Origin of the sequence: Micromonospora sp. LOL_021, from assembly GCF_048060215.1 — a bacterium.
GTDB lineage: Bacteria > Actinomycetota > Actinomycetes > Mycobacteriales > Micromonosporaceae > Micromonospora_E.
The window spans coordinates 57672-98068 of the sequence record NZ_JBHMIN010000023.1 but is presented as its reverse complement, the minus strand read 5'-3'; the positions used below and the strand labels follow the sequence as shown (position 1 = coordinate 98068).

Sequence of the window (40397 nt, the reverse complement as noted above, 5' to 3'; positions counted from 1 at the left end):
ACCTTCGGCCCCGCCGCCGAGGACACACCGGCTCGGAGCCAGTCGAGCACCGCCGCCGGGCTGTCCGGCATGCCGGACAGCCCGGCGGCGGCGTACACGGTCGGCCCGACACCGCGTCGGCCGACAAAACGGCGGGGCAGGCCGGCAGCACCAGCTCGTCGGACCCGGCCCGGTCCTGCCGGTACGGCCGGTCGCGGACCAGCCCGTCCCGGGTGCCGTCCGCCGACAGCCAGGTCTGCCGCAACACCCGAGGCCCCTGAGCGGTGCCGAAGCCGCCGTCCGGCTGCTGCACCTGGTTGATCGGGCTCGCCACCGTCTCGGTGAACACGAACTGCCCGGCTCGTGGGACGGGCAGGTCCGCCTCGTGCGCCACAAACGCGGCGGTACGCAGGATGTCGGCCGCCTCGGCCGTACCCGGTGGCGGTGCCGATCCGCCTGCCGGCCAGCCGCCCCGTACCAGAGCGCCGACGGTGACCACGACGAGCAACGCCGCCAACGCTCCACCGGCCAGGCCGAGACTCCACCGACGAGCCGACCGTAGGGCCGCGCCGCCGAGCCGCCTCATTGTTCGCGCGCCCGGTTCGTCGAGCCGCCTGCTCCGCCAGGCCGTCGGTGCGTCCCCGGCGTCCGGGGCCAGGGCGGCACCGAGCTCCCTGAGTCGGTCCATCTCGCTCACGCCCCGCTCCAACTCCTCCACCACCGCTCCTTGATGCCGTTGCCTGCCGAGCCGCTCCGGGCCGGGTCGGCGTCCAACGCATCCCGCATCCTGCGCCGGGCCCGGTTGAGTCGTGACCGGACGGTGCCGACCGGGATATCCAGGGCTCGGGCAACCTCGTCGTAGCTGAGGTCACCCCAGGCGACCAGCAGGAGCACGTCCCGCTCCTTGCGGCCGAGCCGGGCGAGCGCGGCGGCCAGCGGTCGGCGCCATGCCTGGGCGGACGCCGAGGCCACCACCCGGTCCGCGAACGCCTCCTCGCCGCGCCCGGAACGCGGCCACGAACGCGTCCGCCACGACGTCCTCGGCGATCTCCCGGCCCACCCGCCGGTACGCGTAGCCGTACAGCTTCCCGGCATGCTTCTCGTAGACCTGCGCGAACCGGCCCGGGTCGTCGAGCGATGCGGCGATGACTGCGGCGTCGTCGGTCGGCGGCGCCGCGACGCTCCTCACCCTCACCCTCACCCGAAGTCACGCGACGGCGGTACGCCCACGATGGTCTGCCCTCTCCGGTCTGCTACCCCTCGGCAATGTCTATGCACGAGCACCGGATCGGGTTCACTGCCGATCATCGCCGGGGCGGCCAGCCGATGGGGAATCGACCAGCGGCATAATCGCTCGGATGACCGATCAGGACCTTCTCGCCCGTGTCCGGGAGCTGCGGGAACGGGGCAGCTCACCCAAGCAGATCGCCAAGGCCCTCGGGATGGCGCCGTCGGCCGTCGCGCCGCTGGTCCGCCAGATCGCGGCGGCCCAGCAGGCACACACCGACCCGGCCGACCGGGCGCTGCTCGGCTGCTGGATCAACCCCGGCTGGAGCGTCGGCCTCGGTCTGGCCGAAGCACCCGACGAGTGGGTGGCCACCGACCCGCAGGCCGGCGTCGAAGTCGGCCCCAGTGGCCTGGTGCACGTGCTCGTCGCCCGCCAGGAGCGCGCCAGCCGGGCCACCGTCTGCGGCTTCCTGATCGACGTCTACTGCCTCGGCGTCAAGAACGCCATCGGCCCGCTGCCGATGAGCGTCGGCGCCATCGACGACTTCCGCCGCGAGTTCTTCGGCACCCTGGACGTGTCTCCGCTGGTCGCACCGCTGGAGCTGGCCCAGCATCTGGTGCACGGCGCGGTCGCGTACGCCCGGGGTCTGGGTTTCGAACCGCACCCGGACTTCGGCCCGACGGCCGCCTACCTCGGCGCACCGGCCACCCCCACGCCGATCCAGTTCGGCCGCGACGGTAAACCGCTCTACATCTCCGGCCCGTACGACGACCCCCGCGCGATCATGCGGACCCTGGAGTCGACGGTCGGTGCCAGTAACTTCGACGTCGTCACCCACGTGTGACGCTGCCGAAAGATGACCTCGTGTCACGGCCAGAGAGCCTAGGCCAGATGCGACGGCTGGTCAGCCGATCACGTCAGCCGCCGGTGCCGCAGTCGGTGACCGGTTGCGTGGACTGGGCCGTGGCGATGATGGTCGGGTCGCGTTCGGCGGGTGCCGTTGCGCCGAAGGGTCCGACCGGCGGCAACCTGGTGTCAGGGTGCGGCTACCGGGCGGTGGTCGGCGTTCGGAGGCTGCCCGGCGGTGGCGTACCGGCGGGCCAGGGTCGTGAATGCGGCGGCCAGCTCCGGCGGGCCGACGACCTCGATGCCGGCGTCGAACATGCCAACGGCGCTCGCCAGACCCACCCACGACCAGGAGCCCAGGGTCAGCCGGCAGCGGCGTGGACCGATCTCCTCGACGACGCCGCCGTAGACGTACCGGGCGACCTCGGCGGCTGGCAGGTCCAGGATCACCTGGCCCCGGCAGGGCCAGGCACCTGAGCTCGCCGAGCCGTCGGAGCCGGCTGAGCCCGCCGAGCCGGCCGCACCGCTTGTGCCGTCCGCGCCCCGGAACCTGGCCGTGACGAACGCGGCGACGCTGTCCGCCGGCAGCTCGCGCGGGGTGAAGCGCGGCCCGGTCGGGGTGCGCGGGGTGATCCGGTCGGCCCGGAAGATCCGCCAGTCGTCGCGGTCGAGATCCCAGCCGACCAGGTACCAGCGTCCCCGCCAGGTGACCAGGTGGTGCGGCTCGACCCGGCGGGGGATGGGCGCTGATCGGAAGTCGAAGCGCAGCACCTCACGGGCCCGTACGGCGTCGCTCACCGCCAGCAGCGTCGCGCTGTCGACCGGCTGCGCGGCGGCCGGCTCGACGGTCGGCCCGGTCGTGACGGCCCCGATCGCCTCGATGGCCGCTACGGCGTCGATCCGGTGGCGCAGCCGCTGCGGCATGACCTGCCGGACGGTGTGCAGCGCCCGCGTCGCTGCCTCCCCGATGCCGGCACCGCTGGCGGTGGCGGTCCGCAGCGCGATGGCGAGCGCGACCGCCTGCTCGTCGTCGAACAGCAGCGGCGGCAGCCGGGCGCCGGCGTCCAGCCGGTAGCCGCCGGCCGGTCCCTTGACCGCCGTGATCGGGTAGCCGAGATCGCGCAGCCGGTCGACGTCGCGCCGGACGGTCCGCGCGCTGACTGCCAGCCGCTCGGCGAGCAGCCCGCCCGGCCACTCGCGGCGGGCCTGCAGCAGCGACAGCAGCATCAGCAGCCGCTCCGAGGTTTTCGGCATGTTTCTCATTCTGACCGTAGTAGCGGACACAACCTGGCCGCTACCGCTGCGAATGTTGCCCCCTGCGCCCGACACCCGTCGGGCCTGAACCACACAGCAAGAGGCCGACCTTGTCGATCACCACCACCACCTCAACTTCCGCGGCGAGGCGCGCGTACGCGGCGAAACGGTCGAGGAGGTCACCGGCTACTGGGACAAGGTCGTCGACGTCGCTGCCCCGTACAACGGGTAGTCGGGAGCGCGACCGATGACGGTGCTCGACACCCGGGCGCTCAACCGCGCGACGCTGGCCCGGCAGTTGCTGCTTGACCGCGCCGACCTGCCGGCGTACGCCGCCGTCGCCCATCTCGGCGGCCTGCAGGCGCAGGAGCCGCAGGAGCCGTTCGTCGGGCTGTGGAGCCGGCTGCGCGGCTTCGACCCGGCTGACCTGTCGGACCTGCTGCTGCGCCGCGCGGTGGTCCGGACCCATCTGATGCGCCGCACCGTCCATCTGCTGACCGCCGCCGACGCGGTGGCCTGGCGTCCCCGCCACGACGCCATGCTGCGGCAACGGGTGCTCGGGGCGTACCGCCGGGAGCTCGCTGGGGTCGACCTCGACGCGCTCGCGGCGGCCGGCCGGGCGGTGCTGGCCGACGGCGAACCCCGGACGATGACCGGCCTGGCCCGCGCCCTGCCCGACCCGTGGCGGCAGCGCGACCCGAGAGCGCTGGGGGAGGCGCTGGTCGCGGCGCTGATCCCGATGGTGCAGCTGCCGCCGCGCGGGCTGTGGCGTACTGCCGGCAGAGCCCGCTACCGGCCGCTGGCGGAGTGGGCTGGCCAGCAGCCGGACCAGCTGACCGGCGCAGCCGGCACCGACCCGGCCGCAGCCGGCACCGACCCGGTCGGCCAGACGCTGGTACGGCGTTACCTGGCCGCGTACGGGCCGGCCGCCAGCGCCGACCTGCGTGCCTGGTGCGGGCTGGCCGGGCTGCCGGCCGCCGTCGCCGCCGTCCGCGACGAACTGGTCGTCTTCCGCGACCAGCGCGGCCGGCAACTGCTCGACCTGCCCGACGCGCCGCGCCCCGACCCGGACACCCCTGCCCCGGTGCGGTTCCTGCCGGCGTTCGACAACGCGATCCTCGGCTACGACGACCGCAGCCGGATCATCGACGACGCCCACCGAGGGCTCTCAGTCGTGGGGGCACGCGTGGTGCTGGTCGACGGCCGGGTGGCCGCCACCTGGACCGTCGACGCCGGCACCGTCACCGTGACCGGGCTGCATGGCCTCACCCGCGCCGAGCGTGCCGCCGTGGCCGAGGAAGGGGAGCGCGTGGTGGCGTTCCTTACCGACGGCGACAGCCACCGGGTACGACTCACCAACGGCTGAGGGCAGGCCGGTCAGCTCAGGTTTCGCCGCCGCCGATCCGGGCACACCCGGCACCAGGGACGGGAGGGGTGACGACATGGGGCGACGAGACGGCAGCGCCGACCAGGGCCGGGACCAGTTCTCCGAGCGTGATCGCGGGCAGGCGTTCGTTGACGACCTGGAGCAGCGGTCGGCGTACCGTCAGGAGATCCTGGACGACGTCGTCGCGCCGCCGAACGACCCGGTCCGCGAGGTGAAGGAGCGCGACCTCGACGACCCGGCCGACGTACCGATCCCGGCCGAGACGCTGCGCGACGGCGGCCCGACCCGCTCCGGTGGCGGCCTGACCACCACCGGTGGTACCGCCGGCCCGGCCAGCACCCGCCGCGCCACCGGCCCTGGCCGGGGCAAGGACCCTGGCCGGGGGAAGAAGGGCCGCGGCCGGGGCAAGGTGGCGCCGACGACGACCGGCGACGCCACCAGCGGCGGCATGAGTACGCCGGCCGGCGGCACGACCAGCGACGCCACCACCCGCGAGGTGTAGCCGCCACCACCCGCGAAGTAACTGCCCTGCGGGGTGCTGCCACTCGGGGCAGGATGGGAAAGGTGACTGACGAGGGCATCAGCGACGGTGGGATCAGCGAGGACGGCGTCCGGGACGAGGGCTACCGGATCGAACGCGACACGATGGGCGAGGTACGGGTCCCCGCCGACGCGCTGTGGCGGGCGCAGACCCAACGAGCGGTGCACAACTTCCCGGTCTCCGGCCGTACGCTCGAATCCGCCCAGATCCGCGCGCTCGCCCAGATCAAGGGTGCCGCCGCGCAGGTCAACGCCGACCTCGGGGTGATCCCGGCCGGCGTCGCCGAGGCGATCGTCACCGCCGCCGCGCACGTCGCCTCCGGCGGCTACGACGACCAGTTTCCGGTGGACGTGTTCCAGACCGGCTCGGGCACCTCGTCGAACATGAACACCAACGAGGTGCTGGCCACCCTTGCCGCCCGTGAACTGGACCGGCCGGTGCACCCCAACGACCACGTCAACGCCTCGCAGTCCAGCAACGACGTCTTCCCCACCTCGATCCACCTGGCCGCCTCGCACCAGGTGGTGCACGAGCTGATCCCGGCCCTCGACGAGCTGGCGACCGCGCTGGAAGGCAAGGTCGACGAGTTCGCCACCGTGGTCAAGGCCGGCCGTACCCATCTGATGGACGCCACCCCGGTCACCCTCGGCCAGGAGTTCTCCGGCTACGCCGCGCAGGTCCGCTACGGCCAGGAACGGCTGCGCTCGATCCTGCCCCGGCTGGCCGAACTGCCGCTCGGCGGCACCGCCGTCGGCACCGGGGTGAACACCCCGCCCGGCTTCGCCGCCGCCGTCATCGCCAGGCTGGCCGACGCGACCGGGCTGCCGTTGACCGAGGCCCGCAACCACTTCGAGGCCCAGGGCGCCCGCGACGCCCTGGTGGAGACGTCCGGGCAGCTGCGCACCATCGCCGTCGGCCTCTACAAGATCGCCAACGACATCCGGTGGATGGGCTCCGGCCCGCGCGCCGGCCTCGGCGAGCTGCGCATCCCCGACCTGCAACCCGGGTCGTCGATCATGCCGGGCAAGGTCAACCCGGTGGTCTGCGAGTCGGTACGCCAGGTCTGCGCCCAGGTGATCGGCAACGACGCGACGATCGCGTTCGCCGGCAGCCAGGGCGACTTCGAGCTGAACGTGATGCTGCCGGTGATGGGCAGCAACCTGCTCGAAGCGGTCCGGCTGCTGGCCGCCGCCAGCCGACTGCTGGCCCAGCGCTGCGTCGCCGACCTCGCCGCCGACCCGGAGACCTGTCTGGCGTACGCCGAAGGGTCGCCGTCGATCGTCACCCCGCTCAACCGCCACCTCGGCTACGACGAGGCCGCCTCGATCGCCAAGCAGGCGCTCGCCGAGAACAAGTCGATCCGCGCGGTGGTGCTGGAACGCGGCCACGTCGACGCCGGCACGCTGACCGCCGCCGAGCTGGACGCGGCGCTGGACGTTCTGCGGATGACCCGGCCCAGCTGAGCAGGCATACCCTGGTGGGGTGATTACCACCGTGGTGTTCGACGTCGACGAGACCCTCGTCGACCTGCGGCCCGCGGTCACCGGCGCGCTGCAGACCGTCCTCACCGAGCTGCGCCGGCTGACCCCGCGCGCCGCCGAGCTGACCCTCGGCGACATGGCCGACGACTGGGCGGCCGCGTTCGCCGCCGACCCGTCCGCGCCGGTGATGCAGATCCGCCGGGGCGCCCTGGCCCGCTCGCTGGACCGGGTCGGCCTGCCCGAGCAGCTGGACCGGATCACCGGGATCTTCTTCGAGCGCCGGTTCGCGCTGAGCCGGCCGTACACCGACACGCTGCCCGCCCTGGACCGGCTGCGCCGCCGGTACGCCGTCGGCCTGGCCACCAACGGCAACAGCCGCGCCGACCGGTGCGGGCTGCGCGGCCAGTTCGCCTTCGAGGTGTACGCGCACGTCGACGGCCTGCCGAAGAAGCCGGACCAGCGGTTCTACGACGCCGTACTGACCGCCGCCGGGGTCACCGCCGCCGACCGGGTGGTCTACGTCGGCGACTCGATCCCGCACGACGTGGTCGGCCCTCAGGCGGCCGGGCTGCGGGCCGTCTGGCTGAACCGGCGCGGCGAGTCCTGCCCGCCCGAGGTGCGTCCGGACGCGCAGATCACCAGTCTGGCGCAGCTGCCCGACGCCCTCGCCGACCTGTTCTGAACGGCCCGCGCATCCTCGGAGGAAGCGGTCACAGCTCGCTGGCGAGCAGCTGGGACACCGCCTCGGCGGTCGCCTGCACCTGCGCGCCGATCGCCGGCATGTCCAGGGTGCCCATCGTCACCACCCCGACGCTGGCCTCAAGACCGGGCACGCCGAGCACCGGGGCGGCGACCCCGTACGCGCCGGGCTGCAACTCGCCGCTGCTGGTCACCGGTCCCGGCGTACCGTCGCGGCCGGCCAGGATCGCGCGGCCGGCGGCGCCGCGACCGACCGGGTGCCGCGACCCGGCCCGGTACGCCACGTGGAACGCCGTCCAGCTCGGCTCGACGACGGTCAGCGCCACCGCCTCCACGCCGTCGGCGACGGTCAGGTGGGCGGTGGCACCGGAGGACTCGGCGAGCCGGCGCAGTGCCGGCAGCGCGGCGTCGGCCAGCAGCGGCTGTGCCCGCCGGGCCAGTTGCAGCAGCCCGGCACCGAGCCGCAACCGGCCGGCGGTGTCGCGGCGCAGCATGCCGTGCGCGGCCAGGGTGGTGGCCAGCCGGTAGACGGCGGCCCGTCCGATGCCGAGCTGGCCGGCGGCCTCGGTGACGGTGATCCCGCCGGTCGCCTCGGCGACCAGGCCCAGCAGGCGCAGCCCCCGATCCAGGGTCTGCGCCGTCTCCGCCCCTCGCGCGTGCACACCGACAGAGTACGGACGGGTGCCAGTCGGTACCCTCGTAGCGTGACGCTCCGCTTGTACGACACCGCGACCCGGTCCGTGCGGGACTTCGTGCCCCGCCAGTCCGGCGAGGTCAGCGTCTACCTGTGTGGCGTCACCGTCCAGTCCGCCCCGCACATCGGTCACCTTCGCTCCGGCGTCAACTACGACGTGCTCCGCCGCTGGCTGGCCCACCAGGGGCTGCGGGTCACCTTCATCCGCAACATCACCGACGTCGACGACAAGGTGCTGGACAAGGCGGCCGCCGCGGGTCAGCCGTTCTGGTCGATCGCGTACGCCAACGAACTGTTGCTGGCCGCCGCGTACCGCAGCCTGAACGTGCTGCCGCCGACGTACGAGCCGCGCGCCACCGGGCACATCCCGGAGATGCACCAGCTGATCGAGCGGCTGATCGAGCGCGGCCACGCCTACCCGGCCGGTGACGGCAGCGGCGACGTCTACTTCGACGTCGCCTCGTACGCCGACTACGGCGCGCTGTCCGGGCAGCGCCCCGACGCGATGCAGCCGGCCGGCGACGGTGCCGATCGGGCCAAACGCGACCCGCGTGACTTCGCACTCTGGAAGGGCGTCAAGCCGGGGGAGCCCGCCGACGCGGCCTGGCGCTCGCCGTGGGGTCCGGGCCGGCCCGGCTGGCACATCGAGTGCTCGGCGATGTGCTGGCGTTACCTCGGCCCCGAGTTCGACATCCACGGCGGCGGGCTGGATCTGACCTTCCCGCACCACGAGAACGAGGTCGCCCAGTCCAAGGCGGCCGGGTTGCCGTTCGCCCGCTACTGGGTGCACCACGGGCTGTTGAACCTGGGCGCGGCGAAGATGAGCAAGTCACTGGGCAACGTCATCGACCTCGATCACGTCGCCCGGCTCGGGGTGCGTCCGGTCGAGCTGCGCTACTACCTGACTGCGGCGCACTACCGGTCCCGCATCGACTACTCCGACGACGTCCTGCGGGAGAGCGCCACCGCGTACCGGCGGATCGAGGGTTTCGTCCGGCGGGCGGCGGAGCAGGTCGGCGCGGTCGCCGCCACCGGCATGCCGGCGGGGTTCGCCGCTGCGATGGATGACGACCTGAACACGTCGGCCGCGTTCGCCGTGCTGCACGACGAGATCCGCGACGGCAACAACCTGCTGGCCGGCGGTGATGATGACGCGGTCCGGGCCAGCCTGGGCCGGGTCCGCGCCATGCTCGTCGTGCTCGGCCTCGATCCGCTCGACCCGTCGTGGGGCGACGCCGCCCCGCGCGACGAGCTGCGTGGCGCGGTCGACGCGCTGATCGCCCTCGCCCTCGACCAGCGGGCGCAGGCCCGCGCCCGCCGCGACTGGGCCGCCGCCGACGCGGTGCGTGACCAGCTCAAGCAGGCCGGCGTCACGGTCGAGGACACCCCGCACGGCCCCCGTTGGACCATTGGAGAGCAGACCTGATGCCCGGCAACTCGCAACGACGTGGCCGGCGGGTCACCCCCAAGAAGGGCACCACTCAGGGCTCCGGCGGCAAGAACCGGTCCGGCCTGGCCGGCAAGGGGCGCACCCTGCCGGCCGACGAACGGCCGTGGCACAAGGGCTACTCCGGCACCGAGAAGCTGCCGAACAAGACCGCCTGGAAGCAGGAGAAGGAACGCCGGGCGGCGGCCGCCGAGGGGCGCGCGCCGAAGATCGGCGTACCTGGGACGAAGGACACCACCTGGGGCGGCGGTGGCCGCAGCCGGGGCGGCCCGGCCACCGGCCGGTTGGCCCGCGGCGGTGCCCGGTCCGGGCCGCGGGTCTCCCCGGGCCGTAAGGCGCACCCGCCGAAGGACGCCCCGGAGCTGCTGGTCGGCCGCAACCCGGTGGTCGAGGCGCTGCGGGCCGATGTGCCGGCCACCGCGCTCTACGTCGCCCAGGGTATCGACGTCGACGACCGGGTCACCGAGCTGGTACGGACCGCCGGTGACCGGGGCATCGCGATCCTGGAGATCACTCGGGCCGAGCTGGACCGGATGACCGGCGGCGTGCTGCACCAGGGCGTCGGGCTGCAGGTGCCGGCGTACGCGTACGAGCCGTTCGAGGACCTGCTGGCCGCCGCCGCCGAGCAGCCGGAGCCGCTGCTGGTCGCGCTGGACGGGGTGACCGATCCGCGCAACCTCGGGGCGGTGGTGCGCTCGGCGGCCGCGTTCGGCGCGCACGGCGTGTTCGTGCCGGAGCGGCGGGCCGCCGGGATGACCGCCACCGCGTGGCGGACCAGCGCCGGTGCGGCCGCCCGGACCCCGGTCAGCCAGGTGGTCAACATGACCCGGGCGGTGAAGAAGTGCCAGGCCGAGGGGTTCGTCGTGGTCGGCCTGGACGCCGACGGCGAGACCGACCTGTATGACCTGGAGGCTGCGGTGGGCCCGCTGGTCGTGGTGGTCGGTTCCGAGGGTCGCGGGCTGTCCCGGCTCGTCGGCGAGACCTGCGATCTGCGGGTACGCATCCCGATGCACTCCGACGTCGAGTCGCTCAACGCCAGCGTGGCCGCCGCGGTGACCCTCGCCGAGGTCGCCCGCCGCCGCCTGGTCGGCTGACCGGCCGATCGCTGATCAGCGGGTCAGCCACCCGTAGCATGCCCGGGGTCGGTGTCGGGCGGGTTCGGGGTGCGGCGGAGGAACAGCTGATGACAGGGCAGGACGAGGGCTTCGCCCTCGGCGTCGACCTGGGCACCTCCAACACGGTCGCGGTGCTGCGCTGGCCGGACGGGCGGACCCGACCGCTGCTCTTCGACGGCGTGCCGGTCCTGCCGTCCGGGGTGTTCCTCGGCGACCGGCTGTACGTCGGCCGGGACGCTCAGCGGCTCGCCCAGGCCGACCCGGCCCGGTTCGAGCCGAACCCGAAACGCCGGGTCGACGAGCCGACGGTGCTGCTCGGCGACCATGACGTGCCCACCGCTGACCTGCTGGCCGCGGTGCTCGCGGCGGTGGCCCGGTCGGCGGTGGAGGCGGTCGGCTTCCTGCCGCCGGCGGCGCTGACCTACCCGGCCGGCTGGGGTGCCCGTCGCCGGGAGGTGCTGGCGCACGCGGTGGCCCGGGCCGGCTGGCCGCCGGTGACCTCCGGCGGGCCGACCACCTCCGGCCCGCCGCCGGTCGGGTCCGGCGCGCCCGGGACCCGGCTGGTGCCGGAGCCGGTCGCGGCGGCCCGCTACTTCGCCGACGTGCTGCGCCGACCGGTGCCGGTCGGGCAGGCCCTCGCCGTGTTCGACTTCGGCGGCGGCACCCTCGACGTCGCCGTGGTACGCAACGACGGTGTCGACCCGCACCGGCGGGCCCGGTTCGCGGTGATCGGCTCCGGCGGCCTCACCGAACTCGGTGGTCTCGACCTGGACGCGGCGCTGGTCGAGCACCTCAGTACAGTGCTCGACCCGCAGGTACGGCAGCAGCTGGTCGCGCCGGCCACCCCGGCACAGTGGCGCAACCGCCGGCAGTTCTGGGACGACGTACGCGGGGCGAAGGAGATGCTGTCCCGGGCGTCGTCGGCGCCGGTCGCCGTGCCCGGCGTGGACCAGGCGGTGCACCTGACCCGTGACGAGTTGGAGCAGGTCGCCGGCCCGCTGATCGGCCGTGGCGTACGGGAGACGGCCCGGGTGATCGCGGCCTGCGGGCTCGGGGTCGACCAGCTTGCCGGACTGTTCCTGGTCGGCGGCTCGTCGCGAGTGCCGCTGGCGGCCCGGATGCTGCACAGCGAGCTGGGGATCGCACCGACCGTGCTGGAGCAGCCGGAACTGCCGGTCGCCGAAGGCGCGCTGGCCGACCTACCTGCGTCGGCATCCGTTCCGGCCGCGCCGTCCGCCGTCGCGTCACCCGTACCGCCGGTTGCAGCCGCACCATCCCCGGTCTCACCCGCACCGTCCGGCCCGGCGCGGCGGCGTCGGCTGCCGTGGCTGGTCGGCGGCGCCGCCCTGGCCGTGGTCGCGGTGACCGTCGCCAGCGTCGTCTACCTGCTGCGGGATCCGGCCCGGCCGATCGAGTTCCGGGCGTTCAGCCAGGTGGGCAAGGCGATCACGGTGCCCGAGGACGCGGACGCCGACTTCACCCAACTGGTCGACGGCCGGGCGTACGGCGGCTACGTCCGCGACGACGGCCGGCTCGGCGTCGTCGCCGTCGACCCGGCGACCGGCGACGAGCGGTGGGACGAGGCGACGACCGTGCGCGCCGACCGGTGGTTCGGCCTGCGGGCCACCCCGGACGCGGTGATCGCCGTCGCCGACGCCTACAGCAGCGCCACCCGGCCGGTCGCGGTGCTCGACCCGACCGACGGCCGGCAGCTGTGGGATTTCGAGATCCTCGGCAAGGACCAGTTGTTCGTCTTCGACGACATCCTCGTCTGGTCCGACGTGGATGGTGCCCGGCTGGTCGGGCTGGACCTGCGGGACGGCACCGAACGCTGGGCGCACGACAACCCGGCCGACCAGTACGACGCCACCGACACCGCGGTGTACCCGGCGGTGAGCGCCGCCGACCTGACCGGCCCGGCCGGCTTCGACGGCGCCCCCACTACGCCCGACCTGGCCGACGACCGACGGATCGTGCAGCTCACCTCGACCCGGCACGCCCGGGTGTTCGACGCGGGCTCCGGCGAACTGCTCGGCGACCGGTCGAACGTGGCCGCGCCGACCGACCCGGCGCTGGTCTACGCGGGCCGGTTGGTGATCGCGCCGTCGGACAGCAGCGGGTACCGGCTGGCGTCGTACGACCTGTCGACGACCGGCGAGTCGGTCAACCTCTACACCCCGGCCGACGACCAGCGGCGGCTGCAGAGCCTCACCCCGTGCGGCGGCACCCGGATCTGCCTGCTGGAATCGACCGGCTTCGGCGCCGACACCAACGAACTCGTGGTGATCGACCCGGCCGAGGACGGCGTGCAGTGGCGGGTGCCGGCCGCCGACTTCGAGGTGGTCGTGCCGGTCGGCGACCAGATCCTGCTACGCCGTACGACGACTCCCTACCTGTCGCTGCTGCTCGACTCCGACGGCGAGGAACTGCTGCGTCGTGACGGGGTGGCGGTCCGGATCGACCGGGCGAACCTGCTGTGGTTCCTGGACGACCCGGGCAGCTACCCGGAGGACGCCAGCGTCGCCGGCGTACCGGCTGCCGCACCGGCCGACCGGCTCGAACTCGGCGTACTGCAGGGCGTACGTACCGTGGCCTGCTCGTGGGACCGTGCGGTGGTCTTCTGCCCGACGGCCGACGGTTTCGTCACGCACCGGTTCATCGCCGGTTGAACCGGCGTAGCACGGCGTGCAGGGCGAACAGGGTGTAGCCGAGCAGGATCGGCGCGAGGATCGGCATGACCAGCACGGTCAGTACGGCGGCGAGACCGACCACCCCGGCGGCGGCCGGCACCGCCAGCGGTCGCCGTTCGGCGATCCGCCAGCTGGCCCGCACCGCCGCCCGCCAGCCACCGGCGCCCCGGCCGATCTCGACCACGACGAGGCCGGCGAAGCCGGCCACCAGCGCGGCCAGCAGCACGGTGCCGACCACCATCGCCGTGCCGCCGGGCACCACCTCAGCCGAGATCAGCACAGCGTTGCCGCCGAGCAGCAGCGTGCCGACCACGGCGACCACGGTGGCGACGGCCCCGGGTGCCAGCCCGCGCCAGAAGCGGCCGGCCAGGTCCCGCAGACCCGGCCAGTGGCCGTCGACCGTCCACCGGTGGATCGCCGCGCTGGCGGTGGCCAGCGCCGCGCCGGCGGTCAGTACGGCCGCCGACGCGAGCGCGGTGACGATGCCGAGCAGCGCCAGGTCGGTGGCGGCCCGCAGCGTGTCGCGCCAGTCGGCGCGGGCCGGTGCCGGGTTGTCCGGCCAGTCCGCGGGAGCCATCGATGTCACCCCTTGAGGCCGCTGGTGTTGATGCCCTGTACCAGCATCTTCTGGAACGCCAGGAAGAAGAGGAAGACCGGCAGCAGCGACAGTACCGACATGGCGAACATCGGGCCGAGCGAGGTCTGCCCGGTGGAGTCGATGAACAGCCGCAGCCCGATCGGCACCGTGTAGCTCTCCACGCTCGGCAGGTAGATCAGCTGGGTGAGGAAATCGTTCCAGGTCCAGATGAACGAGAAGATCGCCGTGGTGACCAGCGCCGGCCGGGCCAGTGGCACGATCACGTACCGGAAGACCCCGAACGGCGAACATCCGTCGATCTTGGCCGCGTCGTCCAGCTCCCGGGGGATGCCGCGCATGAACTGCACCATCAGGAAGACGAAGAACGCCTCGGTGGCCAGCAGCTTTGGCACGATCAACGGCAGCGGGGTGTCGATCCAGCCGAACGAGTTGAACATGATGTACTGCGGCACGATCAGCACGTGGCTGGGTAGCAGCAGCGTACCGATCATGATGGCGAACCAGAGCTTGCGGGCCCGGAACCGCAGCCGGGCGAAGGCGTACGCGGCCAGCAGGCAGGAGATCGCGTTGGCGACGACGGTGGCCACCGAGATCACCGTGCTGTTCCAGAAGAACCGGCCGAACGAGATGTTGCTCAGGTAGTTCCAGCCGTCCGGGTAGTTCGCCCAGGTCGGGTCCTGCGGGATCACCGACAGGTTGCTGGCCACCTCGGTCGGTGACTTCAGCGACGAGCCCAGCACCCAGATCAGCGGGTAGAGGACCACGACCAGGATGGCGACCAGCACCGCCACCCGGGCGACACCCCGGGCGGTGCCGCCGGCGGCCCGGCGGCGCGCGGCGCTGCCGCTGCCGTCCGCTGTGGACATCGGAGCAGCTTCGGTAGCCATCAGTCGTTGTCTCCGTCCGAGTAGTGCACCCAGAACCGGCCGGTGCTGAAGAACAGCACCGTGATCAGGCCGATCGCGATCAGGAAGACCCAGGCCAGCGCGGACGCGTATCCCATCTGGAACTCGGTGAAGCCCTTGGTGTAGAGGTAAAGCGTGTAGAGCATGGTCGAGTCGACCGGGCCGCCGGTGCCGTTGCTGATCACGAACGCGGCGGTGAAGCCCTGGAAGCCGTTGATCGTCTCCAGCACCAGGTTGAAGAAGATCACCGGGGAGAGCATCGGCAGGGTCACGTTGAAGAACTGCCGGATCTTGCCGGCACCGTCGACCGAGGCCGCCTCGTACAACTCGGTCGGCACCTGCTTGAGCCCGGCCAGGAAGATCACCATCGGGGCGCCGAACTGCCAGATGGCCAGCACCATCAGGGTCTCCAACGCCCAGTCCGGGTCGTTGACCCACGGCTGCCCGGTGATGCCGAACAGCCCGAGGAAGTCGTTGAACGCGCCGTCGCCGCTGAACATCGCCCGCCAGATCAGCGCCAGCGCGACGCTGCCGCCGAGCAGCGACGGCAGGTAGAACAGGCTGCGGAACAGCCCCACCCCGCGGGACTCGCGGTTGAGCAGCAGTGCGACGCCGAGGGCGGCGGCCAACTTCAGCGGTACGGCGACGAACGCGAAGATCAGCGTGACCTGCACCGAGTGGCGGAACGTCTGGTCGTTGACGAACAGGTCCCAGTAGTTCTCGAAGCCGACCCACTCGACGAACTCCCAGGACGACAGGATGTCGTAGTTGGTGAAGCTGAGGTAGAGCGAGAACAGCATGGGGAAGGCGGTGATCGCCATCAGCCCCAGCAGCCACGGGGAGAGGAAGACGTACCCGGCAAGCCCTTCGCCGTGCCGCCGGCTGCCGCCCTTGGCGCTGCCCCGCCGCCGGTTCGGGCTCGCCGGGGCAGTGGTGCTGGTCGTGGCCGGAGCGGGTTTCGTGGTCATGGCCACGATCGGGGTCCTTTCTGGGTGTCATGGGTCGTGGCACCCACGGAGGAGTCCACCGTGGGCACCACGACCGCGCAACGTCCGGCCCGGACTACTCGAGGGTGGCTTCGGCCTGTCGGAAGAACTCGGCGGCGGCGTCGGCCGGGCTGGCCTGGCCGTAGGTGACGCTCTCGGCGACCGTGGTCAGGGTGGATCGCAGTGGCCCGTGACCCTGCGGCGGTGGAGCCGGCGCCGGACCCATCTGCGGGATCAGCGCGTTCTCGAACTCGACCGTGGCGGTCATGTACGGGTCGTCGAGACCCGCCTGGACCGTCTCCCGATTGTCGATGTTAGACGGTAGGCCCCGGTCGACGCCGAGGATCTGCGCTGCCTCCGGGTCGTTGGCCAGGAAGTTGATGACGTCGGCGACGATCTCCGGGTGCTCGGTGGAGCGCGAGCCGGCCCAGTACAGCGACGCCCGCGCCCACTGGCCCTTCGGGTCACCGGGGTAGGCCACCATGCCGAGTTCGCTCTCGGTCGACTTGCCCAGCTCAGAGAGCTGGTTGGACCACATGAACGAGGTGGCGCCCTTGCCGGTCACCACCAGTTGGTCGGAGACGCCGCCGCCGACCGCCTCGTGCACCACGTCGGCCGGCGGGGTGGCGCCAGCCTCCCGCGCGTCCAGCCAGAACTGGAACCACTCGGCCAGGTCGGCCTCGGTGAAGGCGAGCTGCGGTCCGTCGTAGAACTCCTTGCCCTGCGAACGAAGCCACAGCCAGAGTGCCTTGTAGTCGGCGCTGGGGTCCATCGCGCCCCAGTAGTCGCCGTCGGCCGCCTCGGTCACCTGGGTGCCCCAGGTGATGAACTCGTCGTACGTCCAGCCGGTCTCCGGCACCGGCAGGCCGAGCTCGGTGATCTTCGTCCTGTCGTAGACCAGGGCCGGGGTGTTCTCGCCGGCGGCGACCGCGACCTGCTTGCCGTCGATCTGCCCGTACTGGGTCAGGCTCTCCGGGTGGTTGCTCAGGTCGATGTCGCCGGATTCGACGAACGGGGTGAGATCCAGGGTGACGTTGCGGCCGGCGTACTCGGCCAGGCCGTTGTCGTCGATCTGGAAGATGTCCGGGGCGTTGCCGCCGGCCGAGATGGTGGCCAGCTTGTCGTAGTAGCCGGTGAACGCCTGCCAGGTCGGGTTGATGGTGACGTTCGGGTTCTTCTCCTCGTACAGGTCGAGGGCCTGCTCGGTGAGTTCGGCGCGGGACTCGCCGCCCCACCAGAAGAACTCGATGGTGACCGGCGCGTCCGGGTCGCTCGACGCGTCGTCGCCGCAGGCGGCGGCGCCGAGGACCAGCGGCACGACGGCGGTGGCGGCGATGCCGCGCAGCAGGCGGCGCCGGCCGAAGGGGGTACGGTGAGCACGCGTGGCAGGCGTGTTCGCCGTCGGTGATGTTGCGGGGTGCATTGCGCTCACTCCTTGGGGTTAGGAGGCGACATCGGCCGGCGCGGCGGCAGCCGCGTCGCCCGGGTCCGCATGGCGGTGCGGCCCCGGGCCCGTCGAGTCGCGGATGACCAACTCGGTCTGCAGCGTTACCTGGGCGGTGGTGCGACGGTCGTCGCCATGCTGGAGAAGCATGTCGACGGCCGCCCGACCGGCGGCCGCGTTCGGTGTGGCCACCGTCGTCAATTTGGGTCGGGTGAGCCGGCTCAGCGCGATGTCGTCGATGCCGACCACGCTGATGTCCCGGGGCACCGCGACCCCGTGTGCGTCGAGCCCTTCGATCAGGCCGATCGCCATCAGATCGTTGTAGGCGAGCACGGCGGTCACCTCTGCCCGGCGGACCTGTTCCGCCGCGGCGATGCCGCCGCCCTCGGTGGGCGGGTTGGGGCCGATCACGGTCAACGTGACGTCCGCCGAGCGGGCCGCCGAGGTGGCGGTCCGCCGGATCTCCCGGTTGGTCCACGATCCGCGCGGGCCGCCGAGCAGCGCGATCCGCCGGTGGCCGAGGCCGATCAGGTGCTCGACGGCGAGCCGGGCACCCTGGCCGACGTCGATCACCACGTTCGGCAGGCCGGTCACCTGCCGGTTGATCACCACCAGCGGTACGTCCCGGCTGAGCTGCTCGATCAGGCTGTTGCTCATCCGAGGGCTGCACAGCAGCACTCCGTCGACCTGCTTGGCGAGGGCGTGGACCAACTCCTCCTCGACCGCCGGGTCTTCGTTCGTGTCGGTGACGAAGATGTGGTAATCGCGGTGCCGGGCCTGGCTTTCCGCCGCCTTGATCAGGGGCGGGAAGAACGGGTTGGCGATGTCGGCGACGATCAGCCCGATGTTGTGGGTCCGGCCGGTGATCAGCGCGCGGGCCGCCCGGTTGGGGCGGTAGCCGAGATGCTCCGCGCAGGCCAGCACCCGGCTGCGGGTCTCCGGGTTGACCAGGTGCGGTGCCGAGAACGTACGGGACACGGTGGAGATGTGCACTCCGCAGGCCCGTGCGACGTCTCGAATGGTGGCTGGCACGCGTCGTCCTTCATCGATGTGGTCGCCGTCCGGTAGGGGGCGGCGACCGGTGTGGCTGGGGTCACGTTGGTTCGCCAATTAATGCAAACGGTTGCTCAGGTGTCAACGGTCTTCGATTGCAGATTTGTTGCGGCCGTGGTCATGTCAGGTGTTCTAAACCTCGCGTAACCCCTTAAACCGGGCGAAATGGTTCCCGGGCATTGACGAAGGTGTCCGTCTCATGGCAGCTTTTGCTGCAAACCTTTGCAGCAAACCCGGAGGCGGAGCAGGATGTCCCCAGAACCCAATCGGCGGCTGCGCTACGCGCTCGTCGGCACCGGCGCCCGCGCCGAGATGTTCGTCCGGTCCCTGGTCCTCGACTACCGGTACAGCACCGAACTCGTCGCCTTCGCCGACAGCAACCAGGCCCGGATGGACGCGCACAACGCCTGGCTGGAGGAGCTCGGTCGCGACGCAGTGCCCACCTACCCGGCCAGCGAGTTCGTGACCATGCTGAGCAAGGAACGGGTGGACGTCGTTCTGGTCACCACCGTAGACCGGGTGCACGACGAGTACATCGTCGCCGCCCTGGACGCCGGCTGCGACGTGATCACCGAGAAGCCGATGACCGTGGATGTGCCCCGCTGCCAGCGGATCCTCGACGCGGTGGCACGGACCGGGCGCACCGTACGGGTCGCCTTCAACTACCGGTACAACCCGCTGCACGAACGGGTCCGCCAGGTGCTCGCCGACGGCGAGATCGGCGAGATCGGCTCGGTGCACTTCGAGTGGCTGCTCGACGTGCGCCATGGTGCCGACTACTTCCGCCGCTGGCACCGCGACAAGGCCATCTCCGGCGGCCTGATGGTGCACAAGGCCAGCCACCACTTCGACCTGGTCAACTGGTGGCTGAACGCGGTCCCGGTGCAGGTCTACGCGGCCGGCCGGCTGTTCTTCTACGGCGAGCCCGGCCGCCGCCACGGCTACGCCCGCGACTACGACCGGGCACACGGCGAGGTCGCCGCCGCCGGCGACCCGTTCGCCCTGCAGTTGGCCGCCCACCCCCGGCTGCGCGCACTCTATCTGGAGGCCGAGGCCGAGGACGGCTACCACCGTGACCAGAACGTCTTCGCCCCCGGCGTGACCATCGAGGACGACATGTCGGTGCTGGCCAGCTACTCCACCGGGGCCACGATGACGTACCACCTCACCGCGTACGCCCCCTGGGAGGGCTACCGGGTGATGTTCAATGGCAGCAGGGGTCGGCTCGAGCTGGAGGTGGTGGAAAGCGACTTCGTCAGCCCGTACGCCGCCGGCGAACTCAAGGGCGCCGCGCTGCACGGCGTCCAGGCCGCGGTCGAGGAGGGCTGGGCCAAGATCACCGTCCGGCCGTTCTGGGAGCAGCCCCGGCAGGTGCCCGTCGCCGGCTACACCCGGTCCGGGCACGGCGGCGCGGACGCCAAGATGACCGCCGTGCTGTTCGGCGGCGAGACCGACCCGATGGGCCGGGCCGCCACCGCCCGCGACGGTGCGCTCGCGCTGCTCACCGGGCTGGCCGCCAACCGGTCCTTCGAGACCGGCCAGCCGGTCCGGGTGGCCGACCTGCTCACCGTCGACTGACCGGCAACCACCCGACCCCCGTACCCGCGAGGAGCCTGCTTCCGTGTCCTCTCAACCCGATCCGGCATCCGCGAACGCCGGCCCGCTGGCCGACCAGCTGTTCCCGGCCGAACCCACCCAGCGCGCCATCGCCCGCGAGCTGTACGCGCACGCCCGGGACCTGCCGGTCATCTCGCCGCACGGCCACGTCGACCCGGCGCTGCTGGCCGACGACGAGCCGTTCCCGGACCCGGCGCGGCTGCTCGTCGTACCGGACCACTACGTCACCCGGATGCTGCTCAGCCAGGGCATCCCACCCGGCGAACTCGGCGTACCGACCCGACCCGGGGTCCGGGCCCGGCCGCCGGCCGGCGACGGCGACTACGCCACCGAGGCCGACGGGCGGGCCATCTGGCGTCGGCTGGCCGCCAACTGGCACCTGTTCCGGGGCACCCCATCGCGACTGTGGCTGGAGAAGACCTTCGCCGAGGTGTTCGGGGTGGACGCCGTCCTCGGCCCGGACACCGCCGACGAGGTCTACGACACCATCGCGGCACGGTTGGCCGAACCGGCGTACCGGCCCCGGGCGCTGTTCGAGCGCTTCAACATCGAGGTGCTGGCCACCACCGAGTCACCCCTGGACGACCTCGGCCGGCACGCCAAGCTGGCCGCGGACGGCTGGGGCGGCCCCGGCGGGCGGGTGATCACCACGTTCCGGCCGGACAACGTCGTCGACTTCGAGTTTGACGGCTGGTCCGACAACGTCGCCGCGCTCGGCGCGATCACCGGCTCCGACACCGGCACGTACGCCGGCTACCTCGACGCGCTGCGGGCCCGCCGGCAGGCGTTCGTCGCCGCTGGGGCGACCAGCTCCGACCACGGCCACCCGACCGCGCTCACCCTGCGGCTGGACCAGCGGGAGGCCGCCGAGCTGTACGACCGAGGGCTGCGCGGCGCGGCGACGGCCGCCGACGCCGAGGCGTTCCGGGCGCACATGCTGGTCGAGTTCGCCCGGATGTCCATCGAGGACGGCCTGGTGATGCAGCTGCACCCCGGCTCGGTGCGCAACCACAACAAGTGGCTGTACGCCACCCACGGCCGCGACGTCGGCGGCGACATCCCGCAGGCCACCGAGTACCTGCACGCGCTGACCGCGCTGCTTGACGCGTACGGCAACGACCCGCGGCTGCGGATCGTCGTCTACACCCTCGACGAGTACACCTTCACCCGGGAGCTGGCCCCGCTCGCCGGCGGGTACGCCGCCCTCTACCTGGGCGCGCCCTGGTGGTTCCTGGACTCCCCGGAAGTGCTGCGCCGGTTCCGGGAGGCGGTCACCGAGACCGCCGGCTTCTACAACACCGCCGGCTTCGTCGACGACACCCGGGCGTTCTGCTCCATCCCGGCCCGCCACGACGTGGCCCGCCGGATCGACGCCGGCTTCCTCGCCCGGCTCGTCGCCGAGCACCGGCTCGGCCTCGACGAGGCCGCCGAGACCATCGTCGACCTGGCGTACCGGCTGCCCAAGCGGGTCTTCAAGATCGGGGAGAAGCTGCGATGAGTGTCACCATCACCGGCGTCGACGTGCACGACGTCCGGTTCCCGACCGCCGCCGCCGGCGACGGCTCGGACGCGATCAACCGGGGCGACTACTCGGCCACCTACGTCGAGTTGCGCACCGACTCGCCGGACGGGGTCTTCGGCGCCGGCTTCACCTTCACCAACGGCCGCGGCAACGAGATCACCTGCGCGGCGGTACGCGCGTTGGCCCACCACGTCACCGGCCGGACCGTCGCCGGCATCGTCGCCGAACCGGTCGCCTTCTGGCGGTCACTCACCGCCGACGTGCAGCTGCGCTGGCTCGGCCCGGAGAAGGGCGTCATCCACATGGCGTCCGGTGCGCTGGTCAACGCCGTCTGGGACCTGCGGGCCAAACTGGCGGGCAAGCCGCTGTGGCGGCTGCTCGCCGAGATGCCGACCGACGAACTCGTCGCCAACATCGACTTCCACCACATCAGCGACGCGATCACGCCGGACGAGGCCGCCGCCATCCTGGACAAAGGGCTGACCGGTCAGGCCGACCGGCTCGCCGAGCTGCAGCGCGACGGCTTCCCGTCGTACACCACCTCGGTCGGCTGGCTCGGCTACCCCGACGACAAGGTCCGGGCGTTGACCCGGGCGGCGTACGCCGACGGCTGGCGGGCGATGAAGATGAAGGTCGGCGGCCCGATCGACGACGACGTACGCCGGGCCCGGATCATCCGCGCCGAGATCGGCCCGGACGCGCTGCTGATGATGGACGCCAACCAGGTGTGGGACGTCGACGAGGCGATCGCCAACATGGGCCGGCTGGTCGAGGTCGACCCGTACTGGATCGAGGAGCCGACGCACGCCGACGACGTGCTCGGCCATGCCCGGATCGCCGCCGCCGTCACCGAACTGTCCGACGGGCGCTGCCGGGTCGCCACCGGCGAGGTCGCCGCCAACCGGGTGATCTTCAAGCAGCTGATGCAGGCCGAGGCGATCCGGGTCTGCCAGATCGACGCGTGCCGCATCGCCGGGGTCAACGAGGTGTTGTCGGTGATCCTGATGGCCGCCAAGTTCGGCGTACCGATCTGCCCGCACGCCGGCGGCGTCGGTCTCTGCGAGTACGTGCAGCACCTGGCGATCTTCGACTACCTGCGGGTCGGCACCTCGCTGGACGGTCGGATGGTCGAGTACGTCGACCACCTGCACGAACACTTCGTCGACCCGGTCCGTACCCGGAGCGGCCGCTACCTGGTGCCCGACCAGCCCGGCTACAGCGCCACCATGAAGCCTGAGTCGATCGCCGAGTTCTCCTTCCCGGACGGCCCGGTATGGCGGTGAACGGCGACCCGGCGGCGTCGGTGGGCCTCGGCGGCGACGCCGCGCTGCTCGGGCTGGGCACCCTCGACCGGGTGCCGGCGGACAGCCGACCGCTGGTCCGCCCCGGCGACGTCGCCGCCGGTATCGTCCACCTCGGACTCGGTGCGTTCCACCGGGCCCACCAGGCGGTCTACACCGAGCAGGCGGTCGCCACCGCCGGCGGTGACTGGGGCATCGTCGGCGTCGCGCCGCGCAACATCGACGTGGTGCGGCGGCTCACCGACCAGGACTGCCTGTTCAGCGTCACCACGCTGTCCGCCGCCGCGGCGCGGACCCGGGTGGTCGGCGCCCTCACCGGGATCCGGCACGCCGCCAGCGACCCGGCGGCGGTCGTGGCCCTGCTGGCCGACCCGGCGATCCGGGTGGTCACGCTGACCGTGACGGAGAAGGCGTACCAGCTGGACCCGGTGACCGGCCGGCTGCGGCCGGACGAGGCGGTCGCCGCCGACCTGACCACCGACCGGGCGCCGACGACCGTGCCGGGCCTGCTGCTACGCGGGCTGGTCGCCCGCGCCGCCGCCGACGCCGGCCCGCTGGCCCTGGTCAGCTGCGACAACCTGCCGTCGAACGGACGCCGGCTACGCGGCCTGGTCACCGAGGCCCTGGCGTACGCGAAGGTGCCCGACGCGACCGCCGACTGGGTGCCCGCCAATGTCACCTTCCCCGGCACCATGGTCGACCGGATCGTGCCGGCCGCCACCGCGCAGACCCTGGCCACCGCCCGGGCCGCGCTCGGCGTCACCGACCTGGCGGCGATCGCCGGGGAACCGTACACACAGTGGGTGATCGAGGACGACTTCCCCGGTGGCCGGCCGGCCTGGCAAACCGCCGGGGCGGTGCTGACCGGTGACGCCGGCCCGTGGGAGCGGCTCAAACTGCGCGGGCTCAACGGGGTGCACTCGGCCATCGCCTACCTCGGGGCGCTGGCCGGGCACGACACCATCGCCGAGGCGCTGGCCGGCGTCCCCGGCCTGCCCGCCGTACTGCGCCGGATGATCGCCGAGGACGTCGCGACCAGCTTCACCCCGCCGGACGGGGTGTCGGTCGTCGAGTACGGCGAGTCGGTGCTGGAGCGGTTCGCCAACCCGGCGATCCGGCACCGCACCATCCAGGTGGCGATGGACGGCTCGCAGAAGCTGCCGCAGCGGGTGCTGCACACCATCGCCGACCGGCGGGCGGCCGGCGACCGGCCGTACTGGTCGGCGCTGGTGGTCGCCGCCTGGATGCGGTTCGCGCAGGGGCGGGCCGACGACGGGACCGAGCTGCCGTTGGACGACCCGCTCGCCGGGCAGATCCGGGCGGCGCTGGCCGACTCCGGCGGCACCCCGGCGGGCGTGGTGGCCGCGCTGCTCGGGCTCACCGAGGTGTTTCCGCCGGAGCTGGCCGCCGACCCGGAGGTCCGCGAGATGATCACGACCTGGCTGACCGCGCTGGACCGGCACGGGGTGGTCGGCGCGCTGACCGGCGCGGCTGGCTGACGGCGGTCGTCGACAGGTGGAGGTTCCCGACGTGACGAGCACCGCGCCCCGGGTGGCCCTGATCGGTGCCAACGGGCACGGCCGGTGGCACCGGCGGCAGATCGCCCCGCTGCACGCCGCCGGCGAACTGCGCCTGGTCGGTCTGGTCGACGTACGGCCGGTCGAGCCGGCCCCCGACGCTCCGGTCCCGGACGGGGTGCAGGTCGGCACCGACCACCGGCGGATGCTGGCGGAGACCCGGCCGGACGTGGTGGTGATCTGCACGCCGCCGTACACCCATCTGCCGATCGCCCTGGACGCGCTGGCCGCCGGCGCGGACCTGCTGCTGGAGAAGCCGCCGGTGCTGTCGCTGGACGAACACCGGCGGCTGGCTGCGGCGCTGGCCGAGTACGGCCGGGTCTGCCAGGTCGGTTTCCAGGCGCTCGGGTCGGCGGCGCTGGCCGAGCTGACCGCAGCGGCAACCGGCGGTCGGCTCGGTACGGTCACCGGGATTTCGACGGTCGCCTCCTGGCAGCGCGACGACGCCTACTACCGGCGGTCGCCGTGGGCCGGGCGGCGTACCGTCGACGGCCGCCCGTCGTTGGACGGCGCGCTGGCCAACCCGTTGGCGCACGCCACCATGCAGTGCCTGGCGGTGGCGGCGGCGGTGGATCCCAGCCCGCCGGTGCTGGTCGAGCTGGAACGCTACCGGGTCCGTCCGATCGAGGTGGACGACACCGCGTCGATGCGGATCACCCTGGATTCGGGGTTGGCGATCGTGGTCGCGGTGACCCTGGCCGGGGAGGAGTTCATCCCCGGTGAGGTGCTGGTGCACGGCACCGCCGGCACAGCGGTGCTGGAGTATCCGACGGACCGGCTGCGGCTGCCCGGCGGGCCGGCGATGCGGCCGGTGCCGGGGCGGACCGGACTGCTGGAGAACCTGCTGGCACACCGGCGGGACCCGGCCGGCGTACCGCTGATCGCCCCGCTGGCCCGGACCGAGGCGTTCACCGCGCTGCTGGAGGTGGTGCAGGCCGCTCCGGAGCCGGGATTGCTCGGTCCGGACCGGACGGTCGCGACCGGGGTGGCGGGTGCGGACCGGGTGCTGACGATCGAGGGGGTGAACGCGGTCGTCCGGCGCGGCGCCGCCGAGCTGGCGCTCTTCTCCGAGCAGGAGGTGCCGTGGGCGGTCCGGCCGTACCGGACCCGGCTGGCGCAGGGGGTGGTGGGCCGCTGACCGGGGCAGCGGAAAACATACTGCAAATCGGCGGTTGCCGCCGGTGTCGCGAAGTCGGACAGATCAGCCGTACGCTCGGCAAATTGATGTCGAGTGAATAGGACTCGCCCAAATGCGCTGCAAACAATCTGCAAACAATCTGCATTGACACATTTCATGATGAAATTTATCGTTTGGGTTCAGGAAGATTGCATGAGTGTTACGTGATCTAATCCGAACAATGTGTGCGGAGTGTGGTAATGCGACTGAGGAGATTGACTGCAGCTGTTGCTGGAATCGCGCTCGTGGCGGTACTGCCGGCACCGGCCGCCGCCGGCCGGGACACCGACTCCGACCGGCTGTCCTGGCCAGCCCGGTCGCTGGGCCGCCAGGCGCTGCCGCCGGGCGACGGCTGGGCGGCCGCCGGTTCCGGCACCACCGGAGGGTCGGCGGCCAGCCGCGACAACGTCCACGTGGTCGACAGCCGTGCCGAGTTGATCGACGCCCTCGGCGGCGACAACGCCACCAACCGGAACAACGACACCCCGAAGATCATCTACGTCAAGGGCACGGTCAACGGCTTCGAAGGCCCGGACGGCAACCTACTGACCTGCGCCGACCTCGCCGACCCCGAATACGACTTCGACGAGTTCCTGGTCACCTACGACCCGGCCGTCTGGGGATACGAGAACGACCCGAGCGGCCCGCTGGAGGACGCCCGTCGACGGTCGGTCACCAACCAGACCCGGTACACCCAGATCAACGTCGGAGCCAACACCACCATCGTCGGGCTGCGCGGAGCCCGGCTGGAGAACCTGACCCTGATGGTGGACAGCGTGCGGAACGTCATCGTCCGCAACATCGTCTTCGACGACGCGTACGACTGCTTTCCCGCCTGGTCGCCGGATGACGGCGACGCCGGCAACTGGAACTCCCAGTTCGACCTGATGTCGGTGCGTCGCTCGGAAAACGTCTGGGTCGACCACAACACCTTCACCGACGGCGACAACCCGGACAGCGCCCAGCCGGTCTACTTCGGCCGGCCGCTGCAGGTGCACGACGGGGCGCTCGACATCACCCACACCGCCAGCCTGGTGACGGTGTCGTACAACCGGTTCGACGGCCGGGACAAGGTCATGCTGATCGGCTCGTCGAACACCGTCGGCCCGGACGTCGGCCGGCTCAACGTCACCCTGCACCACAACGTCTTCGACGGCAGCCTGCAACGGCTGCCCCGGATCCGGTTCGGACAGGTCGACGTCTACAACAACCACTACGACCTGTCCGGCGACGGTTTCCAGTACGCCGTCGGAGTGGGCGTGCAGGGCGCGCCGTACCTGGAGAACAACTCGTTCCGGCTGGGCTCCGGGATCGACACCGCAGACCTGCTCTACGACTGGGGCGGCACCGTACTGACCGAGCAGGGCAGTTGGGTCGGGCAGGGCCACCGGCCGCTGCGCCCGGCCAGCCTGCTCGACGCGTACAACGCGGCGAACGACCCGGACCTGGGCGACGACGCGGGCTGGACCCCGACGTTGCGGCACGGGCCGGTGCTGCCCGCCGCAGTCGTCCCGATCTACACCCGACTCACCGCCGGCGCCGGCAAGCTGCCGGTCTGACCGACTGGCAAGCTGCCGGTCTGTCCCGCCCGGCCGGTGTCACAAGCGGGGTGGGTCGGCGAGACGCCCGCCGGCCCACCCCTTGCACCGCCCTGCCGCCACGGACCGGTTGGCGCGGCGTACCACTCGGAAACGTCGAAGGGTCGGCCTCCCCACTGGGGAGGCCGACCCTTCGAATTAGTCAGCCGGGGCGGCGGTCGATCAGAGCCGCTGGCCGTTGGCGGCGTGGAAGGCGTGGTGCTGGCCCGGCCGGGGTCGGACGAACACGGTGTCGTTCATCCGCGGCATGTGCCGGCGGTCGGTCCGCACCACGAACCGCTCCGAACTGCCGTCGAGCGTCGCGTAGCCGTAGACGTTGGCGTCCGAACCGAGGTCCTCGACCAGCTCGACCGACATCGGCATGCCGCCCTCGGAAGCACCGACCAGGTCGCAGTCCTCGGGACGGAACCCGACGGTGACCCGATCGCCGCCGCCGTCGGCCTTGGCCGCCTCGACCTGCTCGCGGGTCAGCTCGACGGTCATCTCGGCGAAGACCCCGCCCTGATCGGTCAGCGGGACGGTCTTGATGTTCATGGCGGGGGAGCCCATGAAACCGGCGACGAAGACGTTCGCCGGTACGTCGTACAGGTTCCGCGGGGTGTCGACCTGCTGCAGTACGCCGTCGAGCAGCACCGCCACCCGATGGCCCATCGTCATCGCCTCGACCTGGTCGTGGGTGACGTAGACGGTGGTGACCCCCAGCTTGGCCTGCAGCGAGGCGATCTGGGTACGGGTCTGCACCCGCAGCTTCGCGTCGAGGTTCGACAGCGGCTCGTCCATCAGGAAGACCTGCGGCTCCCGGACGATCGCCCGGCCCATCGCAACCCGCTGGCGCTGACCACCGGAGAGCGCCTTCGGCTTGCGGTTGAGGTACTCCTCCAGCTGCAGCAGAGCGGCGGCTTCCTTGACCCGGCGGTCGATCTCCGACTTCGAGGTCCGGCGCAGCTTCAGCGCGAAGGCCATGTTCTCGTACACCGTCATGTGCGGGTAGAGCGCGTAGTTCTGGAAGACCATCGCGATGTCGCGGGCCTTGGGCGGCAGGTGGGTGACGTCGCGGTCGTCGATGAGGATGCGACCCTCGTCGACGTCCTCCAGACCGGCGAGCATCCGCAGGCTGGTGGACTTACCGCAACCGGAGGGGCCGACCAGTACGAGGAACTCGCCGTCGCCGATCTCGAGGTCGAGCTTGTTGACAGCGGGTCGCTCGGTGCCCGCGTAGATGCGGGACGCCTGGTCGTAGGTGACCGTAGCCATGGTCATGCTTCCTTTCACCGGCAGGAACGTGCCGGACGATCCGAGTGAAGGAGCGACCGGCGCTCAGAGCGCCGGCCCACGCGTACCCGCAGCCGCCAGGGCGACGTGTCGCGCGTGTCACGCCACGGTAAACGGGATTTGCCTGGCTGCCAAGACCGGGACGGCCCGCAACTACCTCCGATAAGCAGTCAAAGCGGACACTGGGGTGGGGTATGCCACTGCTCGTCGTGCTCGGTCGAAGGTCCATGGCGACCGCCGGAGCGACGGACACCGTACGCAGAACGGGAAAGATCGATCGGACAGACCGGCCGATGCGGCGGTATCGCCACGTCAGTGGCTATGCTGACGCTGAACGAACGCTGCCCCTGTAGCTCAGTTGGCCAGAGCACTCGCCTTGTAAGCGAGATGTCGCCGGTTCGAGCCCGGCCGGGGGCTCCAGCGCCGACGCGCAGGTCCCGCCGTGCGACGCACGGCGGGACGCCGTGGTGGCAACCGTGACAGCAGAGCTGGGCTGACCGGCACGGTGGTGGCCCGTAACGAGACACGTACGGTGGGTGCGGGTTGGCCTTGGCGGACTTGAGCGGACCCGGTGCGTGCTTGCCCGGACGGTTGCGCCGCACGGCGCGTGCAGGTGTGCTGTACCTCTAACACTCGAGGCCACCTTCCAGGCGAGAATCAACAGGCAACCCAATAATGTTTCTTCTAGTCTACAAGTACCGAGAATGCGTCCGGTGCATAGAATCGACGAGTCGTGTGGTTTGATGCTAGCGGGGCCAATATGCCGAGGTCAACCAGTTGTTGTACCAAGACGTTTGCGCGGCCGTAAGATATTCCAATTTCTTTTTGTACCAATCTGACCGTGAATGCGATATGCGCGATCGCAAAATCGACGAGCGCGTGGGCAGTGTCTGCTCTGAGTGTCGAATTTCTGATTACCTCCTTCATGCGTTCACGCGCCTCGACGAGTTCAAGCATTTTTTGGTGAGTCATGTTTGCGGAAGACTCAAGGCCGGCTGCGAAGAAGTTTACATAGGCATCCCAATCGCCGTTTGTGCTGACTGCAAGAAGGTGATCGTAGTATTCGGTACGCCTAGCCTCGAACCAAGGGGAGACGGTGAGTGTGGGTTCAAGAAGAACCCCCTGTTTCAGCAGGTGTGCAACGATGAGGAATCGCCCGATTCTGCCGTTTCCGTCATGAAAAGGGTGTAGTGTTTCAAACTGATAGTGAGCAATTGCTGCTGCTACAACCGGATCTACTTCCTCCAGCACTTGGCTATCTGTCATCCAGTAGGGAAGGTCTTGAAGTCTTGCCCTGAGATCAATTCCTGGAGGGGAAGGAATGAAGCGAGCTGCATGTACCGGTGGCGTGTTTCGGGGGATGCCCTTGCGCTGACCGATCACCACCTGGTGACTTCTGATCGCCCCAGAGGCTCCCGTTTCGCCGGGGGTTCCTCGCACTAGCAGCGCCTGCATCTCCTCCAGCATTCCAACCGATATCGGCCGGCCTTCCTCAATCCAGCGGAAGGCTGAGTCGCCCATGTTTACATAGTTCAAGATCTCGCGTACATCGAGATTTTCCGGGCGCTCCTCGTCGGCGATGAGAATCTCGCTCAATGGCGCGTAAGTGCCCTCCAGCGCGGATGTGCTTTGAGCTTCGGCTCGTAGTGCTGGCAGCCGAAATATCCGGGGGTTTGGAAGCCGCCTGGCCGTGCTGTCCAGCGCGGCAAGTGCCGCACGAGCGTCGGCTACGACCCGGTAGGTCCGAGCTGAGAGGGCAGGGGGAAGCTTGGGTAGGGGGTCCGGCACGAACGCCACGTGCGTCCATTCGCCATGGCGGGGGTCGACCCCGCGAATCTGGACTAGGTCGCCAGGGGCTCTTGAGGTGAACATCTCTTGGTCCACGGCGCTAGTGTATCTTGAGTTGTCATACATCGGGCCGATGTGTGACATGCCTGGCCGGCTCGTGTCAGTAAACGGCAACGTGAAGCGGCGGCGTTGCACTCAATCGGCCGATGTGTGACATGCTCTCGTGGCTGATGTGATCATGGTTCGTTACCGTGCTCTGGCCGAAGGCTCCAGCGGCGCACTGGCCGGCACTTCCGTCCCAAGGTGGTGACGCTAAGTGCGTATCGAGCTGCTTCTGGTGACTGGTGGGGTGCGAGGCTCGCGTACCCCAGTGGCCGCCGGCTCTGGCCGACGCGGGGCGCCTCCTGCCCGGGTAACGGTTCGGCGGTGAATCCACCCGGCCGCTTCCTGCCGGGCGACTCAGTTGTCGCCGCCCCCCGTTACGATCGGCCGGCCCCGCGTACAGCGGGTTGCCAGGAAAGCTCCGAGCCGCCTGCCGGTCAGGAGTCACGGGGCCCTCATCAGAAGTAGGTAGAACATGTCTGACCCCTCTCAGCCGCAGTACCCGGGCGCGCCCGCCGGGCAGCCGGTGCCGCCGGCTGGAGCCGCTCCCGGGCCCGCCTACGCCAACCAGCCCGGCGTTCCGATGGCCCCGCCGCCCAAGAAGTCCAAGGCAGGCCCGATCATCCTGATCGTCGTCGCCGCCGTGCTGGTGCTCTGCCTCGGCGGCGCGGCCGTGACCTTCTTCCTCGTCCGGGACACCGTCGGGGAGGTCATCGAAGCGACCCAGACCCGGCTGGTCGCCCCGGACACCCTCGCCGGCCGTGAGCTGAACACCGACCCGACCTTCCAGGGCCTCGCCGACGAGGTGGCCACCGGGCTGGCCGCCGACGTGCCCGAGTCGACCAGCAGCATCGGCGCCTTCTACGGCGACATCGAGCAGGAGAACCTGGTGATGATCGCCGGCGTCTCCGGCGTGATGGCCGACCCGGACCAGGAGCTCGCCGACGCCACCGAAGGCGACGCCACGGGACTCGGGATGACCAACGTCACCGACGTCGACGCCGGTCCGAAGGGCGGGTCGGCGCGGTGCGGCGACGCCGACCTGGAAGGCATCCCCGGCGGGGTCTGCGTCTGGGCGAGCCGCGGCGCGCTGGTGATGTACGTGTTCTACTTCAGCACCGGCGAGGAAGCCGCCGGCTCGCTCGTCGAGATCCGCGACGCGGTCGAGCAGACCAGCTGACGGACACCTGCCCGACGCCGGCCGGCCGCAGCTACTGCGGCGGGTCGGCGCCGGGCGGGGCCGACGAGTGCGGCGCCCGCGCCAACAGCCCGTACCGGCGGATCGTCCGCAGCGGCTCGGTGGCCGCGCCCTCCCGACGCAGGATGTGGTTCGCGGCCAGGATTCCGGTCACCGCCGCCCGTTCCATCAGTGCGCTCGGCAGGTCGGTGTCGATCCCGTCGCCGGCCAGGAACAACCCGTCCGCGTCGGTGACCACGCCGGGCCGCCCGGCCGCCGCCCCGGGCGGAAACGCCGGGGCCTGCGCCGCGACCCGCGCCCGTGACTCCAACACCGGCAGGCCGGCCACCTCCGGCCACAGCGACGCCAACTCGGCCCGCATCCGTTCGGCCAGCACGTCGGCCGGCACCCGCTCCGGGCAGGCGTACGCGTGGAGTTCGAGCACCGCGCCCCGGCTGCGTTGCGCCCACTGCCGCGCCTGACGTTCCAGCCGGTGGTAGAGGGTGACCGAGTCCAGGGTCGGCTGGCGGGAGACCCCGCTGAACACCGGCCGGTCGGGTGCGACGTCGCCGCCCAACCAGAGCCGGGCCACCGCGTACGGCGGAGCGTCGACCAGCGTGCCCACCCGGTCGGCCAACGTCGGCGCCGCCTCGGCCAGCCGGGGGGAGTCGGCCAGCAGTGTGCGCAGCGCCGGCGGGTCGACGGCCAGCACCACGTACCGGGCGGTGTGCGCGGCTCCGGAGGCGCACCGCACCTGCCAACCGTTGGCCCGCCGGGGGACGACGGTCTGCACCGCGTCGCCGGTGACCACCCGGCCGCCGTGCCGGCGCAGATGTTCGTGCAGCGGCTGCCAGATCGCGGCGTCGTAGTCCTGCTCCGGCGCGTCGAAGCCGAGCCCTTCCGGATTACCCAGGAAGTAGAAGTGGAAGTTGGCCACCAGCTCGGCGGCGGACATCTCCCGCTCATGGTTGAAGAACGAGTGGGAGAAGACCTCGAACAGCATGGCGCGGGCCCGGTCCGGCAGCCGCAGCGAGTCCAGCAGCTCGGCGGCGCTCCGCCGGTCGAGCTCGGCGTACGTCCGATCCGGATCGTAGGCCAGCAGCGGCATCGCCGCCCGACGGTCCATCTCGCGCAGTTCGCGCAGCCGCAGGCTCGGGCTGCGCAGCAACAGCGCCAGCAGGTTCAGCGGTGGTGTGGTCGGCAGCCGGCCGAACTCCTCCGGCGGCCACTGCGCCGACCACACCGGATAGCCGTCGACCGGCCGCAGCATGCCAAGCGTCGGGTCGGCCCGGCGCAGGATCGCCCGCCAGTTGTAGTACTGGCGGAAGAACGCGTGAAAACCGTGGTCGACCGGCTGGACCGTGCCGTCGGCCAGCGTCTCCGGCCAGGCGGCCAGCCGTCCGCCGAGCTGAGCGGCACCTTCCAGCACGGTGACCCGTACGCCGCGTTCGGCCAGGACGATCGCCGCGCACATGCCGGCGATGCCACCGCCGACGACCAGCGCGTCGGTGCCGGCGGCCACCCGGTCGGTGCCGGCCGGATCCGCCCGGACCAGCTCGGACCGTACGCCGAAGAGCCGGCCGACCGTTCGGGACAGTCCCAAGAGCTCCTCCTTGCGTCTGCGGTGATGCGCCGGATGCCGGGTGCCGGGTGCCGGGTCCAGTGTGCCGGTCCGGTCCGCCAGGGAGGCGACTTTGCGGTCACCTCGCGCGTGCCGCCGGTGGCTACCATCCGGTCATGGCTGTCGACCCGTGGCGTGACCGCGCTCGCCGCGCCGTCGGGGGTCGGCTGCGCAGCAACGGCGAGAACCGGCCGCACTACGTCGTCTGCGGGCACGATCCGCTGGCCTACCGGCTGGTCGGCGAACTGGTGGCGGCGGCCGCCACGGTGACGGTCATCGTGCCGACCCGGCCCCGCCCGGACGGGCCGGACATGCGGTCGATCAAAGGGATCCGGCTGCTGCGGGCCGACCGGCTCACCGAGCAGACGTTCCGCAGCGCCGGCCTGGCCGGCGCGCGCGGATTGGCGCTGCTCAACCAGGACGACGTCGGCAACATCAATGCCGCGCTGTGCGCCCAGGAGGTCGAGCCCGACCTGCGGGTGGTGATGCGAATGTTCAACACCCGGCTGGGCAGCCGGGTGAAGCGGCTGTTCGCCGACTGCGAGGTGCTGTCCGACGCGTCGATGGCGGCACCGGCCTTTGTCGCGGCCGCCCTCGGGGTGGTGTCGCCGACCCACTTCCGCCACGGCGGCCGGACGCTGCACGTGGCGCAGCGCGACGAGGTCCGCCCCGACCACGTCATCTGCGGGCTGGCCGACCTGAGCGACGCCGGCCGCCCCCGGGTGCTGCCGGCCGACCAGCACAACGCCGATCTGGTGCTGGCCGAGGCGGCCGGCAGCCAGCTGACGCCGGTACGGGCGGCCCGACGGATCGTCCGCGCCCGCCAGCGCGCCCGGCTGTGGCGGGACCCGGTACGGGCGTTGCGGTCCTTCGCCACCCGCAAGATCGGGATGGCCACGCTCGGCGTACTGGCGGTGGTGGTGGTCTTCGGCACGCTGCTGTCGCGTGTCGCGGAGGTGAGCGTCGCCGAGGCGGTCTACCTGACCGTGGTGATGACGCTCAGCGGCGCCGATCCGGACCCAAACCAGTCGGCCGCCGAACAGGTGATGCAGGTGGTGCTCAGCCTGGCCGGGCTGGCGTTGATCCCGCTGCTCACCGCCGCCGTGGTGGACGGGCTGGTGAACGCCCGACTGGCGATCGCCGACCGGCAGACCCGGCCGGAGCGGACCGAGCATGTCGTGGTCGTCGGGCTCGGCAACGTCGGCACCCGGGTGATGTGGCAGCTGCACGACCTCGGAGTCGAGGTGGTCGGGGTCGACAAGGACCCGGACGCGCGGGGCGTGCCGGTTGCGCGGGAGCTGGGCGTCCCGTTGATCGTCGGCGACGGCTCCCAGGAGGAGACGCTGCGCGCCGCCTCGGTGGCGACCTGCCGGGCGCTGGTGATCGTCTCCACCGACGACGTGACGAACCTGCAGGCGGCGCTGTACGCCCGGGAGATCCACAGCGACGTGCACGTCGTGCTGCGGCTGTTCGACGGGGATTTCGCCAGCCGGATCCAGCGCACCTTCAACATCGGCATATCCCGCAGCGTGTCGTACCTGGCGGCGCCGGCCTTCGCTGCCGCGCTGATGGACCGCGAGGTGATCGCGACCATTCCGGTGGCCCGGCACGTGCTGCTGGTCGCCGAGGTGATCGTCGCCGCCGGGTCGGCGCTGGACGGCGGGTCGCTCGCCGCCGCCGGCGACAATCCGGGCGTACGGGTGATCGCGTTCGCGCAGTTCGGCGAGCCCGGACCGGTCTGGCTGCCGGCGTCGGGTTTCCGGCTGCGGGCCCGGGACCGGATCACCGTGGTGGCCCGCCGGTCCGGGCTGAGCTGGCTGCTCAAGCAGGCCACCGAACCGGTCGACGAGGCCGAGCCGGCGACTTGACCCGTGCCCCGTGGCGCCCCGGTCCGCCCCGGCGACGCCGGGTCAGGCGGCCGGCACCTCGGTGCCGAGCACCGCCTGCTCGTCCGGGTAGTGCACCAGCACGTCGGCCAGGAACGACTGGACCGCCGGGGCCAGCCCGACGTCGCGGCCGGCCTCCTCGGACAGCCGCCACCGGTGTTCGATGACCTGGGCGAACAGCTCCGACGGCTCGACCTTGCGGCGTAGGTGGGCCGGGACCGCCCGGACCACCGGCTCGAAGACCTCGGTCAGCCAGCGGTGCGCCGCCTGCTGCTCGTCGGTCAGGTCGCTCTCCGCCCGGTGCGCGTCGAGGTCGTTGAGCAGCCGGCGGGCCTGGTTCTCCTCGGCGTCGAGGCCGGTCAGCCGCAGCAGCCGCCGGCTGTGGTAGCCGGCGTCGACCACCTTCGGCCGGACCAGGTAGGAGCCGCGGTCGACGACCGACATCGCCACCTCGGCGACGTCGAAGCCGAGCTCGTTGAGCCGGCGGATCCGCCGTTCGATGTCGTGCCGGGACTCCCGTTCGATGTGCTGCTCGTAGGTGATCTCATGCCACAGCCGTTCGTAGCGGGCGACCACCTCGTCGGCGACGGTCTCCGGGTCGATCGACTCGTGCAGCAGGCCGGCGGCCTGCAGGTCGAGGGCCTCGCCGAAGATGTTCACCCGGGCGATCTCCAGGTCCTCGCCGCGTTGCCCGTTGGACAGGGCCGGCCGCAGTGCGCCGGTCTCGGCGTCGACCAGGTACGCGGCGAACGCACCGGCGTCGCGGCGGAACAGCGTGTTGGACAGCGAGCAGTCACCCCAGAAGAAGCCGGTCAGGTGCATCCGGACGATCAGCGCGGCGAGCGCGTCGAGCAGCCGGGCCAGGGTCTCCGGGCGCAGCTGGTTGGAGAACAGCGCCCGGTACGGCAGCGAGAACTGCAGATGCCGGGTGATCAGCACCGGGTCGAGCGGTTCGCCGTCGGCGTCGGTGCGGTCGGCGACGATCGCCACCGCTTCGACGGCCGGGAAGTCGATCCGCTCCAGGGCGCGCAGCAGGTCGTACTCGCGTTCGGCGACCCGTTCGCCGGTCTCCTTCACGGCGTACACGGTGCCGGCGAGTTTGACGAACCGGACGACGTGCCGGGAGATGCCCTGCGGCAGCGCCACCAGGTGGTCGGCAGGCCACTGCTCCAGCGGTGTCGACCAGGGCAGGTCGAGCAGCGCCGGGTCCACAAGGGCCGAGGTGATCCGCACGGGATCAAGCATGACGGGTACGACGCCGCGATGCCGCCTGCCGTGGCTCGGCTAACACTGTTGATTTGATCCATATTCAGGGTGTTCGTGGTGGTCCCGCCGTCAAGCTGTCGCCGCCCCGACACGACATCGTCACCGCGCCGGTTCGGTAACCTGGCCGGCGTGCCCGAGCCGACCGCCACCTGCCCGTCCGCGCCGCTGGCCGACGCGCCGCGCCGGTCCGGGCCGACGCCGGCCGGCTGGTGGTTCGACGCGGTGCTGCTGGCCGCGCTGGCCGGGCTGACCGGGGCGCTCGCCGCCGGGGTGTTCCTCGACACCGACCTGGCGGTACGGGACTGGGTCGACGCGCACCGGCCGCCGGTGGCCTACTGGGTGGCCCGGGTGCTCAACTATCTCGGCCAGGGCGGCCAGGTGCTGATCCCGGTCTCCACCGTACTGGCGCTCTGGCTGGCCCGGCGGGCCCGTTCGGTGCGCCCGCTGCTGCCGGTGCTCGGCGCGGTGGTGGCGACCTACCTCAGCGTCGGCGCGATGAAGGTGCTGCTGCCCCGGGGCTACCCGCACGACATCGACGACCCGTTCCCGGAGCGGCTGTTCACCGAGGCCACCCCGGCGATGGCGTACCCGTCCGGGCACGTCGTCAACGCGATCGTCTGGTACGCGGTGATCGCCCTGCTGATCACCGGTCTGCTGCGGTCGTACGGCCGGCAGGTCCCGGCCCGGCGGCCGTTCCCCGGCTACCTGGCGCTGCGCTTGCTGCCGGCGGCGGTCCTGTTCTGCAGCACGGTCTACCTCGGCTACCACTGGTTGACCGACTCGGTCGCCGGCCTGCTGCTCGGCTGGCTGCTGCTGCGCCTGCTGCAGCGGGTGCCGTGGGACACCGTACGGCTGCCGTGGGTGCGCGGCGGCCTGGACCGCCCCGCCGGGCTCTCCTAACCAGTAAGCCCTCGCTGTTCGGTGCCGAGTCGAGTTGCGGGCTGCACGCCTTACCTGGCCCCTGACCTGCACCGTTGGCGGGACGTCTAGGGACGGCGCCGTACGCTCCGGGGTATGTCGGGCCTGTCGCTTCCGCGTGGAGCCCTTGGCCGGGCTCGAAGCGGCGACATCTCGCTTTACAAGCTCTGCACACTCCGTCCGGCTCTTTTGTCTGTACTTGATCGCCTACGATCGGGGTAGGCGCCTTCACTACGGGGCATCGTCTTGACCTCTGCTAGCCGACCGATCGGGCACGCAACGGGCACCGCAGAGTCGAAAGTCCATGCTCGTTACTGGTAGCGTTCGCCGGTGCGCGTTGGTGTGTATGTCGATGGGTACAACCTCTACTACGGTGGAAGAGGGCTGTGCGGACAGGGAACTCCCGGCTGGCGCTGGCTCGACGTCCGGGCTCTTGCGGAGCGCTTGCTAGCGGACGTACCACCCGGTTCCCCTAGAGGGGCCGGGTTTTCTTTTGGATCGAGACAGCAGGCCACTTGGCACCTCCACACCGGTTTCCGGGTAGCCCACTGCGGAGGACGAGTCAAGATCACCGTCTCGGGGCCTCCCTCTCTGCACCGCGAGAAGCGATAGGGGGCATCCACCCCCCTCGGCCACGCCGCGCCCCGGCCGGCGGCCGGCCCACACCACCGCGTGGCTGCACGATGTCGGGTACGCCCCCGGGGTGGCCGATACCGGCCTGCACGCTCTGAACGGCGGGGCGGTGGCTACGTCGTATCGGGGTGTCCGACCGCGTGGCCGCGCTGGTGGCTCACCACTCGTGCGCGCTGTTCGAGGCGGAGGAACGCGGCCTTCGGGACGAGCTGGCCGCAGGGTTCCCGCAGGAACAGCCGCTGACCGCTGATGCCCTCTGGTACGCGGACATGACGACCGGCCCGGACGGCCACGACGTCGCCGTTCTGGACCGCCTGGCGGAAATCGAGCAACGATACGGTCCGGATCACCTGGTCACCAGGTTCTGGGTACGGGCCAGACCGACACTGCTGGAAGCCGTCGGGCGGACCACGGATCGGCTCGCGGTGTCCTAACCGATGTACGGCTTCGAGAGTCTCTCGTAGCCGTGATCGATGCGCAGCCGCATGGCATCCAACTGCTGGCGGCCGTTCCAGGAATCAGCGGGGCAGGGCGGCAACACCGGTAAGAAGCGCAACACCATCGTGGGCGCGGACGGCCGGGCCGTCCTCCCGCAGCGCGTCGAGCACCCGGACTGCGTAGGCAGGGTCCATCCGCTTCGTCACCGTTTCGGGTGTCCACCAGTCGATTTGGCTCGTCTCGTCGGAGGTCGAGAGAGTGCCCCCGGTGACCTCGGCGCGGAACATCAGCGCGACGATGCCACGGGACATGTTCTTGTAGACGCCGGTGAGTCGAGTCGGCTCGACGACAAGCCCTGTCTCCTCCCAGACCTCGCGGCGTACGCCGTCCAGCACGGATTCCTCAAGTTCGAGCACCCCGCCGGGTGGTTCCCAGTGGGCGTTGTCGCGGCGTTGCGTTACCAGCACGTGCCCGGCTGAATCGACGATCACGGCAGCGACGCTGACGGAGTGTCTCGGGCTGCCGGTGGCATCGGTCATGGACGCAGGTTAACATGTTGTCGACACATGTATACCTCCTGGAGTCTTACGATGAGCATCCGCAAGATCGACCCTGCCAGTGACCGAGCGGTCTACCGGCAGATCGCGGACCATCTCCGCGAGGCGATCGAGCGGCATGATCTCGCACCGGGCGCACAGCTTCCCTCGGAGAGCACCCTGGTCAACGACTACGGGGTCAGCAGGGTGACCGCGCGCAGGGCGTTGTCGGTTCTCGTTACGGACGGTCTGGTAGTTGCCGAGCACGGTAAAGGCTGGTTCGTCCGGCGTCGGCCGCCGGTCAAGCGGCTCTCGTCGGATCGGTTTGCCCGGCGGAAGGAAGGCAAAGCGGCTTTCACCGTCGATATGGAGGCGAACCAGCGCAGGTTCAGTGTCGAAGTGCTGCACGTCGGGACTGGTCAAGCCCCGATTGAGGTGCTGGATCGGCTAGGGCTCCCACGCGGCAGTGAGGTGGTGGTCCGGCGCCGCCGGTACCTGGCCGAGGGTCAACCCATCGAGTACGCCACGTCCTACATTCCGACGGATATCGGTGCCGGTACCCCGATCGCGGAGCCGAACCCTGGTCCTGGCGGTATCTACGCCCGCATGGAGGACCAGGGCTTCGTCTTCGAGCGGTACGACGAGGAGACAACCGCACGGATGCCCACTGAGGAAGAGGCAAGGATTCTCGCGTTGCCCGCCGGGTCGCCGGTTTTGCACCTCGTACGGACAGCAGTGGCGTCCGGTAGGCCTGTCGAGGTCTGCGACACGGTGCTGGACAGCGCCGCATTCGTGCTCTTCTACTCTTTTCCGGCTTAACGGTAGAAATTGGACGACGTGCGAGACATCGTTGACCGCCTACGTAGACTCGTGTACACATGTATTTGAGTGCTTGATGCTTCGAGTTGTCGCCCGCAGGGGGTGCGCCCTGAACAGGAGGTCCATTGTGAACCCAACCAATTCGGAAGCCTGATGGTGGAGATCGGCGCGATGGTCGGGGCGGCGCTGCTCGGCTTCTGCGCCGGGCTGTGGTCGTTCCGAGTGAAGTCCAGATGGTGCCCCAGCTGCGGATGCGCCACCTGGCCGATGGAGCGAGGCGCCGATGGCGTGGAAAGGCCATGTGGCGACGGGTGACCCGGTGAACAACCGGCTGCTCCGGACCCCGGAACCGAGCCCAGGAGATGTGCTGCTGATCGGGCGGGAGGCGAGCGTCCAGTTCGCCGACGACCGCAGCATCCGATTCCGGGTGATCGCGGTGGATCGGAAATGGACGTACGACGGCTGGATCTGGCTCACCGGCTACGTGCTTGACCGCCACGGCAACGCCACCGAACGGCGGGAGATCTTCGTCCAGCGTCACGGACTCTACCGGCTGCCCAAACGTGCCGCGACCTGACTATTGACCAAGGAGAAGAAGTGATCATCGACGTACTGCGTGACTGGTGGCTGCGCTGGCTCGACTGGCGTTCCGGTCGGTCTACGGCTTCCCGGCGACTGCACGCGCTACGGCTGCGGCAGACGACATCCGCCCGGCACCGCCGACTCGACGGCAACCGGGGACACCACTGGCGATCGGAGACCACCACCCTGCTGCCGACCCTGCGCCCCCTGATGACCTACG

The 40397-nt window shown here is 71.1% G+C and carries 35 protein-coding genes, 1 tRNA gene and 1 pseudogene (1 of these 37 only partly in view); 22 read left to right on the top strand and 15 right to left on the bottom strand.

Translation table 11 applies throughout. The features are described 5' to 3' along the window. From ACFHWT_RS16955 to ACFHWT_RS16945, 3 genes and pseudogenes are all read right to left on the bottom strand, one after another. A pseudogene (locus ACFHWT_RS16955) lies at positions 1-676 on the bottom strand (hypothetical protein); the annotation flags it as partial. After that, positions 673-951 carry an RNA polymerase sigma factor gene (locus ACFHWT_RS16950; RefSeq protein ID WP_416595617.1) on the bottom strand — a complete coding sequence of 93 codons (279 nt, stop codon included), beginning with the start codon at positions 949-951 and terminating at the stop codon, positions 673-675. The gene ACFHWT_RS16950 and the pseudogene ACFHWT_RS16955, both read right to left, overlap by 4 nt. After that, complete coding sequence (locus tag ACFHWT_RS16945) at positions 848-1168, bottom strand: RNA polymerase sigma factor (protein ID WP_416595616.1); 321 nt, start codon at positions 1166-1168, stop codon at positions 848-850. Before ACFHWT_RS16945 ends, ACFHWT_RS16950 begins: the two co-directional genes overlap by 104 nt. A gap of 169 nt (positions 1169-1337) precedes the next feature. On the opposite strand from ACFHWT_RS16945, the gene ACFHWT_RS16940 reads away from it, so the two are divergent. Further along, positions 1338-2051, top strand: coding sequence for a hypothetical protein (locus ACFHWT_RS16940; protein ID WP_416551929.1), 714 nt, complete (start codon positions 1338-1340; stop codon positions 2049-2051). A gap of 191 nt (positions 2052-2242) precedes the next feature. Here the strand turns inward: ACFHWT_RS16940 and ACFHWT_RS16935 are convergent, their stop codons facing one another. Further along, positions 2243-3307 (bottom strand): helix-turn-helix transcriptional regulator, encoded by a 1065-nt coding sequence (locus tag ACFHWT_RS16935; RefSeq protein ID WP_416591522.1) that lies wholly within the window; start codon positions 3305-3307, stop codon positions 2243-2245. Positions 3308-3554: 247 nt separating this feature from the next. On the opposite strand from ACFHWT_RS16935, the gene ACFHWT_RS16930 reads away from it, so the two are divergent. The 4 genes from ACFHWT_RS16930 to ACFHWT_RS16915 all read left to right on the top strand — a co-directional run bounded on the left by ACFHWT_RS16930 (position 3555) and on the right by ACFHWT_RS16915 (position 7398). Continuing rightward, positions 3555-4673 (top strand): winged helix DNA-binding domain-containing protein, encoded by a 1119-nt coding sequence (locus ACFHWT_RS16930; protein ID WP_416595615.1) that lies wholly within the window; start codon positions 3555-3557, stop codon positions 4671-4673. Positions 4674-4749: 76 nt separating this feature from the next. After that, positions 4750-5196 carry a hypothetical protein gene (locus ACFHWT_RS16925; RefSeq protein ID WP_416595614.1) on the top strand — a complete coding sequence of 149 codons (447 nt, stop codon included), beginning with the start codon at positions 4750-4752 and terminating at the stop codon, positions 5194-5196. A gap of 53 nt (positions 5197-5249) precedes the next feature. Then, the gene (locus tag ACFHWT_RS16920) at positions 5250-6698 is read left to right on the top strand and encodes a class II fumarate hydratase (RefSeq protein ID WP_416595613.1); all 1449 of its coding nucleotides are present in this window, start codon (positions 5250-5252) and stop codon (positions 6696-6698) included. Positions 6699-6717: 19 nt separating this feature from the next. Further along, positions 6718-7398, top strand: a complete 681-nt coding sequence (locus tag ACFHWT_RS16915; protein ID WP_416595612.1) for an HAD family hydrolase — start codon at positions 6718-6720, stop codon at positions 7396-7398. A 28-nt stretch (positions 7399-7426) separates the two neighbouring features. Here the strand turns inward: ACFHWT_RS16915 and ACFHWT_RS16910 are convergent, their stop codons facing one another. Then, a complete protein-coding gene (locus ACFHWT_RS16910; RefSeq protein WP_416595611.1) occupies positions 7427-8077 on the bottom strand; it encodes a helix-turn-helix domain-containing protein in 651 nt (216 codons plus the stop codon). Positions 8078-8119: 42 nt separating this feature from the next. Between ACFHWT_RS16910 and cysS the strand changes: the two genes are divergently transcribed. From cysS to ACFHWT_RS16895, 3 genes are all read left to right on the top strand, one after another. Continuing rightward, positions 8120-9535, top strand: coding sequence for a cysteine--tRNA ligase (cysS, locus tag ACFHWT_RS16905; protein WP_416595610.1), 1416 nt, complete (start codon positions 8120-8122; stop codon positions 9533-9535). Next, a complete protein-coding gene (gene rlmB / locus ACFHWT_RS16900) occupies positions 9535-10650 on the top strand; it encodes a 23S rRNA (guanosine(2251)-2'-O)-methyltransferase RlmB (protein WP_416595609.1) in 1116 nt (371 codons plus the stop codon). Before cysS ends, rlmB begins: the two co-directional genes overlap by 1 nt. 89 nt (positions 10651-10739) lie before the next feature. Then, positions 10740-13340 carry an Hsp70 family protein gene (locus ACFHWT_RS16895; protein WP_416595608.1) on the top strand — a complete coding sequence of 867 codons (2601 nt, stop codon included), beginning with the start codon at positions 10740-10742 and terminating at the stop codon, positions 13338-13340. On the opposite strand, the gene ACFHWT_RS16890 is transcribed toward ACFHWT_RS16895, so the two are convergent. The 5 genes from ACFHWT_RS16890 to ACFHWT_RS16870 all read right to left on the bottom strand — a co-directional run bounded on the left by ACFHWT_RS16890 (position 13327) and on the right by ACFHWT_RS16870 (position 18326). Further along, a complete protein-coding gene (locus tag ACFHWT_RS16890) occupies positions 13327-13938 on the bottom strand; it encodes a hypothetical protein (RefSeq protein ID WP_416595607.1) in 612 nt (203 codons plus the stop codon). The two genes, ACFHWT_RS16895 and ACFHWT_RS16890, sit on opposite strands and share 14 nt — an antisense overlap. Before the next feature lie 5 nt (positions 13939-13943). Continuing rightward, complete coding sequence (locus ACFHWT_RS16885) at positions 13944-14825, bottom strand: carbohydrate ABC transporter permease (RefSeq protein ID WP_416595606.1); 882 nt, start codon at positions 14823-14825, stop codon at positions 13944-13946. A 20-nt stretch (positions 14826-14845) separates the two neighbouring features. Then, a complete protein-coding gene (locus tag ACFHWT_RS16880) occupies positions 14846-15832 on the bottom strand; it encodes a carbohydrate ABC transporter permease (protein ID WP_416595605.1) in 987 nt (328 codons plus the stop codon). A 94-nt stretch (positions 15833-15926) separates the two neighbouring features. Continuing rightward, positions 15927-17273 carry an ABC transporter substrate-binding protein gene (locus tag ACFHWT_RS16875; RefSeq protein ID WP_416595604.1) on the bottom strand — a complete coding sequence of 449 codons (1347 nt, stop codon included), beginning with the start codon at positions 17271-17273 and terminating at the stop codon, positions 15927-15929. A gap of 18 nt (positions 17274-17291) precedes the next feature. Continuing rightward, on the bottom strand, positions 17292-18326 hold the full coding sequence (locus tag ACFHWT_RS16870) for a LacI family DNA-binding transcriptional regulator (protein ID WP_416595603.1): 1035 nt from the start codon (positions 18324-18326) through the stop codon (positions 17292-17294). 270 nt (positions 18327-18596) lie between these two features. On the opposite strand from ACFHWT_RS16870, the gene ACFHWT_RS16865 reads away from it, so the two are divergent. From ACFHWT_RS16865 to ACFHWT_RS16840, 6 genes are all read left to right on the top strand, one after another. Continuing rightward, positions 18597-19925 carry a Gfo/Idh/MocA family protein gene (locus ACFHWT_RS16865; protein ID WP_416595602.1) on the top strand — a complete coding sequence of 443 codons (1329 nt, stop codon included), beginning with the start codon at positions 18597-18599 and terminating at the stop codon, positions 19923-19925. A gap of 43 nt (positions 19926-19968) precedes the next feature. Continuing rightward, positions 19969-21462 (top strand): glucuronate isomerase, encoded by a 1494-nt coding sequence (uxaC, locus tag ACFHWT_RS16860; RefSeq protein WP_416595601.1) that lies wholly within the window; start codon positions 19969-19971, stop codon positions 21460-21462. Further along, positions 21459-22769 (top strand): enolase C-terminal domain-like protein, encoded by a 1311-nt coding sequence (locus ACFHWT_RS16855; RefSeq protein WP_416595600.1) that lies wholly within the window; start codon positions 21459-21461, stop codon positions 22767-22769. The genes uxaC and ACFHWT_RS16855 overlap by 4 nt, the downstream gene beginning before the upstream one ends. Next, positions 22760-24286 (top strand): mannitol dehydrogenase family protein, encoded by a 1527-nt coding sequence (locus ACFHWT_RS16850; RefSeq protein ID WP_416595599.1) that lies wholly within the window; start codon positions 22760-22762, stop codon positions 24284-24286. The genes ACFHWT_RS16855 and ACFHWT_RS16850 overlap by 10 nt, the downstream gene beginning before the upstream one ends. 31 nt (positions 24287-24317) lie before the next feature. After that, positions 24318-25502 (top strand): Gfo/Idh/MocA family protein, encoded by a 1185-nt coding sequence (locus ACFHWT_RS16845; protein WP_416595598.1) that lies wholly within the window; start codon positions 24318-24320, stop codon positions 25500-25502. A gap of 245 nt (positions 25503-25747) precedes the next feature. Then, positions 25748-27100: a pectate lyase family protein gene (locus ACFHWT_RS16840; RefSeq protein ID WP_416595620.1), complete on the top strand. Its 1353-nt coding sequence runs from the start codon at positions 25748-25750 to the stop codon at positions 27098-27100. A 201-nt stretch (positions 27101-27301) separates the two neighbouring features. On the opposite strand, the gene ACFHWT_RS16835 is transcribed toward ACFHWT_RS16840, so the two are convergent. After that, complete coding sequence (locus ACFHWT_RS16835) at positions 27302-28393, bottom strand: ABC transporter ATP-binding protein (RefSeq protein WP_416595597.1); 1092 nt, start codon at positions 28391-28393, stop codon at positions 27302-27304. Between the two features lie 361 nt (positions 28394-28754). On the opposite strand from ACFHWT_RS16835, the gene ACFHWT_RS16830 reads away from it, so the two are divergent. Next, positions 28755-28831: transfer RNA gene (locus ACFHWT_RS16830), tRNA-Thr, on the top strand. Between the two features lie 264 nt (positions 28832-29095). On the opposite strand, the gene ACFHWT_RS16825 is transcribed toward ACFHWT_RS16830, so the two are convergent. Then, positions 29096-30295: a Fic family protein gene (locus ACFHWT_RS16825; RefSeq protein WP_416595596.1), complete on the bottom strand. Its 1200-nt coding sequence runs from the start codon at positions 30293-30295 to the stop codon at positions 29096-29098. A 481-nt stretch (positions 30296-30776) separates the two neighbouring features. Here ACFHWT_RS16825 and ACFHWT_RS16820 point away from each other — a divergent pair, with 481 nt between their 5' ends. Next, entirely contained in the window at positions 30777-31481 is a 705-nt protein-coding gene (locus ACFHWT_RS16820) for a hypothetical protein (protein WP_416595595.1), read from the top strand. Between the two features lie 31 nt (positions 31482-31512). Here ACFHWT_RS16820 and ACFHWT_RS16815 read toward each other — a convergent pair whose 3' ends face one another. After that, complete coding sequence (locus ACFHWT_RS16815; protein ID WP_416595594.1) at positions 31513-33081, bottom strand: FAD-dependent oxidoreductase; 1569 nt, start codon at positions 33079-33081, stop codon at positions 31513-31515. 134 nt (positions 33082-33215) lie between these two features. Here ACFHWT_RS16815 and ACFHWT_RS16810 point away from each other — a divergent pair, with 134 nt between their 5' ends. Further along, complete coding sequence (locus ACFHWT_RS16810; RefSeq protein ID WP_416595593.1) at positions 33216-34967, top strand: NAD-binding protein; 1752 nt, start codon at positions 33216-33218, stop codon at positions 34965-34967. A gap of 42 nt (positions 34968-35009) precedes the next feature. On the opposite strand, the gene ACFHWT_RS16805 is transcribed toward ACFHWT_RS16810, so the two are convergent. After that, entirely contained in the window at positions 35010-36230 is a 1221-nt protein-coding gene (locus tag ACFHWT_RS16805) for a DUF4032 domain-containing protein (RefSeq protein ID WP_278171829.1), read from the bottom strand. 150 nt (positions 36231-36380) lie between these two features. On the opposite strand from ACFHWT_RS16805, the gene ACFHWT_RS16800 reads away from it, so the two are divergent. Then, positions 36381-37151 (top strand): phosphatase PAP2 family protein, encoded by a 771-nt coding sequence (locus ACFHWT_RS16800; protein WP_416595592.1) that lies wholly within the window; start codon positions 36381-36383, stop codon positions 37149-37151. Between the two features lie 779 nt (positions 37152-37930). Next, positions 37931-38236 carry a hypothetical protein gene (locus ACFHWT_RS16795; protein ID WP_416595591.1) on the top strand — a complete coding sequence of 102 codons (306 nt, stop codon included), beginning with the start codon at positions 37931-37933 and terminating at the stop codon, positions 38234-38236. 84 nt (positions 38237-38320) lie between these two features. On the opposite strand, the gene ACFHWT_RS16790 is transcribed toward ACFHWT_RS16795, so the two are convergent. After that, positions 38321-38779 (bottom strand): NUDIX hydrolase, encoded by a 459-nt coding sequence (locus ACFHWT_RS16790; protein WP_416595590.1) that lies wholly within the window; start codon positions 38777-38779, stop codon positions 38321-38323. A gap of 51 nt (positions 38780-38830) precedes the next feature. Between ACFHWT_RS16790 and ACFHWT_RS16785 the strand changes: the two genes are divergently transcribed. The 3 genes from ACFHWT_RS16785 to ACFHWT_RS16775 all read left to right on the top strand — a co-directional run. Continuing rightward, entirely contained in the window at positions 38831-39595 is a 765-nt protein-coding gene (locus ACFHWT_RS16785) for a GntR family transcriptional regulator (RefSeq protein WP_416595589.1), read from the top strand. Positions 39596-39878: 283 nt separating this feature from the next. Continuing rightward, positions 39879-40172, top strand: a complete 294-nt coding sequence (locus tag ACFHWT_RS16780) for a hypothetical protein (protein ID WP_416595588.1) — start codon at positions 39879-39881, stop codon at positions 40170-40172. A gap of 20 nt (positions 40173-40192) precedes the next feature. After that, a protein-coding gene (locus ACFHWT_RS16775) for a hypothetical protein (RefSeq protein ID WP_416595587.1) crosses the window boundary here: on the top strand, positions 40193-40397 show its 5' portion. It continues 53 nt past the right edge of the window; only the first 205 of its 258 coding nucleotides appear in the window; its start codon is at positions 40193-40195; the stop codon falls past the right edge of the window.

Bases quoted from the DNA above. Each gene is read 5' to 3' on its own strand.
- ACFHWT_RS16895 (WP_416595608.1), top strand. From the start codon at position 10,740: ATGACAGGGCAGGACGAGGGCTTCGCCCTCGGCGTCGACCTGGGCACC.
- ACFHWT_RS16805 (WP_278171829.1), bottom strand. From the start codon at position 36,230: ATGCTTGATCCCGTGCGGATCACCTCGGCCCTTGTGGACCCGGCGCTG.
- ACFHWT_RS16885 (WP_416595606.1), bottom strand. From the start codon at position 14,825: ATGTCCACAGCGGACGGCAGCGGCAGCGCCGCGCGCCGCCGGGCCGCC.
- ACFHWT_RS16920 (WP_416595613.1), top strand. From the start codon at position 5,250: ATGGGAAAGGTGACTGACGAGGGCATCAGCGACGGTGGGATCAGCGAG.
- ACFHWT_RS16790 (WP_416595590.1), bottom strand. From the start codon at position 38,779: ATGACCGATGCCACCGGCAGCCCGAGACACTCCGTCAGCGTCGCTGCC.
- ACFHWT_RS16935 (WP_416591522.1), bottom strand. From the start codon at position 3,307: ATGCCGAAAACCTCGGAGCGGCTGCTGATGCTGCTGTCGCTGCTGCAG.
- ACFHWT_RS16855 (WP_416595600.1), top strand. From the start codon at position 21,459: ATGAGTGTCACCATCACCGGCGTCGACGTGCACGACGTCCGGTTCCCG.
- ACFHWT_RS16820 (WP_416595595.1), top strand. From the start codon at position 30,777: ATGTCTGACCCCTCTCAGCCGCAGTACCCGGGCGCGCCCGCCGGGCAG.
- ACFHWT_RS16865 (WP_416595602.1), top strand. From the start codon at position 18,597: ATGTCCCCAGAACCCAATCGGCGGCTGCGCTACGCGCTCGTCGGCACC.
- ACFHWT_RS16930 (WP_416595615.1), top strand. From the start codon at position 3,555: ATGACGGTGCTCGACACCCGGGCGCTCAACCGCGCGACGCTGGCCCGG.
- ACFHWT_RS16785 (WP_416595589.1), top strand. From the start codon at position 38,831: ATGAGCATCCGCAAGATCGACCCTGCCAGTGACCGAGCGGTCTACCGG.
- ACFHWT_RS16890 (WP_416595607.1), bottom strand. From the start codon at position 13,938: ATGGCTCCCGCGGACTGGCCGGACAACCCGGCACCGGCCCGCGCCGAC.
- ACFHWT_RS16810 (WP_416595593.1), top strand. From the start codon at position 33,216: ATGGCTGTCGACCCGTGGCGTGACCGCGCTCGCCGCGCCGTCGGGGGT.
- ACFHWT_RS16925 (WP_416595614.1), top strand. From the start codon at position 4,750: ATGGGGCGACGAGACGGCAGCGCCGACCAGGGCCGGGACCAGTTCTCC.
- ACFHWT_RS16875 (WP_416595604.1), bottom strand. From the start codon at position 17,273: ATGCACCCCGCAACATCACCGACGGCGAACACGCCTGCCACGCGTGCT.
- rlmB (WP_416595609.1), top strand. From the start codon at position 9,535: ATGCCCGGCAACTCGCAACGACGTGGCCGGCGGGTCACCCCCAAGAAG.
- ACFHWT_RS16940 (WP_416551929.1), top strand. From the start codon at position 1,338: ATGACCGATCAGGACCTTCTCGCCCGTGTCCGGGAGCTGCGGGAACGG.
- ACFHWT_RS16780 (WP_416595588.1), top strand. From the start codon at position 39,879: ATGGCGTGGAAAGGCCATGTGGCGACGGGTGACCCGGTGAACAACCGG.
- ACFHWT_RS16835 (WP_416595597.1), bottom strand. From the start codon at position 28,393: ATGGCTACGGTCACCTACGACCAGGCGTCCCGCATCTACGCGGGCACC.
- ACFHWT_RS16850 (WP_416595599.1), top strand. From the start codon at position 22,760: ATGGCGGTGAACGGCGACCCGGCGGCGTCGGTGGGCCTCGGCGGCGAC.
- ACFHWT_RS16880 (WP_416595605.1), bottom strand. From the start codon at position 15,832: ATGACCACGAAACCCGCTCCGGCCACGACCAGCACCACTGCCCCGGCG.